Annotated in this window: 51 protein-coding genes, 1 tRNA gene and 1 pseudogene (1 of these 53 cut by a window edge); 13 read left to right on the top strand and 40 right to left on the bottom strand. The window is 70.9% G+C overall.

The window, feature by feature from the left end:
* The first annotated feature begins 135 nt into the window (after window positions 1–135).
* Window positions 136–627, top strand: coding sequence for a Gmad2 immunoglobulin-like domain-containing protein (locus KY5_RS36455; protein ID WP_098246207.1), 492 nt, complete (start codon window positions 136–138; stop codon window positions 625–627).
* 206 nt (window positions 628–833) lie between these two features.
* Here the strand turns inward: KY5_RS36455 and KY5_RS36450 are convergent, their stop codons facing one another.
* From KY5_RS36450 to KY5_RS36425, 6 genes are all read right to left on the bottom strand, one after another.
* Window positions 834–1352: a hypothetical protein gene (locus KY5_RS36450; RefSeq protein WP_159072679.1), complete on the bottom strand. Its 519-nt coding sequence runs from the start codon at window positions 1350–1352 to the stop codon at window positions 834–836.
* Between the two features lie 19 nt (window positions 1353–1371).
* Window positions 1372–2211 carry a universal stress protein gene (locus tag KY5_RS36445; RefSeq protein ID WP_098246205.1) on the bottom strand — a complete coding sequence of 280 codons (840 nt, stop codon included), beginning with the start codon at window positions 2209–2211 and terminating at the stop codon, window positions 1372–1374.
* 319 nt (window positions 2212–2530) lie between these two features.
* The gene (locus KY5_RS42330; protein ID WP_199843735.1) at window positions 2531–2842 is read right to left on the bottom strand and encodes a hypothetical protein; all 312 of its coding nucleotides are present in this window, start codon (window positions 2840–2842) and stop codon (window positions 2531–2533) included.
* 307 nt (window positions 2843–3149) lie between these two features.
* Window positions 3150–4373, bottom strand: coding sequence for a beta-ketoacyl-[acyl-carrier-protein] synthase family protein (locus KY5_RS36435; RefSeq protein ID WP_098246204.1), 1224 nt, complete (start codon window positions 4371–4373; stop codon window positions 3150–3152).
* Window positions 4363–4632 (bottom strand): acyl carrier protein, encoded by a 270-nt coding sequence (locus KY5_RS36430; protein ID WP_098246203.1) that lies wholly within the window; start codon window positions 4630–4632, stop codon window positions 4363–4365. The genes KY5_RS36435 and KY5_RS36430 overlap by 11 nt, the downstream gene beginning before the upstream one ends.
* A complete protein-coding gene (locus KY5_RS36425) occupies window positions 4629–5591 on the bottom strand; it encodes an acyl-ACP desaturase (RefSeq protein WP_098246202.1) in 963 nt (320 codons plus the stop codon). Before KY5_RS36425 ends, KY5_RS36430 begins: the two co-directional genes overlap by 4 nt.
* Before the next feature lie 276 nt (window positions 5592–5867).
* Between KY5_RS36425 and KY5_RS36420 the strand changes: the two genes are divergently transcribed.
* Both KY5_RS36420 and KY5_RS36415 read left to right on the top strand, forming a co-directional pair.
* Window positions 5868–7022: a 3-oxoacyl-[acyl-carrier-protein] synthase III C-terminal domain-containing protein gene (locus KY5_RS36420; RefSeq protein WP_098246201.1), complete on the top strand. Its 1155-nt coding sequence runs from the start codon at window positions 5868–5870 to the stop codon at window positions 7020–7022.
* A gap of 254 nt (window positions 7023–7276) precedes the next feature.
* A complete protein-coding gene (locus KY5_RS36415; protein ID WP_234363029.1) occupies window positions 7277–8194 on the top strand; it encodes an IS5 family transposase in 918 nt (305 codons plus the stop codon).
* Here the strand turns inward: KY5_RS36415 and KY5_RS36410 are convergent.
* The 5 genes and pseudogenes from KY5_RS36410 to KY5_RS36390 form a co-directional block, all read right to left on the bottom strand.
* Window positions 8151–8696: a hypothetical protein gene (locus KY5_RS36410; RefSeq protein ID WP_098246200.1), complete on the bottom strand. Its 546-nt coding sequence runs from the start codon at window positions 8694–8696 to the stop codon at window positions 8151–8153. The genes KY5_RS36415 and KY5_RS36410 overlap by 44 nt on opposite strands.
* An 86-nt stretch (window positions 8697–8782) precedes the next feature.
* The gene (locus tag KY5_RS36405; RefSeq protein WP_098246199.1) at window positions 8783–9262 is read right to left on the bottom strand and encodes a flavodoxin domain-containing protein; all 480 of its coding nucleotides are present in this window, start codon (window positions 9260–9262) and stop codon (window positions 8783–8785) included.
* Window positions 9263–9381: 119 nt separating this feature from the next.
* Window positions 9382–10287 carry a universal stress protein gene (locus tag KY5_RS36400; protein WP_098246198.1) on the bottom strand — a complete coding sequence of 302 codons (906 nt, stop codon included), beginning with the start codon at window positions 10285–10287 and terminating at the stop codon, window positions 9382–9384.
* 70 nt (window positions 10288–10357) lie between these two features.
* Window positions 10358–10618 carry a hypothetical protein gene (locus KY5_RS36395; protein WP_324965841.1) on the bottom strand — a complete coding sequence of 87 codons (261 nt, stop codon included), beginning with the start codon at window positions 10616–10618 and terminating at the stop codon, window positions 10358–10360.
* A pseudogene (locus tag KY5_RS36390) lies at window positions 10602–11441 on the bottom strand (heavy metal translocating P-type ATPase); the annotation flags it as partial. The gene KY5_RS36395 and the pseudogene KY5_RS36390, both read right to left, overlap by 17 nt.
* 1868 nt (window positions 11442–13309) lie before the next feature.
* On the opposite strand from KY5_RS36390, the gene KY5_RS36380 reads away from it, so the two are divergent.
* Entirely contained in the window at window positions 13310–14203 is an 894-nt protein-coding gene (locus tag KY5_RS36380) for a tyrosine-type recombinase/integrase (RefSeq protein WP_234363028.1), read from the top strand.
* A gap of 123 nt (window positions 14204–14326) precedes the next feature.
* Here the strand turns inward: KY5_RS36380 and KY5_RS36375 are convergent.
* Window positions 14327–14400 (bottom strand) — tRNA-Pro (locus KY5_RS36375).
* A gap of 149 nt (window positions 14401–14549) precedes the next feature.
* Here KY5_RS36375 and KY5_RS36370 point away from each other — a divergent pair.
* Both KY5_RS36370 and KY5_RS36365 read left to right on the top strand, forming a co-directional pair.
* Entirely contained in the window at window positions 14550–15272 is a 723-nt protein-coding gene (locus KY5_RS36370; protein ID WP_098246196.1) for a transketolase, read from the top strand.
* Between the two features lie 60 nt (window positions 15273–15332).
* Window positions 15333–16259 (top strand): transketolase family protein, encoded by a 927-nt coding sequence (locus KY5_RS36365; protein ID WP_098246195.1) that lies wholly within the window; start codon window positions 15333–15335, stop codon window positions 16257–16259.
* On the opposite strand, the gene KY5_RS36360 is transcribed toward KY5_RS36365, so the two are convergent.
* From KY5_RS36360 to KY5_RS36350, 3 genes are all read right to left on the bottom strand, one after another.
* Window positions 16213–17685, bottom strand: coding sequence for an MFS transporter (locus KY5_RS36360; RefSeq protein ID WP_098246194.1), 1473 nt, complete (start codon window positions 17683–17685; stop codon window positions 16213–16215). The genes KY5_RS36365 and KY5_RS36360 overlap by 47 nt on opposite strands.
* A 111-nt stretch (window positions 17686–17796) precedes the next feature.
* A complete protein-coding gene (locus KY5_RS36355; RefSeq protein WP_098246193.1) occupies window positions 17797–18177 on the bottom strand; it encodes an MmcQ/YjbR family DNA-binding protein in 381 nt (126 codons plus the stop codon).
* Between the two features lie 105 nt (window positions 18178–18282).
* A complete protein-coding gene (locus KY5_RS36350; RefSeq protein ID WP_098246192.1) occupies window positions 18283–19290 on the bottom strand; it encodes an alpha/beta fold hydrolase in 1008 nt (335 codons plus the stop codon).
* 348 nt (window positions 19291–19638) lie between these two features.
* On the opposite strand from KY5_RS36350, the gene KY5_RS36345 reads away from it, so the two are divergent.
* Window positions 19639–23106, top strand: coding sequence for a ThuA domain-containing protein (locus KY5_RS36345; protein WP_098246191.1), 3468 nt, complete (start codon window positions 19639–19641; stop codon window positions 23104–23106).
* A gap of 8 nt (window positions 23107–23114) precedes the next feature.
* A complete protein-coding gene (locus KY5_RS36340; RefSeq protein ID WP_098246190.1) occupies window positions 23115–24020 on the top strand; it encodes a sugar phosphate isomerase/epimerase family protein in 906 nt (301 codons plus the stop codon).
* Here KY5_RS36340 and KY5_RS36335 read toward each other — a convergent pair.
* The 5 genes from KY5_RS36335 to KY5_RS36315 all read right to left on the bottom strand — a co-directional run bounded on the left by KY5_RS36335 (window position 23971) and on the right by KY5_RS36315 (window position 28116).
* On the bottom strand, window positions 23971–24597 hold the full coding sequence (locus KY5_RS36335; RefSeq protein ID WP_098246189.1) for a GNAT family N-acetyltransferase: 627 nt from the start codon (window positions 24595–24597) through the stop codon (window positions 23971–23973). The genes KY5_RS36340 and KY5_RS36335 overlap by 50 nt on opposite strands.
* Window positions 24594–25157, bottom strand: a complete 564-nt coding sequence (locus KY5_RS36330) for a helix-turn-helix domain-containing protein (protein WP_098246188.1) — start codon at window positions 25155–25157, stop codon at window positions 24594–24596. The genes KY5_RS36335 and KY5_RS36330 overlap by 4 nt, the downstream gene beginning before the upstream one ends.
* 62 nt (window positions 25158–25219) lie before the next feature.
* Window positions 25220–26017: an ABC transporter ATP-binding protein gene (locus tag KY5_RS36325; protein ID WP_234363268.1), complete on the bottom strand. Its 798-nt coding sequence runs from the start codon at window positions 26015–26017 to the stop codon at window positions 25220–25222.
* A 62-nt stretch (window positions 26018–26079) separates the two neighbouring features.
* Entirely contained in the window at window positions 26080–27153 is a 1074-nt protein-coding gene (locus tag KY5_RS36320; protein WP_098246187.1) for an ABC transporter substrate-binding protein, read from the bottom strand.
* An 84-nt stretch (window positions 27154–27237) separates the two neighbouring features.
* Window positions 27238–28116, bottom strand: a complete 879-nt coding sequence (locus KY5_RS36315) for an ABC transporter permease (RefSeq protein ID WP_098246186.1) — start codon at window positions 28114–28116, stop codon at window positions 27238–27240.
* Between the two features lie 322 nt (window positions 28117–28438).
* Here KY5_RS36315 and KY5_RS36310 point away from each other — a divergent pair, with 322 nt between their 5' ends.
* On the top strand, window positions 28439–29140 hold the full coding sequence (locus KY5_RS36310) for a restriction endonuclease (protein WP_098246185.1): 702 nt from the start codon (window positions 28439–28441) through the stop codon (window positions 29138–29140).
* A 75-nt stretch (window positions 29141–29215) separates the two neighbouring features.
* Here KY5_RS36310 and KY5_RS36305 read toward each other — a convergent pair whose 3' ends face one another.
* The 6 genes from KY5_RS36305 to KY5_RS36280 form a co-directional block, all read right to left on the bottom strand.
* Window positions 29216–30115, bottom strand: a complete 900-nt coding sequence (locus KY5_RS36305) for a LysR family transcriptional regulator (RefSeq protein WP_098246184.1) — start codon at window positions 30113–30115, stop codon at window positions 29216–29218.
* Between the two features lie 93 nt (window positions 30116–30208).
* Window positions 30209–31408, bottom strand: coding sequence for a glycine C-acetyltransferase (locus KY5_RS36300; protein ID WP_098246183.1), 1200 nt, complete (start codon window positions 31406–31408; stop codon window positions 30209–30211).
* Between the two features lie 57 nt (window positions 31409–31465).
* Window positions 31466–32494, bottom strand: coding sequence for an L-threonine 3-dehydrogenase (gene tdh / locus KY5_RS36295; RefSeq protein WP_098246182.1), 1029 nt, complete (start codon window positions 32492–32494; stop codon window positions 31466–31468).
* A 138-nt stretch (window positions 32495–32632) separates the two neighbouring features.
* Window positions 32633–33817 (bottom strand): Gfo/Idh/MocA family protein, encoded by a 1185-nt coding sequence (locus KY5_RS36290; protein ID WP_098246181.1) that lies wholly within the window; start codon window positions 33815–33817, stop codon window positions 32633–32635.
* A gap of 166 nt (window positions 33818–33983) precedes the next feature.
* Window positions 33984–36212 (bottom strand): discoidin domain-containing protein, encoded by a 2229-nt coding sequence (locus KY5_RS36285; RefSeq protein WP_199843397.1) that lies wholly within the window; start codon window positions 36210–36212, stop codon window positions 33984–33986.
* Window positions 36209–37660: a M1 family metallopeptidase gene (locus KY5_RS36280; RefSeq protein WP_098246180.1), complete on the bottom strand. Its 1452-nt coding sequence runs from the start codon at window positions 37658–37660 to the stop codon at window positions 36209–36211. The genes KY5_RS36285 and KY5_RS36280 overlap by 4 nt, the downstream gene beginning before the upstream one ends.
* 224 nt (window positions 37661–37884) lie before the next feature.
* On the opposite strand from KY5_RS36280, the gene KY5_RS36275 reads away from it, so the two are divergent.
* Window positions 37885–39039 carry a LacI family DNA-binding transcriptional regulator gene (locus tag KY5_RS36275; protein WP_098246179.1) on the top strand — a complete coding sequence of 385 codons (1155 nt, stop codon included), beginning with the start codon at window positions 37885–37887 and terminating at the stop codon, window positions 39037–39039.
* Window positions 39040–39155: 116 nt separating this feature from the next.
* A complete protein-coding gene (locus tag KY5_RS36270) occupies window positions 39156–41039 on the top strand; it encodes a DUF2264 domain-containing protein (RefSeq protein ID WP_098246178.1) in 1884 nt (627 codons plus the stop codon).
* 6 nt (window positions 41040–41045) lie between these two features.
* On the opposite strand, the gene KY5_RS36265 is transcribed toward KY5_RS36270, so the two are convergent.
* The 6 genes from KY5_RS36265 to KY5_RS36240 form a co-directional block, all read right to left on the bottom strand.
* Window positions 41046–41582, bottom strand: a complete 537-nt coding sequence (locus KY5_RS36265) for a GAF domain-containing protein (RefSeq protein ID WP_098246177.1) — start codon at window positions 41580–41582, stop codon at window positions 41046–41048.
* The gene (locus tag KY5_RS36260) at window positions 41579–42172 is read right to left on the bottom strand and encodes a GTP-binding protein (protein ID WP_098246176.1); all 594 of its coding nucleotides are present in this window, start codon (window positions 42170–42172) and stop codon (window positions 41579–41581) included. The genes KY5_RS36265 and KY5_RS36260 overlap by 4 nt, the downstream gene beginning before the upstream one ends.
* Window positions 42150–42521, bottom strand: a complete 372-nt coding sequence (locus KY5_RS36255) for a DUF742 domain-containing protein (protein ID WP_098246175.1) — start codon at window positions 42519–42521, stop codon at window positions 42150–42152. The genes KY5_RS36260 and KY5_RS36255 overlap by 23 nt, the downstream gene beginning before the upstream one ends.
* A gap of 2 nt (window positions 42522–42523) precedes the next feature.
* Window positions 42524–42958: a roadblock/LC7 domain-containing protein gene (locus KY5_RS36250; RefSeq protein WP_098246174.1), complete on the bottom strand. Its 435-nt coding sequence runs from the start codon at window positions 42956–42958 to the stop codon at window positions 42524–42526.
* A 99-nt stretch (window positions 42959–43057) separates the two neighbouring features.
* On the bottom strand, window positions 43058–44956 hold the full coding sequence (locus tag KY5_RS36245) for a sensor histidine kinase (protein ID WP_107645726.1): 1899 nt from the start codon (window positions 44954–44956) through the stop codon (window positions 43058–43060).
* 1189 nt (window positions 44957–46145) lie between these two features.
* Window positions 46146–47342 (bottom strand): MBL fold metallo-hydrolase, encoded by a 1197-nt coding sequence (locus tag KY5_RS36240; RefSeq protein WP_234363027.1) that lies wholly within the window; start codon window positions 47340–47342, stop codon window positions 46146–46148.
* Window positions 47343–47541: 199 nt separating this feature from the next.
* On the opposite strand from KY5_RS36240, the gene KY5_RS36235 reads away from it, so the two are divergent.
* Window positions 47542–48111 carry a carboxymuconolactone decarboxylase family protein gene (locus tag KY5_RS36235; protein ID WP_098246173.1) on the top strand — a complete coding sequence of 190 codons (570 nt, stop codon included), beginning with the start codon at window positions 47542–47544 and terminating at the stop codon, window positions 48109–48111.
* A gap of 49 nt (window positions 48112–48160) precedes the next feature.
* A complete protein-coding gene (locus KY5_RS36230) occupies window positions 48161–48775 on the top strand; it encodes a TetR/AcrR family transcriptional regulator (RefSeq protein WP_098246172.1) in 615 nt (204 codons plus the stop codon).
* A 19-nt stretch (window positions 48776–48794) separates the two neighbouring features.
* Here KY5_RS36230 and KY5_RS36225 read toward each other — a convergent pair whose 3' ends face one another.
* From KY5_RS36225 to KY5_RS36190, 8 genes are all read right to left on the bottom strand, one after another.
* The gene (locus tag KY5_RS36225; protein ID WP_098246171.1) at window positions 48795–49538 is read right to left on the bottom strand and encodes an SIMPL domain-containing protein; all 744 of its coding nucleotides are present in this window, start codon (window positions 49536–49538) and stop codon (window positions 48795–48797) included.
* Window positions 49539–49676: 138 nt separating this feature from the next.
* A complete protein-coding gene (locus KY5_RS36220) occupies window positions 49677–50609 on the bottom strand; it encodes a 2OG-Fe(II) oxygenase family protein (protein WP_098246170.1) in 933 nt (310 codons plus the stop codon).
* Window positions 50606–51484: a 2OG-Fe(II) oxygenase family protein gene (locus tag KY5_RS36215; protein WP_098246169.1), complete on the bottom strand. Its 879-nt coding sequence runs from the start codon at window positions 51482–51484 to the stop codon at window positions 50606–50608. Before KY5_RS36215 ends, KY5_RS36220 begins: the two co-directional genes overlap by 4 nt.
* Window positions 51485–51574: 90 nt before the next feature.
* Complete coding sequence (locus KY5_RS36210; protein ID WP_199843395.1) at window positions 51575–52543, bottom strand: 2OG-Fe(II) oxygenase family protein; 969 nt, start codon at window positions 52541–52543, stop codon at window positions 51575–51577.
* Window positions 52540–54075: a cytochrome P450 gene (locus tag KY5_RS36205; protein WP_098246168.1), complete on the bottom strand. Its 1536-nt coding sequence runs from the start codon at window positions 54073–54075 to the stop codon at window positions 52540–52542. Before KY5_RS36205 ends, KY5_RS36210 begins: the two co-directional genes overlap by 4 nt.
* Window positions 54072–54956, bottom strand: coding sequence for a 2OG-Fe(II) oxygenase family protein (locus tag KY5_RS36200; protein ID WP_098246167.1), 885 nt, complete (start codon window positions 54954–54956; stop codon window positions 54072–54074). Before KY5_RS36200 ends, KY5_RS36205 begins: the two co-directional genes overlap by 4 nt.
* Window positions 54953–55870 (bottom strand): 2OG-Fe(II) oxygenase family protein, encoded by a 918-nt coding sequence (locus KY5_RS36195; protein ID WP_234363026.1) that lies wholly within the window; start codon window positions 55868–55870, stop codon window positions 54953–54955. The genes KY5_RS36200 and KY5_RS36195 overlap by 4 nt, the downstream gene beginning before the upstream one ends.
* A gap of 61 nt (window positions 55871–55931) precedes the next feature.
* A protein-coding gene (locus tag KY5_RS36190) for a tRNA-dependent cyclodipeptide synthase (RefSeq protein WP_098247711.1) crosses the window boundary here: on the bottom strand, window positions 55932–56297 show its 3' end. The gene runs 381 nt beyond the window's last position; only the last 366 of its 747 coding nucleotides appear in the window; the start codon falls outside the window, past its right edge — the gene reads right to left on this strand; it ends in the stop codon at window positions 55932–55934.

The raw sequence follows: 56297 nt of genomic DNA, 5'->3' as shown, positions 1-56297 counted from the left end.
TCTGCCGCCCGGGCCGTGCGCGACCTCGACGGTAGGCGCTGGGGAATCGTCAAGTCCGAAAGGTGGGCTTGCCCGTTACCAGAACAGGAGTTGAGTGAGAGGGAGCAGAGTGCCCCTTCATGGTCAGGAGGCTTCATGTCCAACCGCATCGACCAACCGCGCAAGCTCGACCTAGTGGGAAACCCCATCCACGTGGGCGGCATCGGCACCGGTTACGAGGCTACCCTGCACTACCGCGTCGGTGACGGCCACGCCGAGGTGACCGGCCACTTCGAGGTCGGCGGCGGGACCGGTGAGCAAGGCCAGTTCCACGTCGCCGTCAACGTCGGCCAAACGTCGTTCAAGTCCGACCAGCTCCTCGTCCAGGTCTTCGAGGTGAGCCCGAAGGACGGCAGCGAGATCCACGTCGTCACCGTCCCCGTCCTCTACGGGCCGCGCATCACGCCCGGCTACCACGGCTATCGCGAGCACAAGGTGGTCAAGGGCGACACTCTGTCCACGCTGGCGAAGACCTACTACGGCGACGCATCCCGATACCAGCTCATCGTGCGCGCCAACCCGGACCAGATCACTGACCCCGACAGGATCGCCCCCGGACAGGTCCTTCGCGTACCCATCGGCTCCTGACCTCGCGCTCCTGCACGACTGGCAGGACCCAACGCGACACGGCCGGACTCAGCTCCCGGCCTTCGGCCATCGCGACCGGCCGGTGCCGACCAAGCCGGTGAGGCCGTCGCGGTGCGCTGACTTCCACCTGGCACACGTTACCCAGGGCGACGTGCGCCCGCGAGGGTCGAGCGGTTCGTGCACCCCAGCGTCAGGTCACGGGCCACTCACCGCGCACCGAGCTGTGCCTCGACGACATGCGTCGTGCCATCGTCGTACCAGCACGCCTCCTGTGGCTCTGTCGCTGAGTTTTGACAGCGGCTGGGGGCTTGCAGTGGGAGCGTGGGTGTGCTTCGCGTGGTGAGGGGCGTCGATGCCACGACGCGCGAGACCGGCGATGCGTACGGTGACCAGCACGTCGGGACCATGGCGACCCTCAGGTTGAAGGCCGCGGCACCGGCCGCCAGGTGCAGGGCGCGTCCATGCGGATCGACGTGCGGCAGGCCCCGTTCGGCGACGGTGTGTATCTCGACGGTGGAAGTGTCCGGGGCCAGGCGGAACCGCCAGGGCTGCGTGTTGTACAGGGAAGGTGCCGCGATCGCCGCGGAGATCAGTTGCTCCAACGTCGACGCGTCCAGAAGCACACTGCCCATGGAAGCCTCCTCACGAATGTGGCGCCCAACCCCGCAGCTCGTCCCCAGCCGATCGTTCTCTTCGTTCGGTTCGTTCCGTTGCTCGATCGTCACAGCGGCACCCCGCCTCCCGTCACGACGGGACCACGGCCACCGGGCACTTGGCCTGCCGCACCAAAGCGTCCACGACCGGGCCGAGGCCGTCCCCTCGCCCTCGCCCCACCACCATCATCTGGGCACTGCCCGAGGCACGCGCCAATGCCTTGGCCGGATCGAACAGCGCGACGTCTTCCAGAATCCGCACCTGCGGATACTTGTCGCGCCACGGCCGCAGCGCGTCGGACAGGAGCTGCACCTCGTGGTCCTCCCAGTCGGCACGGTCCGCCTCCGGTACGGGTAGAGGCAGCAGCTCGGCGGCGGGCAGCGGAAGCTCCCACGCATACAGTGCGTGGAGCCGCGCCCCCCTGCGCGCCGCGACGTCCAGCGCGAAGTCGACGGCGTCATCGGCAGGATGGCGGGCATCGAGGCCGAGCGTGACCTTGTCCGGCCGCCTCCTAGGTCCTTCGCAGACAAGTCCGCTCGGCACCAGGACGACCGGGCCTTGGACGGACGCGGCGACGCCCTGGGCAACCGTGCCCAGGGCCAGACCGGCGAAGCCACCCGCACCGCGCGAGCCGAGCACCGTCACCGCAGCACCCGCGGCACAGGCGGCCAGGGCGGGGACGGGCGCCCCCGTCAGCCACACACCCTCGACCTTCAGCGCCGGGTGCCGCGCGGCGAGCTCCCTCACGACGCTGTCCGCCACGGTCTCGGGGCGGTAGGGCCAGCTGTCCACCAGTCCCCGCCCGCTCGACGAAGAGACGTGGGCCACCCGCAGCGGCAGCCTCCGCGACAGGGCCTCCCGTGCAGCCCAGTCCGCGGCGGCGCGGCTGCGCGCCGATCCATCGACTCCGACAACGACCTTGACCTCCATAGCAGTTCACCTCCGCGCAGAGCAGGAGCCCCGGAATCCACGGTCGGCCACGCCGTCCGGTACGCGCAGGGGCCGGATGGGCCGAAGAAGGGCCCTAACGTCCCTCACGGAATCGGCACGTGGTGAAGAGGTGGGCCTGAGTAGCTCACGTACGGGCCAACTTCTCGGCGATGTGGTCCGCCCAGGCATCGATGGCCGCCCAGTCAGTGACTGTTGTCGTTCCGATCTTGAGAGCCGTCGGTCGAACGGGAGTCTCAATTGGGTGAGCGCCGTGGCTGCCGTGCATGAAAGCAGGGCCTCTTGGTAGCGCGAAGGGTGTCTACGCCAGTGAGCGATCCAGGAGGCCCTGTTGCCGCAGTCCTACGGCATCGCGGGAGTGGGGTCCACTTCGGTCGCTTGACGCGGGCAGCGCGGGCGATTCGCCGCGATCCGACGGCTCCTTGTCGGCGGCCGGGCCGGTGGTGTCTCCTTCGCTCGGGGACAACGCCTCGCCGACGCATGAGCGGGCGATGACCCACTCGTTCCACTCCCGTTCGGCCGCGACCAGCTCGGCCTGGATGCGGTCCGCCTGCTCCCGCAGCGCATCCACACGATGGTGGACGGTCAACTCACGCTGTTCCAGCAGCCCCACAGCCGACGGCGTACCCGGCCTCCATATGAGCGACGACACGACACGTCACCACTCCCCGAGACCACCGACCCCATGCCCGAACAGCGAAAACACAGCCCTCAAGCCCGGAAAGACAGCAGCCACTTCCTCCTGACTCCAGACCCATGAAGTCAGAATGATCAAGAGATCGCAGAGCGGGCCGCTGTTGATTCGCCGTCCGTGGTCCTCGTTTCACGTTTCACCCGCTGCCGACACGACCATTCACCCTGCTGGTCACGGCCGCCGAGCGATGCACCCCCTCAAGTGCATCGGACACGGCTGAACAAGCTCAGGGTCCGGTGAACAGCAGCACCGCGTTCTGCCCGCCGAATCCGAAGGAGCAGCTGATCGCCGCGTCCTTGACCGTCGGGCGGGGAGCGCCGGCCACTACGTCCAGCTTGTGCTCCCCGTCCTGCCCTTGGAAGTTCGCGGTGGGCGGGACCATCTGATGGCGCAGGGCGAGGACCGTGTACGCCGCCTGGATGGCGCCGGCGGCTCCCAGGGCGTGGCCGATCACGCCCTTGGAGGCGGTGACCGGTGGGACGTCGAGGCCGAAGACGCGGGTGAGCGCGGCAGCCTCGGCGGCATCGTTCAGCGGGGTGGAGGTGCCGTGGGCGTTGACCAGGCCGATGTCGCGGGGCGCGCATCCCGCGTCCTGCAGGGCTGCGCCGATCGACCTGGCGGCGCCCTCGCCGTCGGGGTGCGGGGCGACGGGATGGTGTGCGTCGCTTCCGGCTCCGTAGCCGCGCAGCAGGGCCATCACGGGTGCTTGCCGGGCGCGGGCGTGCGAGAGGCGTTCGAGGACGAGGACGGCCGCGCCCTCGCCGAGGACGAAGCCGTCGCGCGCCGCGTCGAACGGCCGACTGGCCAGGTGGGGTTCCGCGCCGCGCCGGGACAGGGCTCGCATCCGGGTGAAACAGGTGGCCGTCATCCGGGACCGCGCCGACTCGCTCCCCCCGGTCAGGACGATGTCGCAGGTGCCCGACCGCAACAGGTCCCGTGCGACGCCGATCGCGGTCGCCCCGGACGCGCACGCGCTGGCCGTGGTGAAGTTGGGGCCCCGGGCATCCAGGTCGATCGCCACCTCGCCCGCGGCCATGTTCGGCACGCTGCGCGGCAGCGCCAGCGGCGAGACCCGCTCCGGCTGTCCGGCACCGAGATGGCAGAACTCGGTGACGTACGTGCTCAGGCTGTTCGAGCCGACGCCCAGGACGACGCCGACCCGTTCGCCCCGCCAGGTACTTGGATCGAGGCCGGCGTTGCCGACGGCGCGGCGCGCGGCGACCATGGCGAACTGGACGAAGCGGTCCGTGCGTCGGGCCTGCGACCGGCCGAGTTCGCCGACTGCGTCGAATCCGGTGACCTGGCAGGAGAAGTCGACTGGCAGCCCGTCCAGTTCGGGGTCGCGGGCGGCCAGCGAGCGGCCCCGGCACAGGGCCGCCCAGTTCTCCTCCGCCGTGTTTCCTGCCGGAGTCACCAGGCCCAGGCCGGTGACGGCGATCTCAGGTCGCACGCTGGAACACCCGGGTGGCGTCGGCGAGGGTGGAGGAAGGGGAGAGATCCATCGCGTCGTCCGGGAGGACGATCCCGAACTCCTGCTCCGCGGCCACCACCAGCTCCATAAGGTACAGGGAGTCCATGTCGAGGCTCTCGAACGTCGTGTGGGGGGAGAGCTCGCCCGGCTCCGGTTCCCTGTCGAGGATGCTGGTCAGCAGGGTGACGAAGCGTTCGGACAGTTCGGGCTGCGCTGTCGGTTTCTGTGCCTGTGTCATGTCAGGGTCCTCCGGTCTGTGATGTCGACGGGAAGCGGGCTGCCGCCCGCCTTCATGCGTGCGTAGAGCTCGCGGGCGCGGGATGCCTGCGCGGTGAGCCGTTCCAGGTGCAGTCCGATTCGTTCCTGCGCTTGGGCGCCGGCCGGGCCGAGCCGGGGCAGCGCCATCACGCCCAGCGCACGCAGGAGTGGCTGCACCACGTGCTCGTGGTGGACGTCCAGATTGAAGATTCCCGAGGCCGCGACCCGCACGGCTCGCGCTCGGAAGCCCGGAATGGTGGCTCCGGGCATCTGGAAGTCGCACAGCACATCCGCGAGGGCGACCAGCCCGGCGTCCGGGTACAGGGCGAGCGCCTCGGCGTACAACTCCCGGTAGAACAGCATGTGCAGGTTCTCGTCCGCCGCGATCCTGGCCATCAACTGCTCGCCCACCCGGTCTCCGCAGGCCGCCGCGACATTGCGGTGGGCCTGCCGGGTGGCCAGCTCCTGGACGGTGACGTACGCCAGCGCATGCAGGAGTGTCGGCAGGTCACTGCTGTAGCCGGTCCCCACGTGGCGCATCCGCAGCTCCTCCAGGACCACGGGATCCACCGCGCGACGCGCATGGACGTAGGCCCGCATCACATCTGCGTGCCGACCCTCCTCGGCGGTCCACCGGTGCACCCACGTGCCCCAGGCGCCGTCCCGCCCGAAACGCGAGGCGATTTCGAAGTGGTAGCTCGGCAGGTTGTCCTCGGTGAGCAGATTGATGAGGAGCGCGTCCTGCACCGCCTGCGGCAGCGCCGACTGCTCCGGCGCCCAGGCCGATCCTTCCAGTGGGCCGTCGAAGTCCCGTGCCGCGCTCCACGGCACGTACTGGTGCGGCAGCCAGTCGCGCGCCACGCTCAGGTGACGCTCCAGGAGCCGCTCGACCGACGGCTCCAGCTCCCGCAGTACACCCTCCTCCTCCGCGAGACGCACCTCACTCCCCTCTCTGTCTCAATGAGCCTGAACCTTTTCCCCGTGGGGACAACGCGCGTTCGGAGTGCAGGAAACGATCTACCACTCGATAGGTGCAACGGGCAGTTTCCATACATTTGTTACGTCGAGGTAAATGGCTTCAGTAGTTCGAGTGATCCTTCTTCGTTTTGCCTGCTGCCGGTGGACGGCGCCCTGATCCAGCGGCCAGAATCGTCGCGAACGTCCCGCGCGCTCCGGTCGAGTTAGGTCCGGCGGCCATCCGGAAGGTATTTCTTCATGACCCGCACCTCGCCTTTCCCCTACGCGGTCGCAGGGGTTCATGCCCAGATCGGCGAAGTGATGACTGTCGAAGAATGGGCGGATCTGGCGCGTATTCCGCACCGGCACCTCAAGGGATCACATGTCAGCGGAAAAGACATCAAACGAATCCTGGGAGTGCACGGAAAAAGTTGGGATGCCGAGCAGCAGCGATTCGCGAGAATGGAGACCATCGTCGAGGTGGCCCGCAAGGCACTCGCGTCGGCCCACCTCGAACCGGACGCCGTCGAGCACATCGTCATTTCCACCTGTTCGCCCCACCAGATCATGCTGGACCAGGACGGCTTCACGCTGGCCCGGGAGATCGGGGTCCCCGACTCGGTGGCGCCGCTCCAACTGGGAGCCGGCTGCGCCGGACTCGGCCGGGCGGCTGCTCTGCTGGGCCGCATGAACATCGAGAACGCCCTCATCATCTGCTACAACCTGGGAAGCCCGTGGGCCATTGACGCCGACGGCCGCCCGCTGACGACCTATGTCGAGAACAACCACCACCCTTTCGCCAACACCCTCTGGTGTACCGGCGCACTCTTCTCCGACGCCTGCACCGCAATGGTGTTCGAACGACGCCGCGACAGCCCGGGGATCTGCCTGTACTCCCGGGACTCCCACTCCTTCGGAGAGGAGCCGGGATTCCTCGACCCCCTGGTGCACTACCCCGGAGGGGGGATCGACCACCCGCCGGGCCGACCCGGATCCGCGGAACTGTCCGCCTTCGGCCTAAACGGCAAGGCCCTGGCCAGCTATTACGCGGGGGGCATGATGCTCAACCACCAGGCCTTCAACGGCACCCTGCCCGATTACGCCAATGTCGTGCGCAGGATCTACACGCACCAGGCAGGCCCGGCCCTGGTGGAGGACTTCGCCCGGCTCGCCGACCTTCCTCCGGGAAAGGCGCCGACCAATGTCCGGCAGCTCGGAAACCTCGTTTCCGCAGCAACCCCCACCCTTTTCTACGCCGACGTCCTCAACAAGGAGATCACCAACGGCGACCTCGCCTGCTTCTCCGTGGTGGGGGCCGGGCCCGAACGCGGGGGCTTCATCGCGCCCATCAGCATCCCCGGCGAAGTCACGGCTTCGCACCCGCCCGTACCCCGCCCGCTGGATGCTCGCTGAGCCCGAATCCACCAGCTGATCTCCGGTGCGGGGGGCGAAGAGATACCTTGCGACCCGCGATGAGGTGAGTCCTCTACGCTCCCTCAGCACAATCGACAAGGCATCTCGCAAGTGGCTGTTCTCGTTCCGATCTTGAGGGACGCCAATCGAACGGGAGTCTCGTTCGGCTGAGTGCGGCGGCTGTCGTGCATGAAAGCAGGGCCTCTTGGTAGCTCGAAGGGTGTCTACGCCAAAGAGCAATCCAGGAGGCCCTGTTGTCGCAGTTCTACGGCATCGCGGAAGCGGGGTCCACTTCGGTCACTCTCGCGTGTGACTGCCTGGCACACCGGTTCGGGAACGCCGCCGACCACGGCGTGCGCGAGCGCCGCTACCCCACCGACATGTCCGATGCGGAGTGGGCGGTGGTGCGGCCGCTGCTGCCGGTGCCGGGCTGGCTGCGCGGGCGGGGCGGGCAGCCGGAGTCGTACTGCCACCGTGCGATGTTGGACGCGATCCGCTACCTCGTCGACAACGGAGTGAAGTGGCGGGCGATGCCGGCCGACTTCCCGCCGTGGGACCGGGTCTACGTCTTCTTCCGCCGCTGGCGCGAGCGCGGTCTGGTCCGGGAGTTCCACGACCGGCTCCGCCGCAAGGTCCGCGAGCGGGCCGGTCGGGATACGGAGCCGAGCGCGGGCGTGATCGACTCCCAGTCCGTCAAGGCGGACGCCGTCGTCGGCGCCGACAGCCGCGGCTTCGACGGCGGGAAATTGATCAACGGCCGCAAGCGGCACGCCGTGGTCGACACCCTCGGCCTGCTGCTGGGAGTGATGGTCACCGCCGCGGACGTCGGCGACCGCGTCGCCGCCCAGGTTCTGCTCGCCCAGGTCTCGGCAGCGCACCACCTGCTGGCGCTGGTCTGGGCCGACGACGGCTACACCGGCAGCCTCGTCGGGCACTGCCTGGCCGCCCTCGCTCTGGTCCTGGCGATCGTGAAACGCAGTGACGACATGCGCGGCTTCGTCGTGCTGCCCAAGCGGTGGATCGTGGAGAGGTTCTTCGCCCACCTGATGCGAAGTCGCCGCCTGGCGCGGGACTTCGAGCGGTCCACCGGCAGCGCGGAGGCGATGGTCTACTGGTCGGCGACGATGCTCATGACCCGGCGCCTGGCTCGGCGACGGCCTTCGCGAGCGTGAACCGTCCCGGTGCCGGCTCGGCCAGCCACCCGCGCGCTGTCAGCCGCTTCGCCTTCGACCGTAGGGCCTCGATCTTCGCGGGCACCGGGTCCAGGCCGAAGCAGCTGGCCATCTCCTTGCAGGTCAGCGGGCCTTGACCGAGCCGGCCCCGGTCCGCGAGAGCCTGCAGGATGCGCTGGTAGTCCGCCGACAGTGCCGACCAGGCCAGGCCCACACGCCACATCGGCACCACCGACTTCGGCTTCGTCGCCTCCGAAGATGCAGGCAGCGCGGGCGGTTCACCACGGTCCGACGGCTCCTCGGCGGCGTTCGGACCGGTGACGCTCTCTTCGCCCGGGGAAAGCACCTCGCCGACGCGTGAGCGGGCGATGACCCACTCGTTCCACTCCCGCTCGGCCGCGACCAGCTCGGCCTGGATACGGTCCGCCTCCTCCCGCAGCGTGTCCACACGACGGCGGGCGGTCAGCTCACGTTGTTCCAGCAGCCCCACGACCGACGGCATTCCCGACCTCCACCAGAGCGACGACACGACACGTCACCACTCCCCGAGACCGCCGATCCCATGCCCGAACAGCGAAAACACAGCCCTCAAGCCCGGAAAGACAACAGCCACTCACGGAAGTCCCCGTACCGGCAGCCCATCAGACGGAAGATCAGCCTGCCGGTGAGGGGAAGGTGGCCGGGGCGGATGACTCCTGACAGAAGCCGGTGGCTCCGGTATGGGACGTCGCCGGGAAGGTCCGCCCCGACCACGTCGCGTTCCTTGCGCGCCGCCGATTTCCGCCAGGGCCCGCGCAGAGCGGCGGGCATCCCCACGCTGAAGACCCACACCGGCCGCGTCTGGAGGAGGTCGCCGTTGAGACGCAGAAACTCCTTGGCCTGCTCCAGCCATGCCTGCCCGTGAACGGCGCTGCCGAGGACGTACGCCCCGTACACGCCGGGGTCATCCACGTCCGCCATGGACCGGGCTTCGGCTTTCAGCCCGGTGCGCGCCATCCGTACCGCGACATACTCGGCGATCTCTCGGGTCGAACCGTGTGCGGTGGCGTATCCCACCGGAACGTCCATGTCCCACCTCGTTGTGCGCCGCTGTTGCCCTTCACGGTGCCTGCCTGCTTGCAAGTCGTGCGCCCGCACTCGCATGTTGGCCGACTCGCGCAGGCCAGAAGAACTCGATCTGGGCGGAGTCAGTCGTGCGCGACCACGGCGACGGGGCACCGCACGTGGTGCATGGCGAGGTGCGTGACGCGGCCCGAGTGCGCTCCCAGCGCCCCGCGCCGGATCCGGCGCCCTACCACCAGCAGACCCGCGCCCCGCGCTGCGCTGGTGACCGCGTGCCCGGGGCGAGCGGCTTCCGCGCGGGACCGTACGACCACCGTTGGATACTTGGCACGCCACGGTTCGAGCACCGCGGCCAGCGCCCACTCGGCTTCGCGCTGGGCAGGGGAACCGACCGGAAGTTCCCTGTCGGACAGGCTCTTCACACCATCGTGCAGATTCCAGGCGTGCAGGACGCACAGCGGCGTGCTCCGGCTCTGAGCAGCTTCGAAGGCGAACCCGAGGAGTGCGTCGCAGTCGTTGCCGAGGTCGAGGGCCACGACGACATGCCGACACGGAGCACTTTCCGATGGCTGCCCGTCGGCATCGGGCACATGCTCGTCCTGGGTGCCGTAGCCCGCGCGGATCAGGATCACCGGGTTCAGTGCGCGGTCGACCACCGAGCGGGCGACGGAACCGGCGAGGACTCCGCTGATCCCACCGAGTCCTTCGTGGCCGAGGACGAGTAGCTGAGCCGTCTCGGCCACGGCCAACAGGGCGGGCACCGGCGGCTTCCGGATCTGTTCGGCGCTCGTGTACACCTGCGGATAGCGCTCGCCGAGCCGGTCCCGCGTCGTACGGAGCACCCGCCGAGCCCAGTACTGCGGGACTTTCAACTCGGGCAGCGTGACGGGGTAATCGTCTGCGGGCAGCCCCTCCCAGGCATGTACGAGTCGCAGCGGCGCGCCTCGGCGCAGCGCCTCACGAGCCCCCCAGTCGGCCGCGGCAACACTCTCCGGCGAGCCGTCCACTCCTACCGCGATCGGTTGAAGCATCGTTCCCACCTCCTGTGCCACCAGCTTTACGCCGCACGCCGGAATCGCGCAGGGGCCAACTGGTCCCCAGTCAGGTCCAATTGGGCCCGGCGCCCGTCGAATACGCCTGCTGGGCGCCGGGAAATTCGTGCCGCCGTTCGTCGATGACCAGCACGTGTTCGAGGTCGGCCAGCCGGTCCCGGATCGGTGCGACCTTGCTCCGGTACAGAGCCTCGATGGCGACCAGGACCCTGGCGTTTCCCAGGCCCATGCGCTGGGCCACGGGGTCGGGGCCGAACGCGGAGAACAGAGGGCACAGCACGCTCGCGTTCTTGAGCGTGCCGAGCACCACCGTGAACAGCTCCGGGCAGCAGGGGGCAAGGGGTGGCGATGACCAGAACGGCGACCGCTCGGACCGCGGATCCGCTGGTCAGCCCCGCCACCACGAGGGACAAGGGAAGGAACCACGCCGCATAGCGGTCGGCCAGCCGCACGATCGGTGCGCACTCGGCACCGGCCTGCTGGGCCAGTCGGACGATTCCGGCGTAGGTGCTGTCCTGCTCAGTGGCGATGGCGCGGAGTTCGAAGGCGCCCCCGGCGTTGACCGCACCGCTGCATACCCCTTCGTCCCGGCCCCGTGTGACCTGGAGGGTTCACCGGTGAGCACCCGACTCGTCGAGGACGGCGGCGGCGCTTTCCACCCGGCCGTCGACGGGTACGACTCCCCCCGAGCAAACGACGAGCAGGTCACTGATGGCAACTTCTCTCAGCGGTACGGTGGCCATACCGGTGTCCGTGCGTCGGTGTGCGGAGCGCGGGGCGTGTTCGAGCAGGTCACGGAGGTCGTGGGAGGCGCGCCGTCGGGCGGCGGCTTCCACGGTGCGGTCGGTGGCGAGCATGAGCGCGATCAGCGCGCCGACCAGGTATTCACCTGCGGCCAAGGTGCCGCCAAGCGCGAATACGGCGATGAGGTCAACACCGGCCTGTCCTCGTCGCAGTGCGGCCAGCACCCATCCGACCGCGGGGATGACGGCAGCCACGGTGCCCAACTCCCAGAACACGTCGGCGAGACCGCGGGCACCGGTGAGCCAGGCGACGCCGCCAGCCGTCAGGACTGCCGCAGTGCCGGTCAGGAGAACCAATTCGAGCTGCAGAACCGTGACTGCGGTGTTCAGAAGACGTGGTCGTGCTGCTGTGTCCCATCGTGATAGCCAGCGCCTGAGAGCGGCCGCCCTGCTCTGCTTCAGGCCCGAACTGCCAGCGGAGACGTGCTCCCCATGATCGGTCGGCGTCAAGATGGAAGACTTGGAGGGTCGGGTTACGGCGGCCCAACGGTCACCAGCCCACGGCGCTTGCGGTCTCCTCGCCGGGACGCTTCCTCATGGTCAACACGACGACCTCGGAGTACAACGACCCGAGCACGCTCGCGCCTTCGACCGAACGGCGCTCATGGTCTTCGAGTACGTCAACGGCACCTGGAACCGGATCTCCACGAAGCGGCTCCCTCGCCGACCGCCCTCATGGCGCGTACGACCTGATCGCCACCCGCCTCAGCCACGCCTTCCTGCGAAACCGCCCCCGGGTCCTCCTCCCCCCCGCCTGCCTGAGTATCTGCGCCCCGACGGCGCCATCTACATCATCACGCCGCTCGCGGACACCGTGCCCGCCGACCGCCGCGACATCACCCCCGTCGAGGACGAACTCGCTCTGGCCGCAGCCGGATGGACCACGCCCCATCGATTCGATGTCGACGGTCTGGCCGTACTGGTGCTCCGGTCTCCGGCTGCAGAGCCAGTGTCGTGGTCACCGATAAGCAGCACCGCGTGCTGCTCGGCCTATCAGTGCACGGCATCTGGGAACTACCCGGCATTCATTAGGCAATGACGTGACAACACACTTGACGCCCAATCAGAACGAGCGTGATAGCAGCGTCAAGACTCCCGGGACCTTGGTGACCTCCATACCCGCCTGCCTGGCACTCAAAGTCCGTTCAAGCAGGGCGGCGACTGATCGCCGGTTACCCAGCTAAGACGCAGGATTCCCACCAGCCGCTAGCCGTCCGCGAAGCACGCGTTCCTGCAGGGAAGACGACTGCCTGCAGCAGTCGACGCCTATGCCCAGTCGGACAGATGGCGCTTGAGGTCTGCCGACCCACCCCGTCAAAGCCGACCATGATAGCTCGTGATCGCCGGTTACCCAAACCGGTGATCCTGAGGACCATTGTTTCTCCAATGGCCACTACCGAGCACAGCAACGGACCTAAGCGACAGTAAAGGCGTTTCACCCTTGCCAGCCCAGAAGCCGCAGCGTCGCGTTCCCCATTCGCGAACTATGCCGTTGGTCTCTGGACTCTTCCACAGGTCCGTCTAGTGTTCCGTACCCCCCGGAGAACACTCGCACTTGCCCAACAAGTCGACAGCAACAAATGCCGCTACCAACCCACTTCGCGAAAAGGAGGTCGCAGCGCACTCTGCAGCTCCCCACCACCGTGCCATCGCTACCGATAGCCAGACGTTCCTCCTCAACAACGACTGGTATTCCACCAATCACCTCGCCGCTCGTCTGCACGTAGACGCCTCAACCCTGCGCCGCTGGCGCACCGCGCGGCCTCCGCAGGGACCGCCTTTCGTCACGGTCTCAGAGCGCGTCGTCGTGTATAGCGCCCTCGATGTCGAGGAATGGCTGCACAGCCGGCGCACCGTCCCTACCAAGGGGCTCAATGTCCGATAGGACCAACGTGCCTGTCGGCGTGCGAATCTCCACCGACATCGAACACCGCCCAGATCGCCCCACTCCTTACCGGGCACGTGTCCGGTGGTTCGATCCCGCCAGCAAACGCCGCCAGTCGCTGTCGGAGGGGAAGAGCAGCGAGGAAGAAGCGCAGGAGTGGCTCGAGTCTGTCATCGAGGCCGCGCAAGCCGGCTTGTCCCCGTCTCTGGCCACCATAAAGCTCGCCGAATACGGCGAAGCGAATATGGATCTCGCCCTGCGCGGGCTGGAGTTGAAGACGCTGGACCCCTATCTCTCAGGGTGGCGAGTGCGTGTGGTCCCCACCCTGGGTCACCTCGCGGTCCGGATGATCACCAACGGTGCGCTCGACCGCACCGTGCAGAACTGGATCGCCGACGAGCACAGCCGCTCCACGGTGAAGAACACCATCGCCGTCCTGGTCCGCGTCATGGAACAGGCGGTCCGCGACGGCATCATCAAGGTCAACCCCGCCCGGGTGACCGGCTGGCAGAAGCTCTACAAGCAGGCCGAGGACGAACTCCTCGACCCACGGGCACTGGCGCTGCCCGACTGGGAGACCCTCGTCGCGCTGGCCGACGCGCTCGTTACTGCCTCCCACGACCAGTACCGCGGCTGGGGAGACGTGGTCGTCTTCGCCGCGTGCACCGCCGCACGGATCGGCGAGGTCTCAGGCTGCCGCGTCGGGGACATCGACACCAACCAGTGGATCTGGACCGTGCGGCGCCAGACCACACCCGCACCGGGCGGGCTCACCGACAAGGGCACCAAGGGCAAACGAGCCCGCAAGGTCCCCATCATCGAGGAGATCCGTCCCCTGGTCGCCCAGCGCATCCTGTCCGCCGACCCCGACCCCGATGCCCGCCTGTTCACCGGCCCGCGCGGCGGACGCATCTCCACCGCCGTCCTGCGCGACGCCACGCACTGGGACGACGTCGTCACCAAGCTCGGCTACGAGCACCTGCGCCGCCATGACCTGCGGCATACCGGGCTGACCTGGTTCGCCGACGCAGGCGTGCCGGTCCACGTCCTGCGACGCATCGCCGGCCACGGGTCCCTGATCACCACTCAGCGCTACCTGCACCCCGACGTACACAAGATCACGGCCGCCGGGGCAGCGCTCTCCGCACACCTCAACGTGCTGCGCGCACCCCGCTCGCTGCCGAGCCCGATCGTCAAGACCCGCTGACCCCGGGTCAAGGACTCTTGGCCCCTCACTGGTCCCCAACTGGTCCCCAACTGGTCCCCAAAAACGATCAAGGGCCGGTATCGGATACCTCCGATACCGGCCCTGACCTGCGACTGTCACCAGTCGGGACGACAGGATTTGAACCTGCGACCCCTTGACCCCCAGTCAAGTGCGCTACCAAGCTGCGCCACGTCCCGATGCCCGTCTGACCTGGGCTTTCCCCTGGCCGAACGCGCACCGAAACAATACCGCACTCCGGACCGTGATCGCTCACTCCTTTCGGCGGCCGGCCGCAGGGCGGGTCCCTGTTGACCTCAAGTGCGGTTTAAGTTGCACGCTTCTCGGCATGACGACGACCACGGAACCCGCATACGACTACGCAGATCTGCCCCGCCTCATGGGGCGGATGACGGGGGCGGAGAAGCACGGCCCCGCCGCCACATCGACGCTCGACGCGCTCTGGGTGCTCTACGACCGCGTGCTCGACGTCACACCTGAGCGCATGGACGACCCGGGGCGCGACCGGTTCCTGCTCTCCAAGGGGCACGGGCCGATGGCGTACTACGCGGTGCTCGCGGCCAAGGGATTCCTGCCCGTGGAGTGGCTTGAGGACTTCGGGTCGTACGACTCGCCGCTCGGGCACCACCCCGACCGGGTGCTCGTGCCGGGGGCCGAGATCGGCAGCGGGTCGCTGGGGCACGGACTGCCGCTCGCCGTGGGGACGGCGCTCGGGCTCAAGGCGCGCGGGCAGTCCGAGGCCCGCGTGTGGGTGCTCGTCGGGGACGCCGAGATGGACGAGGGCAGCAACCACGAGGCCGTGGCCTACGCCGGGCCCGCCGGGCTCGAGCGACTGCACGTCCTGGTGATCGACAACGCCTCCGCCAGCTACGCGCGGCCCGGCGGGATCGCCGCCAGGTTCGAGGCGGCGGGCTGGTCCGCCGAGACCGTCGACGGGCGGGACCACGAGGCGCTGTACGCCGCCTTCACCGCGCCGCATCCCGGGCGGCCGCGCGTGGTGGTCGCCCGGGTCGAGCCCAAGGAGTACGCGGGCGAGCCCAAGTCCGCGTGAGCCGACACCACCCCTCCACCACCACCCCGCGTACGCACATACCGGAAGGACCGTTCTGTCATGGACACCATGCGTGACCGCCTCGCCCCCGTTCTCACCCGGCTGCTCGACGAGGATCCCCGCGTCGCCGTCGTTCTGGCCGAGATCGGCAAGGACGGCTTCACCGAGGCGATGCGCGACCACCCGGACCGGGTGATCAACGTGGGCATCAGGGAGCAGCTGCTCGTGGGGGCGGGCGCCGGGCTCGCGCTCGCCGGGCTGCGACCCGTCGTGCACACCTTCGCCAGCTTCCTCGTCGAGCGGCCGTTCGAGCAGATCAAGCTCGACTTCGGGCACCAGGGCGTGGGCGGGGTCCTGGTCAGCGCCGCGGCGTCGTACGACTGGCCCGCGGGCGGCTTCACCCACATGTCGCCCGGTGACGTGGCCCTGCTCGACACCCTCGACGGCTGGACCGTGCACGTGCCCGGCCACCCCGACGAGGCCGAGGCGCTGCTGCGGCACGCCGTCGCCGCGGGTGACGACAAGGTGTACGTACGTCTGTCGGTGCAGGCGAACGAGCAGGCCCTCGCGGTCGACGGAGCGCGCTTCCTGCCCGTGCGCGAGGGGCGCTCCGGCGTGGTCGTCGCGGTCGGGCCGATGCTCGACCAGGTGCTCGCCGCGACCGAGGGGCTCGATGTGAGCGTGCTGTACGCGACGACCGTGCGCCCCTTCGACGAGGAGGCGCTGCGCCGCGCCGTCGGGGCCGGGCCGTCCGCCGACGTCGTGATCGTCGAGCCGTACCTCGCGGGCACCTCGACGAGCGCGGTGAACGACGCGCTCGCGGATCTGCCGCACCGGGTGCTCGGTCTGGGCGTCGGCCGCCGCGAGCTGCGCCGCTACGGGACCGTGGAGGAGCACACGGCCGCGCACGGGCTCGACGCGGCGTCGCTGCGCGGGCGCATCACCGGCTTCCTGGGCGAGCGGACGCGGGCCGGGGTGGTGTCGTAGCGGCCGGACCGCCCGTCGCGCCCGTCGTGTCTGTCGCGCCCATCACGCCTGTCGCACCCGCCGCACCCGCCGCGCCCGCCGCGCCCGCCGCGCCCGCCGGCAGTCCTCCGTAGGCGGGCTCGACGCGGACCAGGCCGCGGATAGCGGGCACCGAGAGCAGTACGAGGCACACCACGCCCGCCATCACGCCGCCCGTGATCAGCACCCGCTCGGCACCGAAGGCACTCGCGGCGGGACCCGCGAGTGCCTGGCCGACCGGGAGCAGGGCGAGCGAGCCCGCCACGTCGTAGGCGTGGATGCGGTTGAGGACGTCCGGCGGGACCTGGGTCTGCACGCTCGTCGCCCACATCACGCCCCAGAACGAGATCCCGGCGCCCGCGACGGCCGCGCCGAGCGCCATCAGCGGGACGCCGAGCCGGGCGCCGACCGCCGTCGGGAAGGCGCAGTAGCCGAAGAGGGCGAGGGACCCGGCGCGCAGCATGCGGCGGGGGCGCAGCCGCAGGGCGATCAGGCCGCCGACGACGGTGCCCGCGCCAAGTGCCGAGTTGACCAGGCCGTACGCGCCCGAACCGTGCTCCTGGACGACGAGGGTGGCCACCAGCGGCACGGTCGGTCCGCTGGTCGTGATCATCAGTACGCCGAAGATGGCGATCACGCCCCACAGCCAGGTGCGGGCCCTGAACTCCCGCCAGCCCTGCACCAGATCGGCCCGGAAGCCCTCGCTGTCCGGGAGCGAGCCCGGCAGCGCGGGCGGCAGCCGGAGCAGGACGAGGCAGAGGGCGCTCAGCGCGTACGTCCCCGCGTGCGCGGCGAAGACCGCGCCCGGCGAGGCGAGGCCCACCAGGACACCGGCGACGGCGGGGCCCGCGAGGGACGCCGTCGACTCGGCCACGCGTATCGCGCCGTTGGCCTTCTGGACGTCGGCGGCGAGCCGCGGGACCGTGCTCGCGACGCCCGGCTGGAAGAGGGCGGCGGCCGCTCCGTTGACCGCGCCGATCAGGCAGATCTGCCACAGGACGACGTGGCCGGTGAAGAAGAAAACCGCCGCGAGCGCCTGGGTGACGAGCCGGACGGCATCGGCGCCGATCATCAGCAGGCGGGTGCTGAACCGGTCGGCGAAGACCCCGCCGAAGATGACGAGACCCGCGAAACAGACGGTCGTCGCGGCCATCGCGAGGCCCACGGCCCCCGCGCCGTGACCGTGTTCGAGGAGGCCCGCCGCGAGGGCGACGGGCAGCATGGTGTCGCCGAGCTTGGCCACGGCGCGGGCGGCGAAGAACAGTCCGAAGTCCCGCGACCAGATGGTGTGACGCGTCGCCCGGGTGCCGTGACGCGTCGCCCGGGTCCCGTGACGCGTCGACCGGGTGCGACGGCGCGCCCTCCAGCCGCCGTGGCGCGCCGTACCGCTCCGCTTCCCCGGCCCCATCCCGATCCCCTCCCGACGGCACTGGGGGGATCATGCCACGGCGGAAAGACAGCGCTCTCTTTCACTCGGCTCTGCTCGGCCCAGCCCTGATCAGCCCGTGGTCGGCCCCGCTCAGCCCGTGGTCGGCACCCCCAACTCCGGGTGCGCTTCGAGGAGTCGGGGCGGGGCCGCCTGTCGCCAGGAGTCCTCGAGGATGTCGGTCAGCTCCTCCTCGTCGAGCGCCGCGAGGCGCACCCGCACCCAGGCGGAGCCCGCCTCGTGGTCGGCGACCCAGAACTTGTCGGGCTCGGCGAGGACCAGCTCGTCCCGCTCCACTTTCGGACAGCGCACGGCGAAGGACGTCTCGTCGTCGGGCACCGTCACGAACATCTTTCCGGCCACGCGGAAGGTGGGCATGCTCCACGCGATCTTCTCCACCGTGTCCGGCAGGGCGAGGGCGATGCGGCGCACGTCGTCGGAGGTGACGCGGGCACGGGATCTGGACTTCGACATGGCATGAACCGTAGCCAACGCCACTGACACTCACCCGCCGACGGCCGCACCCGCCCCCGCGCCCGTCCCCGGGGCCCGCCCCCGGGGACGGCCCCCGAGCGGGCCTCACAGCACCCGCTCGTCCAGCCAGGCCGTCAGGTCGTCCTGGACCTCGTCCCTGTTGGTCTCGTTGAGGATCTCGTGGCGGGCGTCCGGGTAGCCCTTCCAGGTGAGGTCCTCGACGCCCACGTACCGGAAGTCCTCCAGGAGCTCGTGGACCAGCGTCATGCCCTGGTTGCACGGGTCCTGCTCGCCGACCGCGAGGTGGATCGGCAGATCGGCGGGCACGCGCGCGAGGTTGCGCGGATCGTTGATCTTGCGTACGGCGCGCACCCAGTCCAGCGAGAGGCCCGCGGAGAACGGGAATCCGCAGCGCTCGTCGGCGACGTAGGCGTCGACCTCGGCCTCGTCGCGCGAGAGCCACTCGAAGCCCGTGCGGTGCGGGTAGGGGTCGTTGAAGGAGGCGAAGAGGTCGGGGACGAACGAGGAAGGCGCAGCGCGGCCACCCTCGGCGATCTCCCGTTCGAGGCGGGCGATGGACTCCTGCGTCTCGGCGCCGGGCAGCGAACGGAACGTGCCCGAGAGGATCAGTCCCGCGAGCCCGTCGGCGTACTCCTGCGCGTAGTCCCGCGCGAGCATCGAGCCGAGGCTGTGGCCCAGGAGGAAGAAGGGGAGCCCGGGGTGCAGGGTGCGCACCTGGTCACCGATCGCCTTGAGGTCGTCGACGATGGCCCGCCAGCTGTCGGCGCCGTCCGCACCACGCGCGCCGGTCGCCCCCTGCACCCCGTCGGCCCCTGAGGTGACGCCGAAGCCGCCCGTGGCCTGCGCGGTGGCGCCGTGGCCTCGGTGGTCGGAGGCGACCACTCCGTAGCCGCGCGCGGTCAGGTGGCGGGCGAACCGGTCGTAGCGCAGGGCGTGTTCGGCGGCGCCGTGCGCGATCTGGACGTAGGCGCGGGGCCTGCCGTCGGCGGGCAGCCAGGTGTACGTGGCGACGGGCACGCCGTCCGCCGCGTTGAGCAGCCCCGCGGTGAAGGGCGTGGTGGTCGGGCCGTGGGCGTCGTCTCGGTCGGGCATCGGAACGGGCTCCCTGGGATGGTGGCTGGATTCCTCCGGCTCAGCCTCCCCCGCGTACCCCACCTCATGCGGATCACGAGGGCCGGCTCCGCCCGGGTGGGCTCCGCCCGGAGGGGCGCACGGCTTCAACTCCCACCCCACGCGAGCCCCTTCTGGCCCGAGCCGACCCATTGACCCTCCACAGAACCGGAACCTACGCTGAGCCTCGCGTGACGAAAGCGCTTTCTAGGGGGCGGCTCCCCAGGAGCTGCCCACCCGCTCGAGCACAGCGGCAAACAGCAGCGCAGACGCAACTCACCGCACACCCGGCGACCGGCAGCCGCCCATCAGCCAAGCCCAGGGAGCGCCATGAGTTCCACGGCACCGCAGCGTGCGCCAAGACCCCTGCTCGTCCTCATCGCCCTGCTCGCCCTCGTCGTGGGCCTCGGCATCGGCGCCCCGCCCCGCGCCGAGGCCGCACCGGCCTTCCGTGTCCTGGTCTTCTCCAAGGTCACGAACTACGCCCACGACTCGATCCCCGCGGGCATCGAAGCGATCGAGAAGCTCGGCAGCGAGAACGGGTTCGAGGTCGAGGCCACCGACGACGCGTCGGCGTTCACCGACGCCAACCTCGCCCGCTTCCAGGCGATCGTGTTCAACAACACCAACTCCACTCCGGAGAAGGGCGATCTGCTCGACGCCGCCCAGCGCGCCGCCTTCCAGAAGTACGTCAGGGCGGGCGGCGGCTGGGTCGGCCTGCACGCGGCGTCGGCGAGCGAGCGGGACTGGCAGTGGTACGAGGGCCTGGTCGGCGCGATCTTCGACAAGCACCCCGCCGTACAGACGGGACGGGTGAAGGTGCTCGACCACGCGCACCCGTCCACGAAGGGGCTGCCCGAGCTCTGGGAGCGCACGGAGGAGTGGTACAACTGGCGCGCCAACCCCACGGGGAAGGTGCACACCCTCGCACAGGTCAAGGTGCGCGACGGCGTCACGGGCCTCGACGAGGGCGTCGACCAGCCGTGGTCCTGGTGCCAGAAGTACGACGGCGGCCGCTCCTGGTACACGGCGGGCGGGCACGCCAAGGCGGCCTTCCAGGAAGAGGGTTTCCTGCGCCACGTCCTCGGCGGCATCCAGTGGGCGGCAGGCGACAAGCCGGGCGACTGCACCGCTACGAAGACGGGCGGTTTCCAGCGCACGCCCCTCGCCACCGAGGATCTCGCCGATCCGTTCGAGCTGGCCGTGGCGCCCGACCGCCGGGTCTTCTTCATCCAGCGCACCGGAAAGCTCAAGATCATCGATCAGGAGACGCTGAAGGTCTCCACGGCACTCGACCTCGCGTACACCCCGGAGATGACGAGCCAGTCGGACGGACTGCTCGGGCTCGCGCTCGATCCGGGGTTCAAGGACAACCACTGGCTGTATCTCCTGCACTCCGACAAGACCCAGAAACGCATCAACTTGTCGCGCTTCACCGAGGCGCGCGGAAAGATCGATCCGGCTTCCGAGAAGCGTCTGTTGACGATTCCGACGTGGCGCGGCGAGGGCCGGGCGAATTCGCACATGGCGGGTTCGATCGCCTTCGACAAGAAGGGCGACCTCTATGTCGCGACGGGCGACAACACCGACCCGTTCGCCTCTGACGGCTTCACCCCGATCGACGAGCGCGAGGGCCGCCGCGCCTGGGACGCGCAGGGCACGGCGGGCAATACGAACGATCTGCGCGGAAAGATCCTGCGGATCACGCCCAAGGACGACGGAACGTATGCCGTTCCCCCGGGGAACCTCTTCCCCGCGGGCACGGAGAAGACGCGCTCCGAGGTCTACGCGATGGGGCTGCGCAATCCCTTCAGGATCACCACGGACCCGCTGAGCGGCGCGCTCCTGGTCGCCGACTACGGGCCCGACGCCAGGAAAGCCGTCGCGGACCGGGGCCCCGAGGGGACCGTGGAGTTCGACCGGATCACCGAGGCGGGCAATTACGGCTGGCCGTACTGCGTCGGCGACAACACCCCCTTCAACGACTACGACTTCGCGACCAAGACGCCGAAGGGGAAATTCGACTGCGCGAAGGTCGTCAACGACTCACCGAACAACACGGGGCTGCGCGACCTGCCGCCCGCGAAGGCCGCGAACGTCTGGTACGCGTACTCCGATTCCCCGGAGTTCCCCGAACTCGGCACGGGCGGCGGCGGACCGATGAGCGGCCCCGTCTATGACTACGACGCCGCCAACGCGTACAAGACGAAGTTCCCCGAGTACTTCGAGGGGAAGTGGTTCGCCTACGAGCTGACCCGGCAGTGGTTCAAGACCTTCTCGATCCAGGAGAAGGACCAGACGTTCACCGATCCGCGCTTCGAACCGGCGAAGAAGGGCGATCTGCAGTCCATCAATTCCGTCTTCCCCGACATGAAGTGGAATCAGCCTTTCGACGCCGATTTCGGTCCTGACGGCGCTCTGTACGTCATCGACTTCGGGCTCGGCAGCGGCACGGGCCGAGGCGGCAGCAACGAGGGCGCGGGCATCTACCGCATCGACTACGTGGCGGACGGACGGCTGCCCGACGCCCGGATCACGGCGACGCCGGACAACGGGCGGACGCCCCTGACCGTGAAGTTCTCCAGCGAGGGCTCCGGACTGCCCGGCGGGAAGCCCGTCACCTACGCGTGGGACTTCGACGGCGACGGCACGACCGACTCGACCGAGGCGAACCCCACCCACACGTACACGAAGAAGGGCCAGTTCAGCGCGCGCCTCAAGGTCACGGGCCCCGGGGAGCTCAGCGGGCTCGCCGTACGCGACGTCACGGTCGGCAACACGCGTCCCGTGGTGACGATCCAACAGCCGCCGAACGGCGGGACGTTCAGCTTCGGCGACACCATCCCGTTCAAGGTCAGGGTGACGGACAGGGAGGACGGGCCGATCGACTGCGGCAAGGTGGTCGTCCAGTCCCAGTTGGGGCACGACAGCCATCTGCATCCGCTGGACAACTACACCGGCTGCTCGGGTGAGATCGTGACGGACGCCGGGGACAGCCACGGTCCGGGACAGAACCTGTACTACGGGATCACCGCCCAGTACGAGGACAGGGGCGCGGACGGCGTGCCCGCGCTGACCGGGTCCGCCTCGCTGACGCTGCGGACGTCGTTCCGCGAGGCCGAGCACCGCACCGCGACGGGTGGCGCGCACGGCGGGGCCGAGACCGGTGACCGGGCGGAGGCGTCGGGCGGCAAGCGGCTCATCGAGATCGAGGACGGCGACTGGGTCTCCTTCGACCCCGTGCACCTCAAGGGGGTCGACTCCGTGACCGTGGGGGCGGCGTCGGGCGGGCTCGGCGGGGACATCGAGTTCCGCGCGGGATCGCCCACGGGCGAGCTGCTCGGCAAGGTGACCGTGCCAAGCACCGGAGCGTGGGGCAACTTCGTCTCGCCGACGACCGAACTCGCCGACCACGACGGCACGACGACGCTGTACGCGGTCTTCACCAACCCGCGCTGGACGGCCGAAGGGCCCGACCTGCTCACGGTCGACTGGCTGCGCTTCAACGGGCCGGGCGTCGAGAAGTCCGCGGGGGCGAAGGTGACGGTGACCGCCGCGCCCGACAGCGGCGCGCCGCCGCTCGCGGTGAAGCTCACGGGCAAGGTGAAGCTGCCCCCGGGCCGCACCGCCGCCTCCTACCACTGGGACTTCGGCGACAACACGAAGCCGTCCGGCGGCGCGGAGGGCCCGACGGCCGACCACGCGTACGCGCGCGCGGGGGCGTACACCGCGCACCTGACGGTGACCGACGACAAGGGCGACACGACGACCGGCGCCGTCCGGATCACGGCGAAGTGAGGACGAGCATGAACGGATCAGCGAGCGCCTCTCCCCCGGGCGGCACGCGACGCGCCTTCCTCCGTACGGCCGTCGGTACGTCGGTCGGTACGTCCCTCGGGCTCGCCGCAGCCGTCGGCGGGGCGTCGCCCGCGCGGGCGGCGGAGCACGGACACCGGCGGCGCGTTCCGCACGGCGGCATCGGGATGCACCTCTACACGATGCGCGACGTCCTCGCCGGGGACTTCGCGGGCACCCTGGAGCGGCTCGCCGGAATCGGGTACGCGACCGTGGGCGTCAGCGGTCGGCACGGGTACGGCGCGGGGGACATCCGCGCGATGCTCGACGCGACGGGCCTGCGGGCGGTGCTCGAACACGTCGCGTACACCACGCTCACCGGCGGCGGGCTGGCCCGGGCGCTGGACGATCTGCACACCCTGGGCGCCTGGTGGCCCGTGGTGCCGAGCCTGCCGGGGGCGTTGCACACGCCGGACGGGTTCCGCGAGGCGGCACGGCAGTTCAACCGGATCGGGCTCGCCTCGCGCGAGGCGGGCCTGGGGCCCGTCCTGTTCCACAACCACGGCACGGACCATGTGGTGGTCGACGGCGTGAACCTGTACGACGTCCTCCTCGCCGAGACCGATCCCGCTCTGGTCGCCTTCGAACTGGACGTCTACTGGGCGGTGAAGGGCGGCGCCGACCCGGCCACGTACTTCCGTCGCCATCCGCACCGCTTCCCCGCCCTCCATGTGAAGGACATGGCGCCGGACGGGGGCTTCGCCGACGTCGGCTCGGGGACGCTCGACTTCGCCGCGATGTTCGCCCACGCGCGCGTGGGCGGCGTACGGCAGTGGCTGGTCGAGCACGACACTCCGGCCGACCCCTTCAGTACGGCGCGCAACAGTTACGCGTATCTCTCGGCGCTGCGCTACTGAGCTCCGGCATGCTCGGCGGGGCCTTCTTGTCGACTTCCTTTCCGACTTCCTTGCCGACCCTCTTGTAGAAGAGCGTCGTCGCGTGGAGGCCGCCCGCCGGGTCCGTCGCGTAGTCCGGGATGGTTCCGGCCCGGGTCCAGCCCGCCTTCTCGTAGAGGGTCTCGGCGGGGCTGTGGGTCTCGGTGTCCAGCACGAGCAGGGTCACGCCCGCCTCCGCCGCCGTCTCTTCGGCGGCGGACAGGAGCGCGCGGGCGAGGCCCTGTCCGCGCGCGCCCGGGTGCACCATCAGCTTGGTGATCTCGGCGCGGTGGCGGCCGTTGGGCTTGTCCACGAAGGCGACACCGACGGTCCCGGTGACGCGCTCGGCGTCGCGGGCGGCCCAGAGGGCGAGTCGCCCCTCGGCGACCACGGGGGCGAGCCCGCGCCACCAGGCGGTCGCCGCGGGCCCTTCGAGATCGGCGAGGAAGCCGAGCGAGGCGCCGCTCCGGACCGTCTCGACCAGCAACTCCGCCAAGCCGTCCGCGCAGTCCAGGAGTTGACGGGCGGTGAGCCGGGCGACGGTGGACGTTCCGGTCACGGCGTCACCACGACCAGCGCGTACCGCACGGCTGTCTCGCCCTCACAGCGGAACCGCGACGCGCCCCACAGGCGAAAGCGCAGACAGTCCCCGGTACGCAGCAGGTGCGCCTCCCCGTGGACCGTGACCTCCAGGGCCCCTTCGAGCACCCAGATGTGCTGTTCCAGACCCGGCACGGCCGGGCGGTCGTAGGCGATGTCGGCGCCCGGCTGCAGTCGGCCCTCGACCAGCTCGCCGCGCATGCCGGTGCTCGGCGGCGAGACCGACCAGCGCATGAAGCCCGCGTCGTCGTCCGTCCAGACGGCCTGGTCGACGGCGCGCACCAACTGCGCGGGCTCGGCCTCGACCTCGCTCAGGAGCTGCGACATCGTCCGCTCGTAGACCGCGCAGAGCCGGTTCAGGAGGGCCGCGGTGGGGCTGATCTCCGCGCGCTCGGCGCGGGACAGGGTCGAGCGGCTGATCCCGCTCAGCTCCGCCAACTCGCCCAGGGACCAGCCGCGTTCCGCACGCAGTTCGGCCAGCCGCGCGGCAAGGCGCGCGTCGACTCCATCGTGTTCCATATTCGGTACGTTATCCCGTTTCTGGGATATCCGGCAAGCGCGGGTCCCCCGCGGACCACGCGTCAGTCGTGCGCGGACACCGCCCCGAGCAGCTCCCTGATCCGGCCCGTCGCCGTGCGGAACTCGGGGGACACGAGCGTGGCGGCGTACTCCCGTTCCGGCGGAAGCCCTACGTCGATCACCTCCGTGACCGTGCCGGGGCGCGGGCTCATCACGACGACCCGGTCGGCGAGGTAGACCGCCTCCGGGATGGAGTGCGTCACCAGGAGGACCGTGGTGCCGGTCTCGCGCCAGATGCGGTTCAGCTCCACGTTCATCTGCTCGCGCGTCAGCGCGTCCAGCGCCCCGAACGGCTCATCCATAAGTAGCACGGGCGGCTCGTGCAGCAGGGCGCGGCAGAGCGCGACCCGCTGCTGCATGCCGCCCGACAGCTCGTGCGGATAGGCGTCCTCGAAGCCGTCGAGCCCGGTCATGCGGATCAACTCGTCGGCACGCGCGCGTGCCCGCGCGGCGGGGATCTTGCGCATCTCCGCCTGGAGCAGGATGTTGCGCCGCGCCGAGCGCCAGTCGAGAAGGGCGGCGCGCTGGAAGACGTAGCCGATGTCGCGCCTCGGTCCGCGCACCCGCTCGCCGCCGAGGAGCACCTCTCCCGAGGACGGCGCGAGGAGCCCGGCGACCAGTTTGAGCAGTGTGGACTTGCCGCATCCCGAAGGGCCGACGATCGCCACGAACTCGCCGGAGCCGACGTCGAGCGAGACGTCCCGCAACGCGGTGACGTCCTTCCTCTTCGTACGGAAGCGGACGGCGACGGCACCGAGACGCACGGCGGGCCGCGTGGTCATGCCCTCCATGCCTTCCATGCCCTCCCCGCCCTTCCCCGTCACGAGGCCCTGTGTCGCGAGCGTGGCGTGCTTGGGCGCGCTCACCCCTTGACCCCCTTGGCTGCCTTGGCTGCCTTGGCTGCCTTGGCTGCCTTGACGCTCTTCGCCGAATCCCAGTACTCCGACACGGACTTGGGCTCCTCGATCAGGCCCGCCTCGGCGAAGACCTCGATGGTCTGCTTCCAGTCGGCCGCGGTGTTGACCCCCGGCGCCTTGCCCTCGGTGGCATCCGTGTGCAGCAGGGTCAGCGTCGTCCTGAACTGCTCCGACAGCACCTTCTTCGGCGGCAGTTGCTCGGACGCGCCCTCCATCGCGGCGACCGCGGGCCCGGGACTGCGCTGCGCCGACGACCACGCCTCGCTGACGGCCGCCGTCATCCGCTGGGCCAGATCGCCCCTGCCCTGCAGCGTCTTGGGACCCGCGATGAGCCCGTTGGAGTAGAAGTTCAGGCCGTGCTCGGAGAAGCGCAGGTAGGAGACGTCCTTCGCCGCCTTGTTCCGCATCGTCGGGCCCTGGTCGCTCGCGTAGCCGAGCAGCGCGTCGGTCTTGCCGGAGATCACCGCGGCGATCTTCCCCGCCGGGTCGGTGTTCTGGATCTTGACGTCCGACAGCTCCATGCCGTTCTTCGCCAGGAAGATCGGGAAGGTCTTGGTGAGCGCGTCTCCTGCCGTCCCCGCGATCGTCTTTCCCTTGAGCCCCGCGGGCGACGTGATGCCCTCCGTGTCGAAGTACTGCACCGAGGCGGGCGTCGTCTGCAGGAACACTCCGAGGCTCTTCACCTTGACGCCCTGATCGACACCGGCGAGCACGGCGGGGGTGTCGGCCCAGCCGAAGTCGGTCTGTCCCGCGCCGGTGGCCTGCACGGTCTTCTGCGAACCCTGGCCCGCCCTGATCTCCAGGTCGATGCCGTGCTTCTCGAAGATCTTCTGCTGCTTGCCGAGGTAGAACGGCGCGTGCTCGCCGTACGGATACCAGTTGAGCGTCAGCGTCACCCTGTCGAGCTTCTTGCCGGAGTCGCTGGTGCTCGTCCTGGCGTCGTCGCCACCGCAGGCCGTCGCGGTCACCGCGACGAGCGCCAGCGGGACGAGTCCTGTGAGGAGTCTGCGCGCGTGCATGAGCGGCCCTTCTCGCGTACGGGAGTCGGTGCGTGGCGATGGGAGGAGCGTGGGGACGGCAGGAGCGTGCCGATGGAGGAGCGGTCAGTACGTGGTGGCGGCCGCGCCCCTGCGGCTGGCGTGCCACGGGAGCAGGAGCTTCTCGGCGATCTCGACGAGGACGAAGAGGACCACCCCGATCAGCGACATCACGAGCAGTCCCGCGAAGAGCATCGGGGTGTCGAGGTTGCCGTTGGCCTGGAGGATCACGTAGCCGAGCCCTTCGTTCGCGCCGACGAACTCCCCCACGACGGCACCGGTCACGGCGAGCGTGACGGCCACCTTGAGCCCGGAGAAGAGATGCGGAAGCGAGGCCGGGAAGCGGATCTTGAGGAAGGTCTGCCAGGGGCGTGCGCCCATCGTCGCGGAGAGCTGCAGCATCTCGGGGTCCACGGCCTTGAGCCCGGTGACCATCGAGATGACGACGGGGAAGAAGGCGATGAGGACGGCGATGAGGATCTTGGGCGCGATGCCGAAGCCCAGCCAGACGACGAACAGCGGGGCGATGGCGATCTTCGGTACGACCTGGGCGAAGAGCAGGATCGGATAGAGGGTCTTCTCGACGGTGGTCGACGCGACCATCAGGACGGCGGAGACGATCCCGACGCCGACCGCGATGACGAAGCCGATCAGCGTCTCGTACGTGGTGACCCAGCTGTGCTGCCAGAGGTAGTCGGGCTTGTCGACGATGACGTCGAAGGTCGCGCCCGGCGAGGGGACCAGATAGGGCTCCACCATGGCGGTGGCGGCGATCAGCCACCAGGCGCCGAAGCAGACGAGCAGCAGGGCGAGCGGACGCCAGCCGCGTTCGACCGCGTCGGCCACGCGCTGCCGGACGCCGGGACGCTCCCGCTCGACAACACCCGCCGCCTTGCCGGGCGTTGGGGACAGTACGCGCTGGCTCACGAGGAACTCCCCTGACATTCGACGGGCTTCAACGGGCTTCGGCGAACTTCGGCGGCAGGTGCGCAAGTGCGGAGGAAGCGGCGGAGAGGCGGCGGAGGGGCGACGGAGAAACGTGTCCAGAAAGCGCTTTCTGGCAGGCTGTCGGCCACGCTAATGACTGGCTCACAGCAGGGTCAATAGGTCGGACCTGAGTTTCCGGGCCGGGCCTGCCCGGGCCGCCGAGCCCCGATTTCGTCTGCCCCGTTGTCAGTGGCGGCTGCCAGCATGGGTTGTCGGGCGGGGACAGCGGCTGAATGGGGGGCGACATGCCGGGGAACAAGGCGTACGGACGGGACCGGTCATGACGCGGCGGCCGCCCGCGAGGCGGCGCACGCGGTATCCGCGTCGCACGCGGCGGGCGCGGCGCGGCAGGGACGCCGAGGTCCTCATGGTGTGCGTGGCCGCCGTGGCGGCGGTCGGCCTGGTCGTGGTGGCGGTGAACTGGCTGCTCGCGCACTGGTGGTTGCTGCTCGTCGCGGGCGCGGCGGCCGCCGGGGCGGGTGGGCTGTGGCTGTACCGGAAGTCCGAGCGCGCCCGGTGGGACCGGGTCCGCGCGCAGGGCCTGCGGTTCGCGATAGGGCAGTTGGACGCCCTGCACCACCGGGATTTCGAGTACGCCGTCCGCGACTTGATGCGGCGGGACGGCTGCCGGGACGCGGCGCAGGTCGGCGGGGCGAACGACAACGGGGCGGACGTGAAGGCCACCGACCCCTCGGGCCGCCGCTGGGTCATCCAGTGCAAGCACCGCAGGCGCGGCGCGGAGGGTTCGGCGGTCGGCACACCGGATCTGCACGTCCTGAACGGGACGGCCCGCCAACTGCACGGCGCCGACGTGGTGGTCCTGGTGACGAACGGCAGGTTCTCGGCGAAGTGCGCGCCGCTCGCGCGTTCCCAGCAACTCCATCTGGTGGACCGCCGGACCCTGACCGCCTGGGCCTCGGGCTCGCGCCCCCTGTGGGAGCTGCTGCCCCGAATACCGCCGCCGGGCCGACCGCTCCCCTGACGTCCGCGCGGGCGGCCCAGGCCCTGTCGTCACACTCCCGTCTGCCCCGCGACGACGGGAGTTTGATGACAGGGCCTAGCCCGCCGCTTCCCCCAGCGCGTCGAGCACCGGGCGGATCAGCGGATGCTCCTCCGCGCCGCAGCGCACCGCGGCGAACACCCGGCGCGTGGGAGCCGCGCCCTCGACGGGGCGTACGACCACGCCGGGCACCTCCATGCCCCGCAGCGCCGAGCGGGGCACGAGGGCGACGCCCGCGCCTGCCGACGCGAGCGCCACCACCGCGCGGAAGTCGTCCGACCAATGCTCGAGCAGCGGCTGGAACCCGGCCTGCTCGCAGGCGAGGACCACGACGTCGTGGCAGGGGTTGCCCGCGAAGGGGCCGATCCACGCGTCCTTGGCCAGCTCGGCGAGCGCGACGCGGTCCGCCGCCGCGAGCCGGTGGCCGACCGGGAGCACCGCGTCGAAGGGCTCGGCGTAGAGCGGGACGCGGGTGAGCCGCGGGTCGTCGGCGCCGGGCGCTCCCCGGTACTCCACGGCGACGGCCACGTCCACCTGCCGGTCGAGCACCATCGGCAGGCTCGCGTCGCCCTCCGCGTCCTGGACCCTGACCCTGATGCCGGGCGCGGAGTCCGCGAGGCGGGCGAGCGCGGGGCCGACGACCAGGCCGATGCCGGTGGCGAAGGACGCCACGGTCACGGTCCCCGCCGCGCCCGAGCTGTACGCGGCGAGCTCCGCCTCGGCGCGCTCCAGCTGGGCGAGGACCGCGTTGGTGTGCGTCAGCAGGATCTCCCCCGCCGCGGTCAGGCGCACGCCGCGCGCCGAGCGCTCGACGAGGCGGTGGCCCGTCTCCTGCTCCAGGGCGGTGAGCTGCTGGGACACCGCGGACGGCGTGAGGTAGAGGGCCGCGGCAGCGGCCGTGACCGTGCGGTGGTCAGCCACCGCACGGAGGATGTGCAGCCGCCGCGCCTCGATCATGCGAACGATTCTCCCTTACCGGGAGACCCATCCGTCACCGCGGGCCGGTGGGAGCTGGGCGCGCAGTTCCCCGCGCCCCTTCGGGGCTCGCCCCTAGCCGTCCAGCTCGGCCCGCGCGGCGACGAACGCCTCCACCGCGCGGTTGACGTCCTCCGTCGAGTGCGCGGCGGACAGCTGCACGCGGATCCGCGCCGCGCCCTTCGGCACCACGGGGTACGAGAAGCCGATCACGTACACGCCGCGCTCCAGGAGCAGCTCGGCCATGCGGCCGGCCACCGACGCGTCGCCGATCATGACGGGGGCGATGGCGTGGTCGCCGGGCAGGATGTCGAAGCCCTCCTCGGTCATCCGCGAGCGGAACAGAGCCGTGTTGGCGGCGAGCTGTTCGCGCAGGTCACCGGCCGACTCAAGGAGGTCGATGACCTTGAGCGAGGCCGCGGCGATCACCGGGGCGAGGGTGTTCGAGAAGAGGTAGGGGCGCGAGCGCTGGCGCAGCAGCGCGACGATCTCCGCGCGGGCCGCGACATAGCCGCCGGACGCGCCGCCGAGCGCCTTGCCCAGCGTGCCCGTGATGATGTCGACGCGGTCCATGACGCCGTGCAGCTCGGGGGTGCCGCGCCCGCCGGGGCCCACGAAGCCGACGGCGTGCGAGTCGTCGACCATGACCATCGCGTCGTAGCGCTCGGCGAGGTCGCAGATGTCGGAGAGCGGGGCGACGTAGCCGTCCATGGAGAAGACGCCGTCGGTGACGATCAGCTTGCGCCGGGCGCCGCCCTCGGTGGCCTCCTTGAGCTGCTTCTCCAGGTCGCCCATGTCGCGGTTGGCGTAGCGGAAGCGGCGGGCCTTGGAGAGGCGGATGCCGTCGATGATCGACGCGTGGTTGAGCGCGTCGGAGATCACCGCGTCCTCGGCGCCGAGCAGCGTCTCGAAGACACCGCCGTTGGCGTCGAAGCACGAGGAGTAGAGGATCGTGTCCTCCTGGCCGAGGAAGGCGGAAAGGCGCGCCTCCAGCTCCTTGTGCACCTCCTGCGTACCGCAGATGAAGCGGACGGACGCCATGCCGTAGCCCCACCGGTCGAGCGCGTCGTGGGCCGCGGCGACGACGTCGGGGTGGTCGGCGAGACCGAGGTAGTTGTTCGCGCAGAAGTTGAGAACCTCACCGGGGCGGCCTCCCGCGGTGACGGCGACCGTGGCGGACTGCGGGGTGCCGATGACGCGCTCGGGCTTGTGCAGTCCCGCGGCGACGATCTCGTCGAGGGTGGCCTGGAGGTCTTCGCGTACGGAGTCGAACATGCTTGATTCCTTAGGGGTGTTCGGAGGTCTGCGGCCTGGGGTCAGGAGGTCACGAGGTCACGAGGTCCAGTCGAGGATGACCTTGCCGCCGCGGCCGCTCGCCGCGTCGTCGAAGGCGGCCTCGAAGTCGCGGTGGCCGTACCGGCCGGTGATCACGGGGGCCAGGTCGAGCCCCCCTTCGAGCAGCACGGACATCGCGTACCAGGTCTCGAACATCTCGCGGCCGTAGATCCCCTTGATCGTGATCATCGAGGTGACGATCCTGGACCAGTCGACCGCGAACTCCTCGGACGGCAGGCCGAGCATGGCGATCCTGCCGCCGTGGGTCATGTTGGCGACCATGTCGCGCATCGCGCGCGGGTTGCCGGACATCTCCAGGCCGATGTCGAAGCCCTCGCGGAGCCCGAGGGTGCGCTGTCCGTCGGCGATCGTGGACTCCGCGACGTTGAGCGCGAGCGTGACGCCGGTCTTGCGGGCCAGCTCGAGGCGCTCCTCGCTGACGTCGGTGATCATGATGTTGCGGGCGCCCGCGTGTCGAGCGACGGCCGCCGCCATCAGGCCGATCGGCCCCGCCCCTGTGATCAGCACGTCCTCGCCGACCAGGGGGAAGGAGAGGGCGGTGTGCACGGCGTTGCCGAACGGGTCGAAGATCGCGGCCACGTCCAGGTCCACCGGGACGCGGTGCACCCAGACGTTGGTCGCGGGCAGCGCGACGTACTCCGCGAAGGCGCCGTCCCTGCCGACGCCGAGTCCGACGGTGGCGCGGCACAGGTGGCGCCGCCCGGCCAGACAGTTGCGGCACTTGCCGCAGACCAGGTGGCCCTCGCCGCTGACCAGGTCGCCGCTCTTGATGTCCGCGACGTCACGGCCGGTCTCGACGACCTCTCCGACGAACTCGTGCCCGACGACCAGCGGCGCGGCGATCGTCTGCTGCGCCCAGCCGTCCCAGGCCCTGATGTGCAGATCGGTGCCGCAGATCCCGGTGCGGAGCACCTTGATCAGGACGTCTCCGTGGCCGATCTCCGGCTCCGGTACGTCCATCAGCCGGAGTCCCGGCTCCGCCTTCTCCTTGACCAGCGCCTTCAACGCCACGGCTCCTGTCGTCGTCCGTCGATTCTTGCTCCGACGACACAGGAATCTTCCCTACGGCGGCGCCCCGGTCCATCGAGGATTTCTTAAGCGCCGCCGCAGCTTTCCTTCAGGCCCCCGCGCCAGAACGGCGCATCAGCGGAGCTGCCCGCGTTCGAAATAGGCGATCAGCTCCGGGTCGAGCGCGGGCACCTCGCGCGGCGTCCCGCCGTCCCGCAGCGACTCGGTGGCCCGTACGCCCGCCGCCACGGCCATCCGCGCCGCGACGGGCGAGGTGTCGGTGCGCCCGCCCGCGCGGACGAAGCGGACGAACTCGTCGACGAGCAGCGGATCGGCACCGCCGTGCCCGCCGTCGTCCTGCGCGTCCGGCACCGGATACTCGGCGTCCGCGTCGCCCCGGTAGGAGGACCGGCGGGAGTTCCACACCTTGACCACTCCCCCGGGTCCGTCACCGAAGTTCTCCAGGCGCCCCGCGTCGCCGATGACGGTGTAGTTGCGCCAGTAGTCGGGCGTGAAGTGGCACTGCTGGTAGGCCGCGAGCACCCCGTTGTCCAGGCGCATGTTGACCAGGGACACGTCCTCGACGTCGATGACGGGGTTCAGGTCGCGCTGGGTGTGCGGCGGCCAGTGCCCTTCCTTGGTGTACCAGTCGTCCGTCTTGGGCTCGCCCGGCGCGCGGCGGTGCGGGTTGTCGCCGTAGACCATGAGGTCGCCGAGGGCCTGCACCCGGCTCGTGTAGCCGTTCGCCAGCCAGTGCAGGACGTCGATGTCGTGGGCGGCCTTCTGCAGCAACAGGCCCGTGGTGTACTGCCGTTCGGCGTGCCAGTCCTTGAAGTACCAGTCCCCGCCGTAGCCGACGAAGTGCCGCACCCAGACGGTCTTGACCGCGCCGATCTCGCCGCGCTCGATGACGTCGCGCATCAGCCGGACCACGGGCATGTGCCGCATGTTGTGTCCGACGTACAGGCGCGTGCCCGTCTCGTACGCGGTGTGCAGGATCCGGTCGCACGCCTCGACGCTCGTCTCCAGCGGCTTCTCGACGAAGACGGGCTTGCCTTCGCGCAGCGCCTCGCAGGCGAGCTCCGCGTGGGTGTGGTCGGGGGTCAGGACGACGATCGCGTCGACGTCCGGGTCCTCGACGACCTTGCGGTGGTCGCTGGATATCAGCGCGCCGGGAAAGGCCACGGCGGCCCCGGCCCGTGCGGTGGCGTCGTGGTCGGCCAGGGCGGTGACGCGGGAGCCCTCTCCCGGCCGGTGGGCGGTACGGGCCAGCGAGCCGCGCAGCCCGTAGCCGAGAACGCCGAGACGGAGGTCGGTCATGGAACTTCCTTCGCTTGTGCCGGTGTTGCGGGTGCCGGTGGTGCGGGTGCCGGTGGTGCGGAGTCCTTGGCTCACGGATGCCGGTGGGCGGCGGAGCTTGATCCTTATCTATCCGGCCCCGGCCGCCCGTGTCGAGGGGCCGGGCGGCCGGACGGAACCCCGATCGTCAGGGATGGACGAGCACGTGTGCCAGGCCCACCCGACCGGTGCCCGTGAGCCTGATCCGTACGAATCTGGCCGTATCGCCCCCGGCGAATTCCAGGAGCGTGGGGCGCAGTGCCTTCCCTTCCACATGGCGGGTCGTGGCGTCGGCGAAGTCCGCGGTCCGCGACAGCTGGACGTCGAAGTCCGCCGTGGTCATGGCCGCGCCGTTCCACACCTCGACCTGGCGCACCCGTCGGGCGGCGCCGAGGTCGACCTGCCACCAGGCGCCCGGTTCGGCGAGCGTGCGGGTGTCGGTCGAGGTGTCCCCGTCGACGGCGTACGCGGCCCCGGCGGCGCCGTCCGTGGAGGACTGCGACGCGGTGCCCGCGCGGGCGAGGTCGGGGCGCAGCTGCTCGACCGGCTCCGGGCGGGCGCCCGCGCGCCCGGCCACGGCGAGTGCCTCGGCGGGCAGCCGGTCGAGTTCGGTGCGGTTGTCCTTCATGGTGGATCCGGTGCCGGTCAGGGCGGGTGCGTCGGTGTCGGTCCAGTTACCCGTGGCGTGGTTCTGGATGCCGTAGTCCGCCCAGTTGGAGACCCACTTGTAGCCGAGCCTGGTCAGCACGTTGCCCTCGACGCGGATGTGCGAGGACTGCTCGTCCAGGTAGATGCCGTTGCCGTCGCGCTCGGTGTTGCCGTACGCCGAGCGGTTGATGTAGTTCCCCGCGACGAGGGTGCGGGGCTGGGCGCCCTGGGTGTAGATGGCGCCGCCGTCGTGCTGGTCGTGCTCGACGCGCATCACGTCGGTGATCCGGTTGGCGGTGACGCGGTTGTCGCGCAGGACGGACTCCCTCGCCTCGGGCTGGTTCCAGCCCCAGCCGACCGAGATCCCCGAGTAGGGCAGCTCTTCGAGGGTGTTGTGGTCGACGCTCAACTCCGCCTCGTACCCCGCCCAGATGCCCACGGAGTCCGTGTACTCGACCCCGGTGCGCCGGATGGTGTTGTACGCGAGGGTGTTGCGCTCCCCCGCGAGCGCGGGCTCCGGGTCGGGCTCGGTGTCGCCGATGTAGGCGGCGCCCGACGAGAGGTCCATGAAGCGGGAGCGGGTGACGGACGAGTCCTTAGTGCCCGCTTCCAGGATGACGCCCGCGCCCGCGAGATGGGTGAACTCGGCGCGGGTGACGGTCACTTGACGCCCACCGCGCACGGTGAGCGCGGCGGAGGGTTTCGTGTAGTACCGGCCCGCGTGGTCGACGGGTCCGCTCGCCCCGGTGAGGGTGAGGCCCGCCTGGGTGCCCGCGTAGCCCTCGTCGGTGCCGGGCTGACGGTAGGCGGCGTAGGCGAAGTCGATGCCGTCGACCCGCACGTCGTGGGCGCCGTCGATGACCATGAGCCGCTCGGTGACCGGGGTGACCATGCGGGCGCGGCGCGGGTTCTCGCCCGCGCGCGGCAGGTAGGTGACGGTCCGGTCCACGGTGTCCCAGACGAACTCGCCCGGTTCGTCGAGGAGTTCGCGGGCGTTCTCGAAGTAGGCGACGCCGTGGTAGCGGGCGGAGTCGACGGTGGTGGAGTCCCAGGCGGGGCCCGTGCGGTCGGTGCCGCTCGCGGAGTTGGCCCAACAGGGCTGTGCGAAGGTGAGGTTGTCGCCTTCGACGCCCGTGACGCGGCAGTGGTAGTCGCGCCAGCGGACCTTGATGACCGCCTCCGCGCCGGTGGGCCGCTGCCAGGCGGCGGCGCCCGAGGCGATCGCACCCGTCATCCCGTCCTTCGTCGCGTCGCAGGTGGCGGCGGGGCAGGCCGCTCCCCGTGCGCGCTGCGCGCGGCGGCCGTCCACGAAGAGCTGGCGCGGGGCGACGCCTTCGGGGGCGGTGGCGGTCCAGGTCCCGTCCCGGTTCCTGCGCCATCCCTCGATCTCCCGGCCGCCGGACAGGACGGGGTCGGCGCCCGGGGCCGCGGTCCAGGTGACGGTGCGCCCGGCACGTCCCGAGTCGGCCTCGCCCAGCTCCAGGGGCCGGGTCAACTCGTACGTGCCGTCGGCGAGTTCGATCCGCACGTCCCGGTCCGCGATGTCGCGCGCCGCGTCGCGCGCGGCGGTCGGCGAGCAGGGGCGTGCCGCACCGCACGTGTCGCCGCTGCCGTGCGGTGCCACGTGCAGGACGCGCGGCGCCGGGGCGGCCGTGGCCTTCGGGGTGAGCAGGGCGCCGAGCGCCACGGTGACGAGGGCCGCCGCGAGGGCGGCGGGGTGGCGCCTCACGGGGTGACGCCCCAGTCGGGGTGGCCCGGCATGGGCGGGTTGTCGAGGTCGAACAGCCAGTGGTTCAGGAAGGTGCGGACGGACGCGTCGCCCGTCACCTTGACCGCGTTGTCGATGAAGTCCTGGGTGGTGGCGTTGCCGTGCCGGTGCTTGGTCAGCCACGCCTTCATGACGGCATCGAATTGGTCCTGCCCGATCTGCTGTCGGAGGGCGTAGAGGGAGACGGCGGCCCCGTCGTAGATGTTGAAGCCGCCGAGCCCGGTGGGCTTGCCGGGCGGACCGTCGGTCTTGCGGACCGCGTCGAGCTTCTCGTACGCGGCCTTCATCTTCTCCTCGATCCTCTGGAACCCCTTCTGGTCCGCCCACACGGCGGCGTAGTAGACGGCGGGCCCCTCGTTCATCCAGGCGTCCTGCCAGGTCGCGGGGGTGACGGAGTCGCCGAACCACTGGTGGGTCAGCTCGTGGACCATGGTGGTGGAGTACGTGGGGCGCTCGAACCAGCCGGGCCCGAAGAGGGAGAGGGTCTGGTTCTCCAGGGCGTCGCCGTACCCGTCGCGCACGATCTGTACGCCGTAGGTATCGAAGGGGTAGCGCACGCCGAGGGTCTTCTCCAGCCAGGCGAGCTGCCCGCCGGTCTCCTCGACGATCGGGCGGTACTTCTCCCGTTGGTCCTCGGGGACGAGGTGGCGCAGCTTCACGCCGTGCGGGCCGCGACCGTAGAGGTAGCTCTGTTTGTTGACGGAGATCCCCATCAGCTCGGGCGCCATCGGGGACTTGAGGGAGAAGTCCCAGGTCTCCTTGGCGCCGGGCGCGCCGCGCCGCCCGGTGAGGTTGCCGTTGGCGGCGGGCGTCCAGCCCTTGGGCGCGGTGAGGTGGAAGGTCCACGTCGCCTTGTCGGACGGATGGTCGTTGACCGGCGCGAAGGTGTCGGCGCGCGACGCCTGGGCGGCCGAGGCGAAGCCGCCGTCGGACATGTACCGCCAGCCGGGCTGGCCGATCGGCTTCGTCCTGCCGTTGCCGTGGTACGCCACCTCGACGTCGAAGGAGCGGCGCTCGCGCAGCGGCCGCGCCGGGGTCACGGTGAGCTCCTGGCCGGTCTTGCCGGGACCGATCTCCCAGGTGGCGGGCGCGCCGTTCACGGTGATCCGGTCGATGGCGAGGGAGTCGACGTCGAGGTTGAAGGACGACAGGTCCTGGGTGGCTCTCGCCCGGATCCTCATGGTGGCGGCGAAGTCGTAGGTGACGGGCGTGAAGTCGAAGGAGAGGTCGTAGTGGCGCACGTCGTAGCCGCCGTTGCCGAGCGTCGGGAACAGCGGGTCGCCCACGCCGTCCGAGCCGGGAGCGGGATGGGAGGGGGTGCCGTGGGCGGGAGCGGTGAGCGCGAGAGTGGCGACCGCGGCCGCCGCAGCGATGACGGCACGCACGGTGCGGGTCCTTTTCTCAGCCATGGGGCGGCAACGTAGTAATCGCTTACTGTCCCGTCAACACCTCTGGAGCGCCGTGCTCTTGGACTTTTCCGCTCCGACTCTCTGGCGCAGGGACAGAATCCGGTACACGCTTACCGTCGATGCCGAGGCGGCGGACCCGGTCGAGGGGCGCGGGGAACTCCGCAAGGGGCGCGGGGAACTGCGCGACAAGCCACGACGAACCCGCACCGGAAGGACGACCGCACATGGCAGACGCGCCGACGCACCGGAGCAGCCCCACACGACGCGCGACCATCACCGACGTCGCGGCACGAGCCAACGTCTCATCAGCCACCGTCTCCCGCGTACTCAACGGCAACTACCCCGTAGCCGAACCCACCCGCACCCGCGTCCACGCCGCGGTGGACGAACTCGGCTACGTGATCAACGCGCACGCCCGCGCCCTCGCGGGCACCTCCAGCCGCACCGTCGGCATCATCGTGCACGACGTCGTCGACCCCTTCTTCGCCCACATCGCCCGCGGCGTGGAGCGGGCGGCGTCGGAGGCGGGGCGGCTCTGCATGGTCTGCTGCACCCACGGCGACCCGCGGCGCGAACTCGCCTTCGTGGACCTCCTCCACGAGCAGCGCGCGGACGCGGTCGTCCTGGTCGGCGGCGCGCACCAGGACCGTGCGTACGCCCGTGAAGTCGCCCGCAGGGCACGGAGCCTGCACGCGGGCGGGGCCAGGCTCGTGCTGTGCGGCAGGCCGTCGGTGGGGCGCGACGTGCCGACGCTCTCGGTGGAGTACGACAACGAGGGCGGCGCCTTCGCCCTCACCGACCACCTGCTCACCCAGGGCCACGAGCGCGTCCTCTACCTGGGCGGCCCGCCGAACCTCTCCACCACCCACGACCGGCTCGCCGGGCACCGCAGGGCACTGGCGCTGCGCGGCGTGCCCGCGGCTCCCGAACTGGTGCACACCGGGGCGTTCAGCCCCGCCTTCGGCCATCGCAGGCTGGCCGAACTCCTCGCCGCGAAGCTGGAGTTCAGCGCGGTCTTCGCGGCGAACGACATGGTGGCGATCGGGGCGTCGCAGGCCATCGAGGAGGCCGGGCTCCGCGTGCCCGACGACATCTCGCTGGTCGGGTACGACGACGTGCCCGCGGCGGCGACGCTGCGGCCCCGGCTCACCACCGTGCACGTACCGCTGGAGGAGATGGGCCGGCAGGCGGTGCGGAGCGCGGTGCCGGATGCGGAGTCCGACGCGTGGCGGCCCCCGGCCGACGGCGGGGTGCGGCTCGGCACACACATCGTCGTACGCGACTCGGTGGCGGCCCGCACGCCATCCCCAGCCAGGACAGCCAGAACAGCCAGAACGGAAAGAACGGAGAAAGATCCCGGCCCCTCTTGCGCGCGATAGCAACCGCTTACATGCTGTCGCGGGATCGCCCGTGTGCCGCCGACACCTCTGGGAGTTCACATGCCCACGCCTGTCTCCGACTGACCCGCATCACCCCTCCAGGAGTTACGGACCCCATGCCCGCACCGCACCTGCACCTGCCGCCCACCGACCGCGTCCTGTCCCCGCTCACCGGCTGGACCAGGGCGCACTGGGAGGCGCTCGCCGACCGGCAGTTGGACGCCCTCGTCCCCTACGCGACGCCGGGCTTCGCGCAGTACCGCCTGCCGGGACGCAACAGCTGGTCGGGCGTCGTGTCGGACGGCCTCGAAGGGTACGCGCGGTCCTTCCTCCTCGCCTCCTTCCGGATCGCGGGAGCGGGCGGCGAGGTGGATCCCCGCCTCGTCGAACGCTACGCGCGGGGTCTGACAACGGGCACGGACCGCTCCAGCGGCGAGGCGTGGCCCGAACTCACCGACTGCTCCCAGCAGATGGTGGAGGCCGCCTCGATCGCCATCGGCCTGTACGAGACCCGCCCCTGGATCTGGGACCAGCTCGACACCCGGGTCCAGGAGCGGGTGGTCGACTGGTTCTCCGGCTTCGTCGGGGGCCGGACCTGGGACAACAACTGGCGCCTCTTCCAAGTGGTGTCCGAGCAGTTCCTCGCCTCGGTCGGCGCCCCCCACAGCCGGTCGGACATCGACGGCGGCCTGGACCGCATCGAGGACTGGTACCGGGGCGACGGCTGGTACAGCGACGGCGACGGACGCAACTTCGACTACTACATCGGCTGGGCCATGCACCTCTACCCGCTGCTGTGGGCGCGCATGGCCGGTGCGGACGACGACGGGCGCGGCAAGGTCTACCGCGAACGCCTCACCCAGTTCCTCACCACCTACCCGCACTTCTTCGGCGGCGACGGCGCCCCCGTCCACCAGGGGCGCTCCCTGACGTACCGGTTCGCCGCCGCGGCGCCCGTGTGGATGGGCGCCCTCGCGGAGTGCACCCCGCTCGCGCCGGGACTGACCCGGCGGCTCGCCTCCGGCACCGCGCGGCACTTCGTGGAGCGCGGCGTCCCCGACGAGCGGGGCCTGCTGCCGCTCGGCTGGTACGGCACGTTCCTTTCGGCCACCCAGGCGTACTCGGGCCCCGCGTCCCCGTACTGGGCGAGCAAGGGCTTCCTCGGCCTGCTGCTCCCGGCCGACCACCCGGTGTGGACCGAGCGCGAAGTGCCGCTGCCCGTCGAGGAGTCCGACCGGTACACGGCGCTCCCCCAGCCCGGCTGGCTCCTGCACGGCACCCGGCACGACGGCATCGTGCGCCTGGTCAACCACGGCAGCGACCACAATCCCCTCGAAGGCCCCGCCCAGGACGACCCGCACTACGCCAAGTTCGGCTACTCCACGGCGACCGCCCCGGAGACGGCCACGCGCGCGTGGGAGCGTGCCGTGGACGGCCACTTCGCGCTCGTCGCACCGGACGGCACCGCCTCGCGCCGCCGCCGCATCCACCCGCTGAGCTGCGAGGGGCGCGTCGCGTCCTCCCGGCACGACGCACAACTGCCCCACCTGGAAGGCGAGTTCCCCATCCGGACGACCAGTGCGCTGCACGGCCCCTGGGAGATCCGCGTACACCGCGTACAGGCCCCCGCGGAGCTCGCCGTGCGCGAGGGCGGGCACCCGGTGGCCGACGCGACGCGGCCGCACGCGGAGTCGGGCCCCGGCTGGGCCCTGACGCGTACGGAGTCGGGGCTGACCAGCGCCGTGATCGCGCTGCACGGCTGGGACGACCGGGCCGGGATCGCCCGCGAGGTGGCGGCCAACGCGTACGGACCGCACTCGGCGACCCCGTTCCTGTCCTGCGCCCACCGACCCGGCGCCGACAGCGTGCACGTCACGCTCGTCGCGCTGTCCGGTGACACGGTCGAGCCGCAGGCGCTGCGCGACTCCGTCAGCTGCGCCGTCGACGACGACGGCGTCGTCCGTGTCCGCTTCCCCGACGGGGTCGAACTGCTCCTGTGAGCACGGTCAGATCCCGCCGTCCTCGCGGCGGTGGATCTGCCCGACGAGTTCGGCGGCCATCGTCTTGATCGTGTCGAGCCCGGCCCGCCCCCAGGGCCGCGGCTCGACGTCGACGACACAGACGGTGCCGAGCACCACCCCCGTACGGTCGATGAGGGGCGCCCCCAGATAGGAGCGGATGCCGATCTCGTCCACCACGGGATTGCCCGCGAACCGCGGATAGTCGCGGACGTCCTCGAGGACGAGGGCCTTGCGGCGCGCCACCACGTGCGGGCAGTAGCCGTAGTCGCGGGCCATGAACCGGCAGTCGTCGCCGCACGGGCCCTGCGGGGTGTGCAGACCCGCGAAGAACTGCCGCTCCTCGCCGATGAAGTTGACCATGGAGTAGGGCGCGCCGGTCAGCTCGGCGAGCCGGTCGGCGAACAGGTCGAGGGCCGGGTCGGCACGCTGTCCGAGCCCGAGACCGCGCAACCGCCGCACCCGTGCGGGCGCCTCCTTGTCGACGGGGGTGAGCAACAGGTGCGCGGTCGGGTCGTACATCACGTGTGTGCTCCATAACTCGGCGCCGGGGCATGGTTGAGCAGATGCTTGACGAGGGTCAGGAGCGTCTGGATCCCGGAGCTCGAGATCCGTGCGTCGCAGCGCACCACGGGCACGTGGGGGTCGAGGTCGATGGCGGAGCGGACCTCGTCGGGCTCGTAGCGGTGGGCGCCGTCGAACTCGTTGATCGCCACGATGAAGCCCATGCCGCGCTGTTCGAAGAAGTCCACGGCGGCGAAGCAGTCCTCCAGACGTCGTGTGTCGGCGAGCACCACCGCGCCGAGCGCGCCTTCGGAGAGTTCGTCCCACATGAACCAGAAGCGCTCCTGCCCCGGCGTGCCGAAGAGGTAGAGCACGTGCTCCGGGTCGAGTGTGATCCGTCCGAAGTCCATGGCGACGGTCGTCGTGGTCTTGTTCTCCACGCCCGAGAGGTCGTCGGTGGCCTCGCTGACCGTGGTGAGCAACTCCTCCGTACTCAGCGGCGCGATCTCGCTGACCGCGCCCACGAAGGTGGTCTTGCCGACCCCGAAGCCACCCGCGACCAAGATCTTCAGTGCGGTGGGGAAGGGGTCAGAGCTGTCGTCGTAATCCATCGAGCACTGCCTCCAACAGGGACCGGTCAGTGGGGTTGTGGTAGAAGTCCGGGGCCTTCGTGGTGAGGGCCCCGCAGTCGATGAGATCCGAGAGGATCACTTTGGTGACGACCGCGGGCAGCTTCAGCTGCGCCGCGATCTCGGCGACCGATCTGGGCGCCTCGCACAGGCCGATGGCCGTGGAGTGTTCGGGTCCGAGGTAGCCGATGGGGGCCGCCCCGGTGGCCATCACCTGGGAGAGCAGGTCGAGTCGGCTGGTCGGTCTGGTCCGCCCGTTGCTGACGGTGTAGGGGCGGACGAGCCGCCCCGCGGCGTCGTCGAGCCAGGGCCCGTCGTGCGGGGCCGCCATGGTCAATGCCTCATCGGAGCGGGTTCGCCGGCGGGCTGCCGGGGCGCGGTGATCAGGTACGGGCGCACGCTCTTGACCAGCATCGCCATCTCGTAACCGAGGACGGCCGCGTCCGCGTCCCGGCCCGCGAGCACGGCGAGACAGGTGCCCGAGCCCGCGGTGGAGACGAACAGGAGGGTGGAGTCCAGCTCCACGACGACCTGGCGGACGTCCCCGCCGTCCCCGAAGCGGACGCCCGCGCTGCGCCCCAGCGAGTAGAGCCCCGAGGCGAGGGCCGCCATGTGGTCGGCGCTGTCCTGGTCGAGGCCGTGCACCGACTTCACGAGTCCGTCGGAGGAGAGCAGGACGGCGCTGTGGGTGTGCGGCACGCGCTGCACGAGGCCGCTCATCAGCCAGTCGAGATCGGATACATGGCCGGTCGGCACATCGCTCGCCATGGTGGATCGACTCCTTGGGGTACGAACGTACGTAGGTCTGCGTCGGCACTCCGCCTCGGCAGAGGTCGTGGGGGGTGATCGGGCGTAGTGGTGCGCGGGTCAGCCGCCTTGTTCGCTCCCGTCGTGCGGGACGCCGGACCCGTGCTCCCCGGGGGTGGGGCCGCGGACGTCCTGTGCCTGGGCGAGGCCGATGCCGCGCTGGAACGCGGCCATCAGACCCGGGTCGTGGCCGACGAGGTGCTCTCCGTCGGGGCGCGGCGCCGGGGCGTCGCGCAGCTGGGGCGCGAGGTGTTCCTGGGCGCGCCGCTTGGGCAGTTGGGGCTTGCCGACCCGGCCGCGCACCACGCCGTTGCGGGGGGTCGGGAGCGTGCCCGCGTGCTCGTCGGCGATCGCCCGGTCCGTGGGGCGGATGCCGGGCACGGCGTCGGCGGGCGTCGGCCGCGCGCCGCGTCCGCGCACGGGCAGCGGCGCGGGTCCCGTGCCGTCGGCGGCACGCCCTGGCTCCCGCTCGCGTCCTGACAGGTCCTGGTGCGGCCGCACGGGGACCGCGACGGGCTCGGGCCGTGGGGCGGGGGCCGGAGCGGGTGCGGCGTGCGCGGCGTGCGTGACCGGGGCGACAGGGGGGACAGGGGCGACGGGAGCGGCCTGGGCCGCGTGGCGCGGGGGCGCTCCGTCGGGCGCCCCGCTCGGCGGAGGCACGGGCGCGTCCCGTCGTACGTCCCCGGGGGATCCCGCCCCCCGCGCCGCCGTCTCGTCCGCCGCCGGGCGCCGCCGCTCGGCGGTCTCCACCTGCTGCTCGGCGCCGAGCAGCTCCTGCGGCACGATCAGTACGGCCTGCACACCGCCGTAGATGTTGGTCTGGAGCCGGACCGCGACGCCGTGCCTGCGGGCGAGCGCGGAGACCACGAAGAGGCCGATCCGCCCGTCCTGCAACAGGCTGGCGACATTGACCTGGTCGGGGTCGGCGAGCAGCCGGTTCATCTTGCTCTGCTCGGCGAGGGGCATACCGAGGCCCCGGTCCTCCACCTCGACGGCGAGTCCCGCCGTCACGAGGTTGGCGCGGAGCAGCACTTGGGTGTGGGGCGCGGAGAACACGGTGGCGTTCTCGACGAGTTCGGCGAGCAGGTGGATGACGTCGGCCACCGCGTGCCCGCGCAGCGTGCCGTCGATCGGCGGCACCAGCTTGACCCGTGAGTACTGCTCGACCTCGGCGATCGCGGAGCGCATCACCTCGGTCATGGAGACCGGATTGCTCCACTGGCGGCGTGAGACGGCGCCGCCGAGCACGGCGAGGTTCTCGGCGTGCCTGCGGATGCGGGTCGCCAGGTGGTCGACGTGGAAGAGGCCCTTGAGCAGCTCGGGGTCCTCCACCTCGTTCTCCATGTCGTCGAGCAGGGAGATCTCGCGGTGCACCAGCGACTGGAGGCGCCGGGCGAGGTTGACGAAGACCTCGACCTTCTGTTCGCTGCCCGCCTGGCTGGAGAGCTGGGCCGCCTGGACGACGGCGTCGACGGCGGTGTCGTGGGCGCGGTTCAACTCGTCGGACAGCAGGTCGAATTCGTCGCCGCCGGGGCGGGTGTGACGGGTGGGTCTGGGGGCGGGCGGCTGGTCACCGCGGCGCAGCTTCTCCACGACGCCGCGCAGGTCGGCCTGGCCGCGCGCGGTGGCACGGCGCAGCACGCCGACCCGGTCGCGCAGGGAGCGCGCGGCGCGGTCGGCGGCCACCGCGGCGATCACGATGCCGGAGAGGCCGACCACGGTGGCGGCGGCGAGCACGGCCAGCAGGGCGGGGCCCGGCCGCGTGCCGGTCGAGCGGAGCGTGAACAGCACGGCCGCGCAGGCGCTCAGGCCCACGGCGACGGCGGGCAGCACCGCGATGCGCAGGAGCAGGGGCCGTATGTGGGTCTCGGGCAGCGTGGCGGCGCGGCTGCCCGGCCTGCCGTGCCGCCCGCCCTCACGGCGGTCTGCGCGTGCGGCGGGTGCGCGAAGGTGAGACATCTGCGTCCTCGGTACGTTGCGACGGGGGTCCAGGGATCGGCCCGACTCCTGATTGCGGCATCGCCGTGCCGGTCGGCAGGTCCGCGATGTGATCCCTGCGTCGCCCGACGGCCACTCACGGTAGTCGGCAACGCATCATGTGCGGTGGGCAGTTGACAAAGTCGGCGGGGCAGCGTCCCGCTCTGGTATGACGCCTCGCACGGGGGTCCGATTAGCCTCGTACGCAGGTGCGATTCCCACCTCGTTCGGGCATCGGCGGCGCGTCGCCTCGCGGTCGGAGGGCTCGGACGGGCAGCGCCTTGCGTACGCCGGGTATTCACGCCGCGCGAGCGCCTCCGCGCCGCGGTACGGCTGCCCGCCGGGGGTCCCCGTCCTCGGCGACTGCCCCGCGGACGGGGACGCGGAGGCCCCGCCCGGGCAGGGCGTCAACGCGCGGCGCTCGAAGAACCCTCCGCCGCGTACGGCGAATTGACGCGGGTCTTCGGCTCGACGCGCCGGGAGACGTGGACAGCCGTCCGGGGACGCGGCCGGGCGCCGATGCGGCGTCATGCGGCTGCGGCGGGGACGGTACGGGGGCTTCCCCGCCGGGGGCGGGCGGTCGGCCGCCGCACGGCCGCCGAAGGGCTGGCGGGGCAGGGCGAGGTCGGGGCGTAGTGGGGGGGTGAGGTGGGGGCGGGCACCGGTCGAGGACCGGCACCAGTCGAGCGGGGGCGGGTCGACGGTGCGAGGCGGCTCGCCACGCGGGCCGACACGCATGCAGGCGTGGCTCGCCATACGGGCCGCCTCACGCGCAGCGTGTCTCTTCGCGCAGGCCGCCTCACACGCAGCGTGGTTCGCCATACGCGCCGGCACACGCGGAGGCGTGACTCTCCATGCGGGCCGCCTCACACGCAGCGTGGCTCGCCATACCGGCCGACACACGCGGAGGCGTGACTCTCCATGCGGGCCGACACACGCTCAGACCTGACTCACCACCCAGGCCCCCTCACGCGAAGACGTGACCCTCCACGCAGGCCGCCTCGCAGGCGTGACTCGCCACGCGGGGCACCTCGCAGACGCGACTCACCACGCAGGCCGCCTCACGCGCAGGCGTGACTCACCACCCAGGGCACCTCGCAGACGCCACTCACCACCCAAGGCACCTCGCAGACGCCCCGCGCCCCGCCTCCCCCGCCGGGAGGCACAACGCCTATCCGACCGGCGCCGCCTCCGGCTCCCCGCTCGTCGCGGCCCGCGGCCCCGCCTCCTCGGCATCGGCATCGACCCAGCCGCCGTCCGGCACGACCGCGACGCCCCGCCACCACGGCACACCGGGCACCGCGTCCGACCCGGGCTCGAAGGGCTCGCCGGGGCGGGGCAGCGCGATCGTGGCCCCTTCCTCGCGCGCGGCGGCCAGGGTGCCCTCGCCGGGCTCCGACCACGGGTGCGGAGCGAGGTTGAACGTGCCCCAGTGGATCGGCAGCATGACGCCCTGCGGCCGCCCGCCCTGGAGGTCCAGATGGGCCCGCATGCCCTCCTGCGGAGTCATGTGGATGTCGGGCCAGAAATCACTGTAGGCACCGATCTGGATCATCGTGGTGTCGAAGGGGCCGTACTGGTCACCGATCTCGCGGAAACCGGGGAAATAGCCGGTGTCCCCGCTGTGGTACACCCGGTGCTCGGACCCCGCGACCACCCACGACGCCCACAGCGTGTGCTGCTGATTGCGCAGGCCACGCCCGCAGAAGTGCCGCGCGGGCGTGGCGGTCAGGGTCAGGCCCGCCACCTTCGCCGACTCGTGCCAGTCCAGCTCGTGCAGCCGCTCGGCGGGCACGCCCCAGCGCTCCAGGTGGGCGCCGACGCCCAGCGGCACCGCGAACACCGTGTCCGTAGCGGCCAGGGCCTTGATCGTCGGCATGTCCAGGTGGTCGTAGTGATCGTGCGAGATGACCACGGCGTCGACCGGACCGAGCGCTTCGAGCGGCACCGGCACCGGGTGCAGTCGCTTCGGCCCCGCGAAGGCGAACGGCGAGCAGCGATCGGCCCAGACCGGGTCGAAGAGCACCCGGTGACCGTCGATCTCGACGAGCACGCTGGAGTGCCCCATCCAGGTGACCCGCAGCCCGTCGGCGGGCGGCCTCACCAGGTCGGCGAGGGTCGTGGCGTGCACCGGAACCGTGCCGGTGGGCCCGCGTCGGACGCGCTCCTCCTTGCGGAAGTAGATCTTCGCGAACTCCGCGGTCGACCCGGTCGGCCGGGTCCGCGCTCCCAGGGGATTCTGGAACGTGCCCTCCGCGACGGAGAAGTTCGGGGACCTGCGGATCCGCGCCATCCGCGCACCCTCAGGATCCGCTCCGAAGGCGGCGGGCCGCAGGGCGCGGAGCCCGGGAATCAGGGACCGGGACACGGGACCTCCTGAAGGGGGTGGATAGGCCCCTCCATTATGTCCAACGCCTCCGACAGCGGCCGCTCCGAGGGGCGGTTACGGCTGCTTCCCGCGCCCGGCGGCCCGGATGTCACGTTCCGGGCCCCGCCGTCCGTCGCATCGGTACCCGGTGAACGCCACCGGAGCACGACGTACGCCGTACGACCTCGGAGGTGGCCCCATGGCCCGCATCTCGCTCACCCCTCGCCGCACGCCGTTCTTCCGGATCATGGAGTGGTACTCCCGGCGCACCTACGGCAAGGTCCTCGACCCCGGCAAGGCCCTGGCCCACCACCCGCGTGCCCTGTGGTCCTACCTCCGCTTCGAGCAGAGCCTGGCGAAGTGGAACAAGCTGGACGAGGGCCTCAAGCAGCTGGCCGTGATGGCGTCGTCCGCCTCGATCGGCTGCTCCTGGTGCATGGACTTCGGGTTCTGGGAGTCGCACAGGCGCGGCATGGACGCGCACAAGCTGCACGACGTCCCCGCCTGGCGCGACAGCGACGCGTACACCCCGCTGGAGCGGGACGTGATGGAGTACGCGGAGGCGATGAGCGCGACCCCGCCGACCGTCGACGACGACCTCGCCGAGCGGCTGCGCACCCGCCTCGGCGAGCCCGCCTTCGTCGAGCTGACCTCGATGGTCGCCATGGAGAACTACCGCTCGCGCTTCAACTCCGCGCTCGGCCTCACCAGCCAGGGCTTCAAGGACTCCTGCGACCTGCGGGACGCGCCGCGTCAGGCCGCCGGGTGAACGAACGCCGATTCGGGCGGGGCACGCGCGCGTGGGTAGGGTGCACCGCGTGACAGGAGTGCGGCTGAGCGTGGCGGAGCGGCGGGCGGAACTCCTCGCCGCCACCGTCGAACAGATCGAGGCGCGAGGAGTCACCGCCGTGCGCATCGCCGATGTCGCCGCGTCCCTCGGAGTGAGCAACGCGCTGGTCCTGTACCACTTCTCGTCCAAGGAGCGGCTCGTCGCCGCGGCCTTCGAGCACGCGGCGCAGGCCGACCTGGCGCGACTGCGCGGGATACTCACCCGCCGCACCTCCGCGCTGCGCAGGCTGCGCGCGGCCGTGCGCTGGTACGCGCCGACCGGGCAGGCCAAGGGCTGGCGACTGTGGATCGAGGGCTGGTCGGCCGCGCTGCGGGAGCCTGCGCTGCGGGCGGTCACGCGCGACCTGGACCAGCAGTGGAAGGCCGCGCTCGCCGAGGTCATCGAGCAGGGCACGGCCACGGGCGAGTTCCGCTGCGCGGACCCCGAGGGCGCGGCCCTGCGGCTCACCGCGCTGCTCGACGGGCTCGCCGTGCAGATGACCGCGTACGACGGCGCGGTGTCCCGCGCCAGGACGCGGGCCTGGGCCGACGCGGCGCTCGCCCGCGAACTGGGCCTGTCGGAGGACGACTTGCGGGCGGCGTAGCCCCAGGGGCCCTCGTCGGCTAACGCAGTTCGAACACCGCCGTCACCGAGACCTCGTCCTGGACCTGCCCCGGCGCCAGCGGCACGCCCTCCTTGGCGAACGCGGCGACCGGCATCGGCACCGGCCGGGGGCGCCCGCCGTCACTCTCGTCGAGCGAGACCAGTCGGCCGAGGCGGCGCCCGGAGAGCTTGGCGTACTGCGCGGCCTTGTCACGGGCGTCCTGGTACGCCCGGTCGCGCGCCGCGGCCCGCAGCGCGCCCGCGTCCGCGACGTCGAACGCCACCGAGTGGACGCGCCCCGCGTCACCGGCCGCGTCCACGACCGCCTGGATCACCGCGCCCGTCCTGTCGATGGCACGGACCTTGATCGAGAACACCTGCGACGCCTGGTAGCCGGTGAGCTTCGCCGTCCCGTCCTCGTCCTGGTGGACGGCGGAGAGCGAGAGGCCCTCCGTGGTGACGTCCTTGTCGGCCACGCCCGCCTTGCGGACGGCGGCGAGCAGCGCTTCCGCCGCCGAGTTCTGCGCGGCCAGCGCCTTGTCGGCGGTCTTCTCGGTGACCTCCACGCCCGCGCTGAGCACGGCCAGGTCGGGCGCGGCGGACGCGCTGCCCGCGCCGGTCACGGTGACCGTGGCGGGGGCCGGGGCGACGGCGGGTGCGACGGTCGTCGCGGGGCGGGCGTGCGCGGCGACGGCCGGCGCGGCGGGCAGCCCGAGTGCGGCGAGCGCCACGGCGACGGTGCTGAGGGAACGTACTGCGTGCATACGGGGGTTCCTTCCGGCTCTCCGCCCCTCCAGGGGCGGTTCGCGGTCATCCCAGCACCGGCGCCCCCGGCCGCGCCCGCGCCACTCCGCCCTGTCACCTCACCGGTCCAGTACCGGCCGTCGGTTGCGCGCCCCGCCTCAGTACAGACCCGTGGTGTCCTCCCGGTAGGTGTTGTCGAGGATGTCGTCGAGGAAGGTCCCGAACCCCGCCTCCAGGCGCAGGCCGCCGCCCGGCTCGTAGGCGAACAGGCCGGGACAGACGCGGTCGTCGAGCGTGCTGTCCACGAACAGGGCGTACGAGAAGCGGTCGGGCTTGGCCCCGCCGCTCGGCGGCTGGCGCACCACACGGTGGGCCACCGCGGCCACCGGCGTCGCGGTGTGCCGCATCAGGATCTCCATCGCACAGCCGAAGTTGACGATGAAGGTGCCGGGAATCGGGTCGATGGGGCACCAGTCGCCGTCCCTGTCCACTTCGAGACCGCGCTCGGTGGACCGCAGGACCGTCACCCAGCCGGAGTCCTTGTGGATGTTCAGGCCGCGCGCGGCGACCTCGGGACGGAAGTGGTTGAAGGTCAGGGTGTGGGTGCCGTGCGGGGTCAGGCTGTGCCCGGTGGCCTCCTCCCACAGCTCACGCGGCAGGTCGAGGCGGGCGAGCACCGCACGCTGGACGGCGAGCGCGAAGTCACGCATGCGCTCGGCCTGCTGGACGAGCGCGGCCGGATAGACCCGGTCCCACCATGCCTTCTCCAGGAAGAACTGTTCGGTCTGGTCGGCGTCGCGGCAGAAGTAGCCCTGGTGTCGGCCGAGTTGCTCCGAGGTCCACCGGTGGAATCCGCGGTAGGGGTCCCGCGGCCCGTCCCCGGCTCCTCCTCCCTCCAGGTAGAAGGAGCGCGCGAAGCGGTCCCCCGCCGACAGTTCGGTCCCGGCGGGCTGCCGCACGTAGAAGAAGCCGTCCTTCAGCGCGCGCCGCAGTCCGTCGGCGGCGGTGAAGTGCAGCTGTCCGCCGCGCAGTTCGGCCAGCTGCCAGCCCCGCAGGGCGGCGGCGGAGATCTGTCCTGCTGCCGTGCTCATACGCGGGAGTGGAATGCGTAGCCGAGCTTGCCCGCCTTCTCCACCGAGAAGTCGCGGAAGCTCTGGTACTCGCGCAGTCTCCCCCCGGTGTCGTACTGGTAAAGCGACATGTCGTAGCGGGGGCCCATGTAGACCGTGAAGGAGGAGCGGTCCGGAACGCCCGCGTCCGGGCGCAGCTCCGGCACGCGGTGGTAGACGGCGGTCACGGGCCTCGGCAGCTTCCTGGTCAGGACCCGGAAGGCGTCGCCGAGGTTGACGGTGAAGTGCCCGGGGCGCTCGCGCACCGGCAGCCAGCGGCCCTCGTGGAGGATCTCGTAGCCGGGCTGGTCGGTGCAGATCGTGGTGATGAACCCGCTGTCGGAGTGCTCGACGATCCCGGCGCGGTCGCTCAGGCCCGCACGGTAGTGATTGACCGTCGTGTAGCACAGGCCGGTGTCCTGGCGGGCGCCGCCGGTGATGAGGTCGCGGTCGCCCTCGGGCACGCCCGCCGTATCGAACACTCCGTAGAGGACGTCCAGGGTCAGCTGCCGCATCCGCCGCAGCACCTCGGTGACGTCGTCCGGCAGGTACTCCTGCCACAGGAAGCTTTCGAGCTGGAGCTGTTCGACCTGGTCGGGCCGGTCCTCGTAGCCCAGCTTGGAGGCCGCGTGGCCGTGTTCGCGGTGGCCTCGGTGACGGTCGCCCGGCCGTCCGGTCGCCGGCTGGTAGAAGCTGCGGCAGAAGGCGAGGCCCGCGCTCACGTCGAGGTCGTCGGGGACCGCCACGTTGAACGCGCCGAGGTCGAGCGCGCGTTCGGCGTCGGCCGGTGAGGCGAACCGCAGGGTGCCCCCTTCGTCGACCTCGGCCGCGGGGAGGGTGAGGGTGTCCTTCGTCATGGTGCGACGCTCCTGTCTCGGTCGGTTCCCAAAGATCCCGAAGGTCCCGAAGGTGCGGTGCCGGTGCCTGCCGTGGTGCCCGTGCCTCGGCTACAGCGCGCCGTCGTCGTCATACGTCCGTGTCACCTCCTGGGCGGCGAAGTCCGCGACCGACTGCACGGGGTGCGCCCTGCCCTCGTCGAGCCGGTAGACGGTGCCGTCGAGTGCGGAGTCGAGGAACGTCACGTACGAGATGCGGTCGGGCCTGCCCTCGGGGCGTTCGGTGGAGACCACGCCGTGCACGTTCGCGCGCACCGGCCGGGGCAGGGCGGAGGTGAGCACCTCGAGCGAGCTGCCGAAGTTCACGATGAAGCAGCCGGGTTCGGGGTTCACGGCCCCCAGCTCCCCGTCGATGAGCGCGAGCAGGCCCGGCTCGGTGGAGCGCAGTACGGTCACCCACCCCGAGTCGCGGTGGAACTTGCACCCTCGGGTCGCCTTGCGCGAGCGGAAGTGGTTGAAGGCGAGCATCTGGTGTCCGCCGTGGTCGGAGAGGCCGCCGGACACCTCGTTCCACAGGTGCGGCGGGACGTCCACGTGCCGCAGGACCGCGCGGAGGACGTCGATGCCGAGGCCGGTCATCCGGTGTCCGAGGGCCGCGACCTCGGACGGCAGCAGCGGCCAGTTGCCCTTCTCTATGTAGAAGTTCTCCCACTGGTCGTGCTCTCGGTCGAAGTAGCCCTGGTAGTCGCCGGGCACGTGGGTGTCACGGAAGCCCCGGTAGCGGTCGAGGGCGTCGCCCGCCGGGTCCTCGTGGAAGTGTGCGGCGAACCGGTCCCCGGCGTCGGTGTCGAGCCCTTCGGGGATGCGCAGCAGAAAGAACCCCATGGCCAGGGCGCGGTCGAAGCCTCCTTCGCGTTCGAAGAGCAGTTCGTCGCCGTCGATCCTGGAGCGTTCGAGGTCGACCGCGGGGTAGGCGGTCCTCGCCTGCCGTTCGCCCGGCATCGGCGGCAGGCTGACCGGGGGTCTTGCGGTGTCGGGGTGGAAGAGGGCCCGTGCCGTACGGGAGTTGGGGGTGGTCATGGGGTCGGCTCCCTCCGGGTCGCGGGATCGCGCGCCACGTCTGCGTCGGGCCGGATCGTGATGGTTCCGGGGCTTGCGGGGCGCGGCATGGAGGCGTGGTGCTTCAGGCGGAGGTCGACGCCCCGCGTGGCGACCGTGTAGTGGCCGTACAGCTCCGCGAGGACCACGGACTGCATCCGCACCGAGAAGAGGCGGCCGGGGCATTTGCGGGGGTTCCGGTCGGCGTTGACCATGCTGAACGAGTTGATCTCGTAGCGGCCTCGGGAGAGCAGCGAGGAGACCGTCTCCCGGTCGGTGCGGACGATGGCCTCGATGTTGGCGGGGGCGAAGCGGCACGGCTCGGGGAAGACGGCGGGATCGCGGTTGGCCTGCCGCCGGTCCAGCCACATCATGGTGCCCGCGGGCACGGTCACCGCCGCGCCCTCGTGGTGCAGGGTGAAGGGTTCGGTCGTACGGCGCCACAGGGCGCTGGGATTGCTGCCGCCCAGGCGTACGGCCTCCAAGACCGCGAGGTCGATCACGGACGGCGACGCGGTCGCGCGCGGGCACCCCGCCCCGCCGCCGCGCCTGGCCTCCGCCACCACGGCCGCCTTGACCTCGGGCGTCGCCTCCACGTAGCCGATCGCCCAGGTCAGGCTGAGCGCCGTCGTGTCGTACGTGGCGACGATGACGGTGCCGAGTTCCTTGATCCGCGCAGCATCGAGTGCGGCGACGGAGGCGCGGGTGAACGGCAGGCCCCACAGCACGAAGTGACGCCGGATCATGTTGGATTCGGGCGCGGCGTCCAGGGCGTCGAAGTTGGCCGTCAGGAGGTCGCGCACGAAGGGCACGATGACGTCGAACTCGCGCATCGCCGCCGGGTTGTCGTTGCTGATGACGTCGGACGCGAGGTCGAAGAAGCCGCGCACCACACGGCCGTACTCGGCGGAGTCCAGGTAGTCGGGCAGCGGCCGCTGGGTGAGGTCGAGGACACCGGGGATCAGGCTGTCCACGTACGCCGTCAGGGACAGCGCGAAGTCGTCGAGCGGGACGGCGCGACCCGCCGCACGGCCGAGGTGCTCGGCCGCGTGCCGACGGACGGCGGGCTCGATCCGCTCGACGAACTTGGCATTGCCCAGGGACCGTTCGACCGCGGCCCGCTTCGCGGGGCGGTCCGGATGGTCGTGCGGCATGGAGCCCATGAAGTCGCCGAACAGTTCGCGGTTGGCGTCGGTGGAGGGCGCCAGGACGTCGTCGCCGACGAGGGCCTCGTTGGTGATCTGGTAGAGGGCCAGCTTCTCCCCCATCCAGAACGTGCACAGGCCGCCGTTCTCCTCGGCGCGGGCGCTGATGCCACTGGCACGGAAGTAGTGCGACGCGGGCTCGCCGCGCACCACGGTCGACTCGTGGAACGCGGGGGCGTGGCCGTGCAGCCGACTCGGACCTTCGTGGTGGGCGACGACGCCGGGGAAGGGAGCACCGGGGCCTTGCGGCAGGGCGATGGTCCCGGCGGCCCGGCGCAGGGCGCGGGGACGGTCGGCGGAGACGCTCATGACGAACCGCCGATGCCGAAGTCGGCGTGCCGGTCGGACCAGGTGCGTTCGTTGAACTCGCGCAGGAAGTCCTCGGAGCTGCGCACCGCGGCGGCCGTGCCGTCCTCGCGCACCTGGTAGAGGTCACCCGTGGCGGGCGGGTTGGCGAAGGCGGCGAAGGAGAAGCGGTCCGCGGCGCCAGGGGCCGGGGTGCACTGCCGCACGTGGTGCAGGATCGCCCGCACCGGGCGATCGAGTGCGGCGGTGAGCAGTTCGAAGGCGCCGCCGAAGTTCACCACGAAGTGGCCCGGCACGGGGTCGACGGGCACCCAGGCACCGTCGACGGACGCTTCGAGGCCGGGCTCCTCGTTGTAGAGCACGGTCACGAATCCGGTGTCCTTGTGCGGGGCACAGCCCGGCTGGACCCGCTCGGGACGGTAGTGGTTCGCCGCGAACCAGTGGGTGCCGAGGCCGTCGACGGCGCCGCCGGTGATCTCGCTCCACAGCGAGGAGGCGATGCCGAGTTCGGTCATCGCCTCGCGCAGTACGAGCAGCGTCAGGGCGCTCATCTGCTCGGTCATGGCGCGGAGTTCGGGCGGGAAGTGCCGGTCGCGCCCGGGGCCGTCGATGAGCAGGTGCTCGGTCTGGAAGTGCTCCCGGTCGAAGTAGACGCCCGTCAGGTCCTTGAAGCCTCGGTACGCCCGGGTCGCCGCCGTCCCGTCGTCGGGCGCACGGTGGAACTCGCGGCACAGGGTGATGCCGGGGGCCGGATCGAACCCGGCGGGGATGGCGAGCAGGAAGCAACCGTCGCGCAGCGCGCGGGACAAGCCGTCGGCCGCGTCGAAGCACAGGCCGGTGGCCGTGACGCCGGCGCGCTGGAGGGTCATGGTCGCGGCGCTCATCGGCGTGCGCCCTTCGCGGCGACCGGCGCATCGGTACCCGCGTAGATCTCGTAGTCGTTCTCGTCGATGAGTTCGCGCGAGCCGCAGACGCGTTCCAGACCCCTGCCGCGTACGTAGCGGTAGATGCCCTCGTCCTCGCCGGGCAGGCAGCCGCTCGAGCTGAAGTGCCCGAAGCTGGACCGGTCCTCCTGTTGGCGGGCGACCCTGTGCATGATGGCGGCGACGGGCATGCGGCTTCCGGCGGTCAGGATCTCCATGGACAGGCCGAAGTTGACGATGAGGCAGTCCGGATGGGCGGGGACGGTCTCCCAGTGGTCCTCGCGGCTGACCTCGAGGCCCGGGGCGGTCGTCCGCAGGATGGTGAGGAACCCGTCGTCCTTGTGGGAGCTGAGCCCGATGTCCTCGTGCGCGGGCCGGTAGTGGTTGAACGTCAGGTGGTACGAGCCCGCGCACTGCGAGCAGCCGCCGGTCGCCCGCCGCCAGTCCTCCTCGGGAATGCCCACCTCGGCGAGGACGGAACGCAGCACCTGCCGCGAGAGCCGGGTGAGCGCCTCGCCGAGTGCGGCGATCTCCGGCGGGTAGTCGGCGGCCCAGAACCGGCGCTCCAGGAGGAACTGCTCGATCTGGTTGATCCGTTGGTGGAAGCCGAGCAGCGGATCACCGAAGCGGTCGCTGCCGATGTCCCGGAACCGGCCGTACGGCGTCGCGGCGGGTCCTTCGTAGAACTGCCGCGCGAACGCGTCACCCGCCGACACATCGAGTTCGGGCGGGATCTCCAGGAGGAAGACGCCGTCCCGGAAAGCCCGGTTGCGCACCCCGGAATCTCCGAAGTCAAGGGTCCCGTCGACTATGCGGGCCCTTTCGAGGTGGGCGTCACCGAGGGCGGGATTGTCGGGAGACCGCTTCGCGTACACGTCTCGGTATATCTTTCCCCGACGGATCTCGGGGATCGGATATCGAGCTTCGGCTGCCATCTCACCGGCCTTTCAGATGGAGGGACACCACGACGAGGTCACGCAGCTCTTCAGGGGCTCCGGGATGCTGACCCTTGGCTATCTCGGACAAGGTGCTGAACGATCCGGGGTAGACCATGACGGGCAGCCCCTGCTCCTTGAGGCAGGCGAAGACGGCGAACTCTTCCAGAAAGTAGTCGCTGGACATGCGGATGCGCTTTTCCAGGTCGGCCGCACTGACTCCTTCGGCCCGCTTCCGGTGATAGGCGTGGCCGAACGATTCCACCGAGGAGCGAAACTCTTCGTTCTCGTCGAAGAAGGCGAGGAGTTTATTGTGAAACTGGGCATACTCTTCCCTCTTCTGCACGTCATTGCAGCTCAGGAAGGT

Origin of the sequence: Streptomyces formicae (assembly GCF_002556545.1) — a bacterium.
Taxonomy (GTDB): domain Bacteria; phylum Actinomycetota; class Actinomycetes; order Streptomycetales; family Streptomycetaceae; genus Streptomyces; species Streptomyces formicae_A.
This window is presented reverse-complemented; position numbering and strand designations above follow the sequence as displayed.

Excerpts from the sequence above, each read along its gene's own strand:
- KY5_RS36455 (WP_098246207.1), top strand. The coding sequence starts at position 136 with ATGTCCAACCGCATCGACCAACCGCGCAAGCTCGACCTAGTGGGAAAC.
- KY5_RS36445 (WP_098246205.1), bottom strand. The coding sequence starts at position 2,211 with ATGGAGGTCAAGGTCGTTGTCGGAGTCGATGGATCGGCGCGCAGCCGC.
- KY5_RS36430 (WP_098246203.1), bottom strand. The coding sequence starts at position 4,632 with ATGACACAGGCACAGAAACCGACAGCGCAGCCCGAACTGTCCGAACGC.
- KY5_RS36420 (WP_098246201.1), top strand. The coding sequence starts at position 5,868 with ATGACCCGCACCTCGCCTTTCCCCTACGCGGTCGCAGGGGTTCATGCC.
- KY5_RS36410 (WP_098246200.1), bottom strand. The coding sequence starts at position 8,696 with ATGCCGTCGGTCGTGGGGCTGCTGGAACAACGTGAGCTGACCGCCCGC.
- KY5_RS36405 (WP_098246199.1), bottom strand. The coding sequence starts at position 9,262 with ATGGACGTTCCGGTGGGATACGCCACCGCACACGGTTCGACCCGAGAG.
- KY5_RS36400 (WP_098246198.1), bottom strand. The coding sequence starts at position 10,287 with ATGCTTCAACCGATCGCGGTAGGAGTGGACGGCTCGCCGGAGAGTGTT.
- KY5_RS36370 (WP_098246196.1), top strand. The coding sequence starts at position 14,550 with ATGACGACGACCACGGAACCCGCATACGACTACGCAGATCTGCCCCGC.
- KY5_RS36365 (WP_098246195.1), top strand. The coding sequence starts at position 15,333 with ATGGACACCATGCGTGACCGCCTCGCCCCCGTTCTCACCCGGCTGCTC.
- KY5_RS36360 (WP_098246194.1), bottom strand. The coding sequence starts at position 17,685 with ATGGGGCCGGGGAAGCGGAGCGGTACGGCGCGCCACGGCGGCTGGAGG.
- KY5_RS36355 (WP_098246193.1), bottom strand. The coding sequence starts at position 18,177 with ATGTCGAAGTCCAGATCCCGTGCCCGCGTCACCTCCGACGACGTGCGC.
- KY5_RS36350 (WP_098246192.1), bottom strand. The coding sequence starts at position 19,290 with ATGCCCGACCGAGACGACGCCCACGGCCCGACCACCACGCCCTTCACC.
- KY5_RS36345 (WP_098246191.1), top strand. The coding sequence starts at position 19,639 with ATGAGTTCCACGGCACCGCAGCGTGCGCCAAGACCCCTGCTCGTCCTC.
- KY5_RS36340 (WP_098246190.1), top strand. The coding sequence starts at position 23,115 with ATGAACGGATCAGCGAGCGCCTCTCCCCCGGGCGGCACGCGACGCGCC.
- KY5_RS36330 (WP_098246188.1), bottom strand. The coding sequence starts at position 25,157 with ATGGAACACGATGGAGTCGACGCGCGCCTTGCCGCGCGGCTGGCCGAA.
- KY5_RS36325 (WP_234363268.1), bottom strand. The coding sequence starts at position 26,017 with ATGGAAGGCATGGAGGGCATGACCACGCGGCCCGCCGTGCGTCTCGGT.
- KY5_RS36320 (WP_098246187.1), bottom strand. The coding sequence starts at position 27,153 with ATGCACGCGCGCAGACTCCTCACAGGACTCGTCCCGCTGGCGCTCGTC.
- KY5_RS36315 (WP_098246186.1), bottom strand. The coding sequence starts at position 28,116 with ATGTCAGGGGAGTTCCTCGTGAGCCAGCGCGTACTGTCCCCAACGCCC.
- KY5_RS36310 (WP_098246185.1), top strand. The coding sequence starts at position 28,439 with ATGACGCGGCGGCCGCCCGCGAGGCGGCGCACGCGGTATCCGCGTCGC.
- KY5_RS36305 (WP_098246184.1), bottom strand. The coding sequence starts at position 30,115 with ATGATCGAGGCGCGGCGGCTGCACATCCTCCGTGCGGTGGCTGACCAC.
- KY5_RS36300 (WP_098246183.1), bottom strand. The coding sequence starts at position 31,408 with ATGTTCGACTCCGTACGCGAAGACCTCCAGGCCACCCTCGACGAGATC.
- KY5_RS36290 (WP_098246181.1), bottom strand. The coding sequence starts at position 33,817 with ATGACCGACCTCCGTCTCGGCGTTCTCGGCTACGGGCTGCGCGGCTCG.
- KY5_RS36280 (WP_098246180.1), bottom strand. The coding sequence starts at position 37,660 with ATGGCTGAGAAAAGGACCCGCACCGTGCGTGCCGTCATCGCTGCGGCG.
- KY5_RS36275 (WP_098246179.1), top strand. The coding sequence starts at position 37,885 with ATGGCAGACGCGCCGACGCACCGGAGCAGCCCCACACGACGCGCGACC.
- KY5_RS36270 (WP_098246178.1), top strand. The coding sequence starts at position 39,156 with ATGCCCGCACCGCACCTGCACCTGCCGCCCACCGACCGCGTCCTGTCC.
- KY5_RS36260 (WP_098246176.1), bottom strand. The coding sequence starts at position 42,172 with ATGGATTACGACGACAGCTCTGACCCCTTCCCCACCGCACTGAAGATC.
- KY5_RS36255 (WP_098246175.1), bottom strand. The coding sequence starts at position 42,521 with ATGGCGGCCCCGCACGACGGGCCCTGGCTCGACGACGCCGCGGGGCGG.
- KY5_RS36250 (WP_098246174.1), bottom strand. The coding sequence starts at position 42,958 with ATGGCGAGCGATGTGCCGACCGGCCATGTATCCGATCTCGACTGGCTG.
- KY5_RS36245 (WP_107645726.1), bottom strand. The coding sequence starts at position 44,956 with ATGTCTCACCTTCGCGCACCCGCCGCACGCGCAGACCGCCGTGAGGGC.
- KY5_RS36235 (WP_098246173.1), top strand. The coding sequence starts at position 47,542 with ATGGCCCGCATCTCGCTCACCCCTCGCCGCACGCCGTTCTTCCGGATC.
- KY5_RS36225 (WP_098246171.1), bottom strand. The coding sequence starts at position 49,538 with ATGCACGCAGTACGTTCCCTCAGCACCGTCGCCGTGGCGCTCGCCGCA.
- KY5_RS36220 (WP_098246170.1), bottom strand. The coding sequence starts at position 50,609 with ATGAGCACGGCAGCAGGACAGATCTCCGCCGCCGCCCTGCGGGGCTGG.
- KY5_RS36215 (WP_098246169.1), bottom strand. The coding sequence starts at position 51,484 with ATGACGAAGGACACCCTCACCCTCCCCGCGGCCGAGGTCGACGAAGGG.
- KY5_RS36210 (WP_199843395.1), bottom strand. The coding sequence starts at position 52,543 with ATGACCACCCCCAACTCCCGTACGGCACGGGCCCTCTTCCACCCCGAC.
- KY5_RS36205 (WP_098246168.1), bottom strand. The coding sequence starts at position 54,075 with ATGAGCGTCTCCGCCGACCGTCCCCGCGCCCTGCGCCGGGCCGCCGGG.
- KY5_RS36200 (WP_098246167.1), bottom strand. The coding sequence starts at position 54,956 with ATGAGCGCCGCGACCATGACCCTCCAGCGCGCCGGCGTCACGGCCACC.